This window comes from Roseovarius sp. TE539, assembly GCF_003298505.1.
Taxonomy (GTDB): domain Bacteria; phylum Pseudomonadota; class Alphaproteobacteria; order Rhodobacterales; family Rhodobacteraceae; genus Roseovarius.
Genome location: NZ_QNGB01000007.1, coordinates 111,519 through 166,426 on the forward strand (window position 1 = coordinate 111,519; position 54,908 = coordinate 166,426).

The window sequence follows — 54,908 nt, forward strand, 5'->3', positions numbered from 1 at the left end:
TTGAGCGAGGCCATCGCCATGTCCGGAATGGTGCCCGAGGTCGCGGACGCCCGACGGTTTCCCGCCCCTCTGGACCCTCAGTCCGTGCATCAGGGTGCCGCGCTGGAGGTTGCACCGCTTGACTGGGGCAGCCTCTCCGAATGCTGCATGCCCCGTGACGCGCTGCCGCCGCGGACCGTGCTTCTGGACCGGGTCTCGGACCCTCACAACGTTGGCGCGATCCTGCGTTCGGCCGAGGTTTTCGGCGCTTGCGCGGTGATCGCGCCGCGCCGTCACTCGGCCCCGGAAACCGGGGCACTGGCCAAGACCGCAAGCGGTGCGCTGGAACGTCAGCCTTACCTGCGGGTGCGCAACCTGGCCGCCGCGATCGCGGAGTTGCAGGACATGGGATACCTCGTCCTCGGGCTTGACGGTGATGCGCCGGACGACCTTGCGTCGGGAATGGCGCAGGCTTCCGGCCGGGCCGTCGCGATTGTTCTCGGGGCGGAGGGGCCGGGCCTCAGGGCCAAGACCCGCGAAAGCTGCGACAATCTGGTACGGATCGGCTACGCGGGTGCATTTGGATCCCTCAATGTCTCCAATGCCGCCGCGGTCGCCCTATATGCGTCCAGACAGGTCTGAACCACGGGGGCGGAATGGGCACAAAGATCGCGACATGCTGTTATTGCGGAACGCGGGCCGCGCTGGTCCTCGATCGGGGACGTCACGAATTGGCATGCAGGGCGTGTGGCGCGCCCTTGCATGAAATGAAGGCGATGCCGGTGCCCAAAGAGAAAAAGCGCGGCGGACCCGGGCATAATCCGCATGTCACCGGAAAGGGGCGGCCCAAGCGCCGCCGGGACCACGGTGAAAACCGCAAGGATCCCGGTGCTCGCGATGATTACACACGGCGCAAGCCGCGCCGCGGCCGTCGCCGCAAGCCCTTTCTGAGAAAGATGGCCGAAGAGGTGTGGGACCTGCTTGAGGACATCATTGACTGAGCATGAACCGTGCGCGGCATGCCCGACTGTTCTCAAGGTTTGTTCACAGCAATATTACATGCCCTTTTTATATGGAAAATGGCCCCTATATCAAGCTCAGAGGCGCCGGACCGGAACTCTGGCGTTTCACTTCACTGTCCCTCGTTCCGTGACTGCGCCCAAGGTTTCCTTGGGCGCTTTTTTTCGCTGTCCTCCGGTGCTAGACCCGCGGCATGACTCAACACTACTCCGACGCTTATCTTCGCGGCATCCTTCAACGCACCCGTCGAATCGCGGTCGTCGGTGTGTCGTTGAACCCGGTCAGGCCCAGCTACTATGTCGCGCGCTACCTGTCATTGAAGAATTTCGACGTTGTGCCGGTGAACCCGGGCCATGCCGGGGAAACGGTTTTCGGGCGAAAGGTGGTGGCGAGTCTCTCGGACATTGACGGGAAGGTGGACATGGTGGACATCTTCCGACGGTCGGATCACGTGCCGCCGATCGTGGACGAGGCGTTGAAGGTGTTCCCGGACCTGCGCACGGTATGGATGCAGATCGGTGTCGAAAACGAGGCTGCCGCCGACGCGGCGCGTGCCCGCGGCGTGGATGTGATCATGAATCGCTGCCCGAAAATCGAGTATCAACGCCTCTTCGGCGAGTTGCGCATGGGCGGCTTCAATACCGGGATAATCTCGTCAAGGCTCTGAACGGGCCGGCCGGGGCTGGCCGTCAATCGGTGCGTGCGGCCTTTTCTGCCAACCCGGAGCGGTGCTGTCGCGCCTCGAGCACCGCCATCACATCGGCAAGCGGCACCCCGCGGGCCTCCAGCATGACAAGAAGGTGGAAAAGCACGTCCGCCGCCTCGGAGGTCAGCCTTTCGGGATCGTTGCGGACCGCCTCGATGATCGCCTCGATCGCCTCCTCGCCGAACTTTTCGGCCGCCTTTTCGGGCCCCTGCTGAAGAAGCCGTGCTGTCCAGCTTTCGGAGGGATCCGCCGTCGCCCGCGAGGTCACGATCTCTGCAAGTTCCTCGAGCGTCATGCGCCTGTCCTCACGGGTATGCCGGCGGCGGCCATGTGCGCCTTGGCCTGCTGTATGGAGAACTCGCCGAAATGGAAAATCGATGCTGCCAGCACGGCGCTGGCATGGCCCTCTCTGACGCCCTCGACAAGATGGTCCAGGGTGCCGACCCCGCCTGATGCTATGACAGGGATGCGTACCGCGTCGCTGATCGCCCGGGTCAGCGCGATGTTGAACCCCGCACGTGTACCATCACGGTCCATCGAGGTCAGCAGGATCTCTCCTGCGCCCTTCGATTCGGCCAGCCGGGCGAACTCGACCGCGTCGATGCCTGTTTTTTGACGTCCGCCATGGGTGAATATCTCCCATCTGCCGGGCGAGACGGTCTTGGCGTCGATCGCCACGACGATACACTGGCTTCCAAAGCGGTCCGCAGCGCGATGTATGACATCGGGATCCCTGACCGCGGCGGAATTGAAGCTGACCTTGTCGGCGCCGGCGAGCAGGAGATCACGCACGTCATCAGCCGAGCGCACACCACCACCCACTGTCAACGGAATATAGCAGGCTTCGGCGGTGCGGCGCACCACGTCGAACATGGTGCCTCGGTTCTCATGCGTGGCGTGGATATCGAGAAAACAGATCTCGTCCGCGCCCTCCGCGTCATAGGCCCGTGCGGCATCGACCGGGTCACCTGCATCACGCAGATCTACGAAATTCACGCCCTTGACCACGCGGCCATCGGCAACGTCGAGGCAGGGGATGATCCGGGTCTTGAGCATATTGTCGCTGTTACAGGAATTTCACGGCGTTGTTTATGGGCATTCCGGCAAAGATGCCAGAGGATGCCGGTGATTTTGTAATGCAACGGAGGGAATTGAACATGAAGCGTTTTCTTGCAGTGGCGGCAATGGTCATGGCGGGGCTGCCCGCGCTGGCCGGCAATGACGATATCGTCAAGGTCAAGTCCTTCTCGGACGTGGCAAGCACGATGGACCGGCTGGAATCGGCGGTGACTGGAGCGGGGGCAAACGTGTTCGCGCGGGTGGACCATGCCGCCGGGGCGGCCTCGGTGGACATGGATCTGGCCCCGACGCAGGTGCTGATCTTCGGCAACCCCAAGATCGGCACGCAGGCGATGCAGGACGATCCGGTGGCGGGGCTGTTCCTGCCGATGAAGGTGCTGGTTTACCGCGACGGGGCGGGGCAGGTCTGGCTGGCCTACGAGGACCCCAAGGAAATGTTCGATGACCTCGCGATTGCGGATGATGCGGGATACATCAAGACGATGACCGGTGCTTTGGGCAAGCTGACGGCCAAGGCGGCTGGGCAGTAGGGCCTTGCACCGCGCTCAGGGCGTGAGTGCGGCGAGTGCGGCGCGCAGGTCGAGCGCGCCGTCGTAGAGTGCGCGACCCGAGATCGCGCCGTTCAACTCCGCGCCGCAGTCGCGCAGGGCGATCAGATCCTCGAGCGAGGACACGCCACCCGAGGCGATGACTGGGATGGAGACGGCGCGGGCGAGGGCCGCGGTGGCCCCGACATTGGGTCCCTGCATCGCCCCGTCGCGATTGATGTCGGTGTAGATGATCGCGGCCACGCCCGCATCCTCGTAGGAGCGCGCGAGATCGGTGGCGTCCAGCTCGGTCTCCTCGGCCCAGCCCTTGGTGGCGACGCGGCCCGCGCGCGCGTCGATCCCCACGGCCACCTGCCCGGGAAAGGCGCGCGCGGCCTCACGCACCAGCGCGGGGTTCTCTACCGCCACGGTGCCCAGGATCACCCGCGCCAGGCCCTTCGCGAGCCATGCCTCGATCGTTTCCATGTCGCGGATGCCGCCGCCAAGCTGTGCCGGCACGCCGCAATGCGCGAGTATCGCCTCGACAGGGGCGGCGTTGACGGGTGTTCCCGCGAAGGCGCCATTGAGATCCACCAGATGAAGCCATTCACAGCCGGCCTCGACGAACTCGAGAGCCTGGCTGGCGGGGTCGTCGTTGAAAACGGTCGCCTTGTCCATGTCTCCCTTCAGCAGCCGCACGGCCTGACCGTCCTTGAGATCAATTGCGGGATAGAGGATCATCAGCGTATCCTTTCCTTCAAACTGCCGAGAAGCGTCTGGCATGGGCGGCGTCCGATTGCAACGGACCCGACGTCAGGCTTGATCAAGTGCGTCGGCGCACGGCATTCTAAGCCGTACGGGAGGAGGAATGATGAAAAGACTAGCATTTGCGGCACTGGCTTCGATTTTCTGGTGCGGGAGCGCCGTGGCCGATCCGGCCGAAGGGATGTGGCGCACCGAGCCCGGGGATACAGGGGGGTATCTGCACGTGTCCGTTTACGAATGTGGCGCGGCGATCTGCGGTGTGATCCGTGCCGCCTTCGATGAAACCGGAGAGCGCAACACCGGTTACGAACATCTCAACAAGCGTATGCTGTGGGACATGCAGCCGAAAGGCGGCGGAAGTTACGGCGACGGGCGCATTTGGGCACCGGATCGTGACAAGACCTACAATTCGCGCATGAGTCTTGAGGGGCACGCGCTTGAGGTGTCCGGCTGCGTTTTCGGAATTTGCCGCGGGCAGATGTGGAAGCGGGTAAATTGACCCGAAATTGACAGCCGCGCAGAGCTGGGACAGCCGGGATCTGGCAGTCGTGAAATCCTTGACTATATAGGCCGTGCGATGTTCGCACCCCGGCCGCCGGTATCGTCGGGGCAAGTCAATGGAAAGGCTTTGCCATGCGCGCGATATTGCCTTGCGCGATTTTTGCCGTGCTTTTCGGTTCTGCGGCCAGCGCGTCGGATCCCGCCCTCGGGAAATGGCGGACGGAGCCGGACCGAAAGGGCCAGGTCGGTATCGTCAAGGTGCACGAATGCGCCGAGCAGAAGCTTTGCGGCCGGATCGTTGCGGCGCGTGATCCCGGGGGCGATCCCGTTGTGACCCCTAATGTCGGAAAGATGGTGTTCTGGGACATGCGACCGACAGAGCCGGGACATTACGAGGGCATGGCCTGGGTGCCGGCGCGCGACGCGGTTTATCGCGCCGGCATGAGGTTGATGGGCAACCGGTTGAAGGTCCGCGGATGTCTTGGACCGATCTGCCAAAGCCAGATCTGGACACGTGTCAAGTGACCGCGCCTGCCGCGGGCACGTACGGTTTCAGGGTCGCCAGCGCAGGAAGTTCGCGATCAGGCGGAGACCGGTTGCCTGGCTCTTTTCCGGATGAAACTGGGTGCCGACGATATTGTCGCGCCCGACAACAGCGGTAATCCCGGTTCCGTAGTCCACATGCGCCAGAAGGTGCGCCGGGGTCTCCACCCGGAAATGGTAGGAGTGCACGAAGTAGGCATGGTCCCCCGTGGCGATGCCCTCAAGAAGGGGGTGCGGGTGGTCGATGACCAGATCGTTCCACCCCATATGCGGCACCTTGAACGACTGGTCGGGCGGGCGGATCGGCTCGACCAGGCCCTTGATCCAGTCGAAACCGGGTGTCGGTTCGTATTCCATGCCCCTTGTGGCCAGCATCTGCATGCCGATGCATATCCCCAGAAAGGGGCGCCCGGCGTCGATCACTGTGGCCTCGATCGCTTCGAAAAGCCCGCGATGATCGAAAAGCTCGGCCCGGCACGCAGGGAAGGCCCCGTCGCCGGGCAGGACCACACGGTCGGCCTCGCGGACGGTGGCCGGATCGTCGCTCACGACCACTTCGCCCGCCCCCGATTCCGCCGCCATGCGCTGGAACGCCTTGGCGGCCGAGTGCAGATTGCCGCTTTCGTAATCGACGATGACCGTGGTCATGCAGGTCACAACGTGCCTTTGGTGGATGGGATGGCGTCGCGCTTGCGCTGATCTGTCTCCACCGCCATGCGCAGGGCCTGCGCGACGGCTTTGAAGGCGGCCTCGGCAATGTGATGGCTGTTGATCCCGTTCAGGGCCTCCACATGCAGGGTGATGCCACCATGTGTGCAGACAGCCTGGAAGAATTCGCGCACCAATTCGGTATCGAAGGCGCCGATCCTTTCGGTGGGCATCTCGACCTTCCAGACCAGATAGGGCCGGCCCGAAAGATCCAACGCCGCCCGCACCAGCGCGTCGTCCATCGGCAGAAGGCAAGCGCCATAACGCCGTATGCCGCGCTTGTCGCCAAGAGCCTCAGCCAGGGCCTGACCAAGGGCGATCCCCACATCTTCCACGCTGTGGTGGTCATCAATATGAGTGTCGCCGATGCAGCGCACCGTGACGTCGATCAGCGCGTGTCGCGCCAGTTGATCGAGCATGTGATCGAAGAACCCGATCCCGGTGGCATTGTCATAAGCGCCGGTTCCGTCGAGGGCGATGCCGACGCTGATATCGGTTTCTGCGGTCTTGCGGGTGACAGTGGCGTTGCGCATCTGCTTACCTCGTTGATTGCGCCGCCCTTATAGGTGCTGCCGCGGCGAAGGCCAAGCGCTTCGCGCCACCCGTGTCATGTGCGGCGTCCCGATGTGTGGGCCCGCGTCACCGTGGGGCAGCATTTCGCGGTCGGGCGCCGTGCCCCGAGCCGCAGGTGGGCGGTTGGAAATCCCGCGTTCCGTTCGCGATGAACCTGCCTTCCCGATCGGCATCAAGGCGCGGGTCAGCAGGCAGGCGGGTGCGGATGACACGGCCCTTGGCGTCATCTTCCGTGACTTGTGAATACGGGGTCGGACGGCCGCTTAGCGGCCGCTCCGGTGCATGGGGTTGTCGGACCCGTGCATTTGCAGGGCAAGCGCCGCCTTTCCGGCATACGCGCACAATTCGCGACCGATCTGCGCGCGCTGGCGTGGCGTGAAACGCCGGACCGGACCCGTCGCCCCGATACTGAATGTGGCGCCGATGTTGCCGATGCGGATCGGGGCGGCCACCGAGGACACACCGACTTCGATCTCCTCGACGCATTCCGCGTATCCGGCCTTGCGGATACTTTCGAATTCCGTGCGCAGTGTATCGGGATCGCGCTTGGTCTGCGGGGTGTAGCCGCGCAATGGCCCTTTCAGGATCTCCTCGCGGAAGTCTTTCTCCGCGAAGGCGGCGATGGCCTTCGAGCAGGAACAGGCATGCATGGGGCGATAGCCCAGGCCGGGATGCACGAAGGAACGTGTGGCGTCATGGGGTGTTTCAACATGGATGATCTCGACGCCCTTGTTGCGGTAACGCGAAAGGAACACCGCCTCACCGAACCGGTCAGCGGCTTCTCTCAGAGTCGGGGCGACCGCCTGGCTTGCGTCCACGTCAGTCTGTCCAAGCAGTGCCAGCCGCACCAGCCGCTCTCCAATCAGGTATCGGCCGGGCTCGGGCTCGTCCAGAAGGCGGTGCTCGGCCAGCGAATGCAGTAACCTGTAACAGGTGGGGCGCGGCAATTCCGTTGTTTGCTGAATCTCGGCCACGGTCACGGCCCGTCCGGCGATTGCGACGGCTTCCAACACGGTTGTCAGTCGGTCAAGATGCATGGATATCTCAAAAAATGAACAATTGTCTCAGTTAATGAATCGCGCTATCAGAAGTCAATGATGTTGAGCCGGACAGGGAGGAGACATTTATGGAATGTTGCGGACCGGGCTATGCCAGCCCTGCGGAGGCGATCAGGGCGCCGCGGGAAAAGTTGCTTTACACGATCGCGATCTATACCGGCACCGGCATACAGAAGCCGGATTACCTTGCCACCGTGGATGTCGATCCCGAGAGCCCGACCTACAGCCAGGTGATCCACCGCCTCGAAATGCCGGGCATCGGGGATGAACTGCATCACATGGGCTGGAACGCCTGCTCTTCCTGCTTTGACGATTCCAGCATGGCACGCAAATACCTGCTCCTGCCGGGTGTGCGGTCAAACAACATCCACGTGGTCGACACCGCCACCGACCCGCGCGCGCCGCGCCTTCACAAGGTGATCGACGGCGCCGAGATCAAGGCCAAGGCCGATCTGTCGGGGCCGCATACCGTGCATTGCCTCGGATCGGAAATCATCATTTCCTTTCTCGGTGACGCCAAGGGCGAGGCGCCGGGCGGCTACCTGCATCTCAACAAGGATTTCGAGATCGTGGGCCGCTGGGAGAACTCGATGGGCGACATCAAGTTCGGCTATGATTTCTGGTACCAGCCCCGCCACAACATCATGGTGTCGTCGGAATGGGCCGCGCCCAACACTTTCATGCCGGGCTTTGACCTCGAAGAGGTGGGGCACCTGAAATACGGGCGCGAACTGCATTTCTGGGATTTCGAGAAGCGCGAACCCATCCAGTCCATGTATCTGGGCGAGGACGGGCTTATCCCGTTGGAAGTGAAGTTTCACCACGATCCCGACAGCACCCACGGCTTTTGCTGTGCCGCGCTCAGCACCAACGTCATCCATTGGTGGAAGGACGAGTCGGGCGAATGGCAATGGGAAAAGATCATCGACGTGGCCAACGAGCCGCATCCCGAATGGCCCATCCCGGTGCCGGGGGTGATGTCGGCGCTGCTGGTGTCGATGGATGACCGCTTCCTTTATATCAACAACTGGCTGCACGGCGACATGCGCCAGTATGACATTACCGACCCGCACAATCCCAAGCTTACCGGGCAGGTCTGGATGGGCGGGCTGCTGGGCCGCGCGCCGGTCGTGAACGGCGTCGAGATGGCTGGCGGGCCGCAGATGTTCCAGCTCAGCCTCGACGGGCGGCGCCTTTATGTCACCACGTCGCTTTTTTCGACATGGGACAACCAGTTCTACCCGGCAATCCGCGAGAAGGGCGGTGTGATGGTGATGATCGACTGCGACCCGGAGAACGGCGGTATGACCCTCAACCCCGATTTCATCGTCGATTTCGGGCAGGAGCCCAACGGCCCTTCCCGCTGCCACGAGGCGCGTTATCCGGGCGGCGACTGCACGAGCGATATCTGGCTATGACCACGCGGACCGTCACCATCGCCAATCGCGGCGGCGCCACCTACGAGGTCGAGGCGCGCCGCCCGCTGCTCGATGCCCTGCGCGAGCAAGGCGTCGACCTGCCCTATGGCTGCAAGTACGGCGGTTGCATCACCTGCGCGGCAAAGCTAGTCGAGGGCGAAGTCGATCAACGGCGGCAGGTCGCGCTCAACAACCGGCAGATCGCGGCGGGCTATGTCATCCTCTGCGTGGCACGCCCGGTCACTGACATCACCCTGAACATCGGCGTCGAGAGCCATGACCGGCTCTATCGCAACCCTTTCCTCGACCCGCTGGACCCGCACGAGCTGAAACCCGATATCGCCATCCCCAAGGAGCCCTGAGATGGACCACACCCAGCCCTATTCCGATGCCTATCTGCAAGGTATCCTGTCTTCCGTGAAGACCATTGCCATGGTGGGCGCGAGCCCTGACAAGACCAAGTTCAGCTACGGCGTTCTGCGGGTGCTGGATGAGACGGGCTATGACATGATCCCCGTGAACCCGCGTCCGGGGCTTGAAGAGATCCGGGGTATCAAAGTCTATCCCAGCCTCGACAGCATCGACCGGCCCGTTGACATGGTGCAGGTGTTTCGCCGGGCCGAGGACCTCATGGGCGTGGCCGAGGAGGCCATCGCCATCGGGGCGAAGGTGCTCTGGGGACAGATCGGCGTCGTCGACCACGAGGCGGCACGTCGCGCCGAGGCGGCGGGGATGAAGGTCGTGATGGACCGCTGCCCTAAGATCGAGCTTTTTCGGCCTTTCTGGAAACCCAAGCTGCACCTGGAAATCTGAACGCCCGGAACGTGGTTCTTCACGGTTGCGCTGTCGATCGCGCCGCCCTCCGAATGCCGGAGGTTGGGGATCGGCCGGGCCCTGAGCCGGCGAAAAGACCGGTGAAACGTCAGATGCCCAGTCGGTCGCGCATGGCGAACCACGTCATTGCGAGCACAAGTAAAGGGCTCCTCAAGGCCGTGCCACCGGGAAACGGCGGTGCGGGTACCCGCGCCATGGTGTCAAAACCTTCGGTTTCGCCGCGGATCGCATCCGCGATGAGCTTGCCGGCGTGGGTTGCCGTCCCGACGCCGTGACCGGAATATCCCGATGCCGAAAGAACATTCGGCGCCAGCCGTGCCAGAAATGGCATCCGTTTCATGGTGATTCCGAGCGTCCCGCCCCAAGCGTATTCGATCCGCGTGTCCCTGAGGTGGGGAAAGATCTGCAACATGGGTTTGCGGACCACTGCGGCGATGTCCGCCGGGAAGCGGTAGCCATAACTTTCCCCCCCTCCAAACAGCAACCGCCGGTCATGGCTCAGGCGGAAATAGTTGATCACGAATTTCGTATCCGCGACGGCAACATCCCTTGTCAGGACCTTTGCCGCTTCATCCCCCAATGGCTCGGTGGCCGCGATGAAATTGTTGATCGGCATGACCCGGGCGGCGACGCGCCGGTCAAGACCGCCCAGATATCCGTTGCACGCCAGGATCACGTGATCCGCACTGACACGGCCGCGATCCGTGGCAACGACAGCCGGGCGGCCCTTGTCGATGCGGTGAACCTGCGTGGTTTCGAAGATCCGGACGCCGGCGTCGCGGGCCGCCCGGGCAAGCCCGAGCGCATAGGCCAGCGGATGCAGGTGCGCCGCCCCCGTGTCGAGCGTGCCACCGTGATAGGCGCGAGAGGGGCAGACCCCGGCGAATTCATCACGGTCCAGCGTCGTGATCTGATCATAGCCGTATCGGTCGGCCAGATGTTTGGCCGTGTCGTGTTCCGCGCGCATCTCTGCGGCGGTGAAGCAGGCATGTGCGATACCGGGCTTCAGGTGACAGTCGATTTCATGACGCGCGATCAGGGATTTGACCAGCGCCTTGGCGTCTTCGGCAAGGGCCCAGAGCTTCGTCGCGTCGTCGTGACCCATCAGGCGCTCAAGGGACGGCTGTTCCATCCGTTGCCCGCTGCCAAGCTGTCCGCCATTGCGCCCCGATGCGCCGAACCCGACCCTGTGTGCTTCGAACAACGCCACGTCCAGGCCGGCTTCGGCAAGGTGCAGCGCGGCGGACAAGCCGGTATATCCCGCCCCGATCACGCACACATCCGCGCGCGTCTCACCTTCGAGCGGCGCAAATCGGTCCATTGGTTCGGTTGTGGCGGCGTACCAGCTTTGTGGATATTGGCCGGGTCGATCGTTGGAATGGAGAAGGTTCATCTTATCAGCCCGTAAACGTTTACCCTTCGGAAGGGAGGCATGGGAGCACCGGCGCGCGCCGCGATCACACGTTGAGAAGCAGATGCTCGCGTTCCCACGGGCTGATGACCTGCAGGAATTCCTCGTACTCCGCCCGTTTGACGATCGAGTAGACACGCGCAAATTCCGGTCCGAGGATCTCGTGCAGGTCTTCAGCGGCATCGAACATGTCCAGTGCCGAACCCAGTACGCGGGGGATGTCCCCCTCGCCGGCATAGGCATCTCCCTTGAACTGTGGTTCGGGCCGTATGCCGCCCCGCAGCCCAAGCAGCCCGCACGCAAGGCTGGCGGCAATACCCAGATAGGGGTTGCAATCCATGCCGGCGAGGCGGTTTTCGACCCGCCGCGCTTCAGGGCTGGAGATCGGTATGCGGATACCGGTTGTGCGGTTGTCCCGCGCCCATGCCAGGTTGATCGGGGCGGCGTGATCCTTGACGTAGCGGCGATAGGAATTGACGTAAGGGGCCAGCACCGCGATTGCCGAGGGCAGGTGCTGTTGCAGTCCTCCGATGAAATGGAAGAACGCCTCCGTTTCACCGCCCTGCGGGCCGACAAAGACGTTCTTGCCCGATCCGGTGTCCAGCAACGAATGGTGAATATGCATGGAGCTGCCCGGCTCGTCCTCGATCGGCTTGGCCATGAAGGTGGCAAAGCAATCATGGCGCAGCGCCGCCTCGCGGATCAGACGTTTGAAATAGAACACCTCGTCGGCCAGCTTGATGGGATCGCCGTGCCGCAGGTTGATCTCGAGCTGGCCGGCGCCGCCCTCCTGGGTGATGCCGTCGATTTCAAAACCCTGAGCTTCGGCAAAATCGTAGATGTCGTCGATCACCGGCCCGAACTCGTCCACCGCGGTCATCGAGTACGCCTGTCGCGCGGCAGCCGGACGTCCCGACCGGCCCATCATGGGCGCGATCTCCTGGGCGGGGTCGGTGTTGCGCGCCACCAGGAAGAATTCCATTTCCGGCGCGATCACCGGTGCAAGTCCGCGCTCGTGGTAAAGGTCGACCACACGGCGCAGTACGTTGCGCGGCGAGAACGGGGTTGGCTTGCCATCGCCGTCATTCGCGTCGTGAATCACCTGCAATGTCCAGTCCCCGGTCCAGGGGGCAGCCGTGGTCGTGCTCATGTCCGGCGTCAGGATCATGTCCTGCTCGATGAAGCCCTCTTCGCCCGCGGCTTCGCCCCAGCCCCCTGTAATGGTCTGGTAGAAAATCGAATCGGGAAGATGAAACCGTTTCTGTTTGGCGAACTTGGAGGCCGGCACGGCCTTGCCGCGCGCGATTCCCGGCAGATCCGAGATGATGCATTCCACTTCGTCGAGGTGGCGGCCTTCGAGATAGGCACGCGCCGCCTCCGGCAGACTGTCTTTCCAGTCGGTCATTTGGTGCTCCTGTCGAAGACGGCCGCCATGTGATCGGCCATCCTGTTGCTGTCGAGGGGGGTGTCCAGGGTGGCCATCGCCTGTTTGATCTGCTGATCGGGAACGATGCCGGGGGCGCGGTGCTTGAGGAGAAAATCCAGTGCCCGGGAATCGTATTCCGGATGCGCCTGGACCGTGAGCGTGCTGTCGCCAAGGCGCAGCGCCGCATAGGCGCAGAAATCGTTGTGCCCTATCACCTCGGCGTCCGCCGGTAGCCTGGTCACCTGGTCCTGATGCCAGGCGTTCAAGGCGATGCTGGCGCCTTCGAACTGATAGACCTGAGGCCCGACGGCCCAACCGCCGGCGAATTTTTCGACCGTGCCGCCAAGCGCCTGGGCGATGATCTGATGACCGAAGCACACACCCACAAGCGGTTGCTCCCGGACCTGGATTTCGCGGATGAGGTCTTCAAGCGGGGGGATCCAGGCGTGATCCTCGTAGGCGCCATGTTTCGACCCGGTGATCAGCCAGCCATCCGCGGCCGCGGCACTGTCGGGAACCTCGTTGTCGACCACGTTCCATGTTTCGAAATCGTATCCGCGGCCCGAGAGCAGGTCCACGAACATGGAGTCGTAATCCCCGAGCTTGTCTTTCATCTCGGGCACCGCGTGGCCCGTCAGCAGGATACCGATCTTCATGGTTTTTCGCCGTGATAAGTGAAAATTTGATCAAATTAAGGCTATCGAACTGCGCGACTTCCGGCAAGGCCATTCTGGCGGCCCTGAGCGGGGCGGTCAAACCGTATCCAGATAGGTCTTCCAGTGGTCATCCGCCGGACTGTTCCGCATCATGAGAAGTTCCTGGCGCTTGGTCATGACAAGGTTGCGCACCAGCATCGGCGGAAAGATCCGTGCAATCCACGGATCGGCTTCGAACCGGTCGATCGCGGTTTCCCAATCGCCTGCAAGTGCGGGCAGATCGGCCTGGTAGGCATTTCCGGTGATGGGAGGTGGCGGTTCCAGATCGCTGTCTATTCCGGAAATTGCCGCCCCCAGTACAGCGGCGAAGATCAGATAGGGATTGATATCGCCGCCGGCGACGCGGTGTTCGATGCGGCGTGCCGCCGGCGTCCCGCCGGGGATGCGAATGGCCACTGTCCGGTTTTCGTATCCCCACCCCGCGCCCGTCGGGGCATGGGCACCGGGCACAAGTCGGTCGTAACTGTTGGCATGCGGTGCAAAGACAAGCGTGGACCCCGGCATTGCCGCGAGACAACCCGCGACAGCCGCCCGGAGGATTCCGGTTCCTTGCGGTCCGCCGTCATCGAATACGTTGGCACCGGTCTTGTCGAGCACCGAGAAATGGATATGCATCCCGTTTCCGGCATCGTCGGCAAAGGGTTTCGCCATGAATGTGGCGGCGAAACCGTGTTTTCGGGCGAGTCCCCGGATGAGTGTCTTGAACACCCATGTGTCATCGGCGGCTCGCAGTGCGTCCTGATGATGCAGCGTCACTTCAAACTGTCCGGCCCCGGATTCGGACGTGGTCGTTTGCGCATTGATCCCCATGGACGCGCACCCTTCATAGAGCGATGTCAGAAAGGGATCGAACGCATCCAGTTGCGCCATTGCAAGGATGTCGCAGGTCTCGACCGGTCGCCCGGATCTCGGATCGCGTACCGGGTTGAGGCTCTGACCCTGATCATCCACAAGAGTGAATTCCAGTTCGGTGGCCGCCATGACACGCCAGCCGCGCGCGGCATATCTGTCAAGAACGGCCTCGAGGGCGTGGCGCGGATCACCATCGAACCGCGTGCCGTCTTCCATCCACATGCTCATCGGAACCAGTGGCTGTGGACAATCCAGCCACGGCAATAGCATGGGCTCACGTCCGGTCGGGTAGAGGATTCCATCGGCATCGCCAGTCTCGAATACCAGAGGACTGCCTTCGATGTCGGCGCCGGTTATGTCGAGGTTGAGGGCCGAAAGCGGCATGCGCACCGCACCGTCCCCCAGCTTGGCAGCATATGACCGCGGAACCCGCTTGCCGCGCATCTGCCCGTTCAGATCGCTCGCGGCGACACGGAATGTGGGGAAATCTGACAGGTCCATGGCGCGCCTCGGTGCGGTTTCCGGCAAAGATAATGAAATCGGGAAGGGGGCGCCACTGTAATTTGATCAAAATATCGCTGGCCGGTTGCCCTGCCCGACACGCGCGGATCGTTCAATATCCTGATTGCCGTCCGCGGTATCACCGGATCACATTCATGCGCAGGCGGAGGCGGCTGCGGGCTTCCTGCGGGAGATGCCGGTTGAGCCTGCGGTTGATCGCGCCGAAAATACCGATCAGCACCAGCGTGAGCAGGATGAAGTACCCGGCGAGGATCGGGTAGGGCACAAAAGGGTTGAAGGTCTTGTCGGCAAAGTAACTCGCGTAATAAAGCGCATCGCCCTTTTGCCGCCAGGCGGGAAAACCGCTGAAGTAGACAAGTGTCGTGGCGTGGAACAGGAAAATCGCCTCATTGGTGTAGGCCGGCCAGGCAAGTCGCAGCATGGTTGGCCAGATGATGCGCCGGAAACGCGGCCAGCCCGAGAAACCGTAGGCGTCCGCAGCTTCCACATCGCCCTTGGGGATGGAGCGAAGGGCACCGTAGAATATCTCACCGGAATAGGCCGCCGTGTTGAGGAAAAGCACGATCAATGCACCCAGCCACGCCGATGTGAAGGGGTCGAAGATCGGATGAACCGATTTCAATGACAGAAACAGGAAGTAGGCGAAGAAGAACTGGATGAAGAGCGGTGATCCCCGGAAAACGAATATGAACCATTCCGAGGTCTTGCGGATCACCCGGTTGCCGGACCCTTTGCCGACGGCCACGGCGGTGGCGAGGAAAAACCCCGTCAGGAGCGCCAGAGCCCCGAAATAGACATTCCAGATCAGCCCGGATCCGATCAGGGTAAACTGCTCGCAAAGCGTGAAATTTTCGCGTGGCAGCAACCTCTCGCCGATCCCGAGCGACCGCAGGCCATAATCCTGTATCGTTTGCCAGCAACTCATCAGGCACCCGCCCGGCGTTGGGCTTCGCCGCCCGTGGTTGACTGACCACGCGAAAGCCGGACCATCAGCCTTTCAAGAAAGACCTCGGAAACCCGCGTGAATCCGAGATAGAAGACCAGAAGCGCCAGAAAATACCACATTCGCCAGTCGCCATGCGGGTAGTCGGTGAAGCGCGGGTTGGCGGTTCCGCCCAGTTCCCGCGCCCAGTAGACGATATCTTCGACCCCGAGCAGGAACAGAAGCGGCGTGGCCTTGATCAGCACCATCCAAAGGTTGCTCAGTCCCGGAAGCGCATAAACCCACATTTGCGGAACCAGGATACGCCGGAAGATCTGGCGCCGGGACATGCCGTATGCCTCGGCGGTTTCAAGTTGCGCACGCGGGACAGCGCGCATGGCGCCAAACAGGACATTTGCAGCGAAGGCGCCAAAGACGATCGCGAAGGTGAGGACGGCAACAAAAAAGCCGTAGGTTTCATGAACCCACTGCGGGGCGTTGCCCAGAGGCAACTTGGCCGCCTGGCAGACGACGAAGTCGTTGCCCTGCCGGATCGGCTGATCCCAATCCGGGCAAAGAATCTGATGCCGCGTCCACTCGAACGCCTGATCGAGCGCGATGACGAAGAAAAGAAAGAAGGCGATATCGGGCACGCCACGCACCAACGAGATATAGATCTTTCCCAGCCAGCTTATGGGCCAGATCCGCGACCGTGCCGCCGCGGCGCCGCAAAATCCGAAAATCAGCGCCGCCGGTGCCGTGATGGCCAGCAAAAGAAGGACCGTGCCGAAGGAAACATAGAAATTCGCGTGCTTGCCGGTCGTCAGGTAGCAGGCAAGCCATCTGAAACTGTCCAGTGTTTCGGGGTCGGCACAGAAGGAGAAGATGGCGGTCTACCTCCGGGCAGGGCAAGCGGTGCCGGGTTTCGGGGTCAGGGGCGGGCCGTCCGGCCCGCCCGTATTTCTTATCAGAAGGTCGAGGCGACTTCCCACTTCCTGATCAGTTCGTTCAGGCTGCCATCGTCCTTCATGGACTGGATCGCCGCGTCGAAGGTTTCGCGCAACTCCGGGTCGGATTCGCGCAGCCCCATGCCAACGCCACCGCCGATTGCTTCCTCGCGGTCGAGCAACATCAGGTCAGCTTCTTCCGCGGCGATCGGGGCAAGGTAGGACTTGTCCGCGAGGACCGCATCGGCCTCGCCATTGCGCACCGCGGCAATGGTTTCCTCGGGCGTCGCGAACTCGACCAGGGTCCACCCCTTCTCGGCAATGAAACCGGCCTGAATGGTGTTGGCCTGTGCCGCGATGACGGCGTCATCAAGAGGGACATCCATCGAAAGCGCCAGATAGGCGGAAGGATCGGGCGGCGTGTAGTTCTGGGTGAAGTCGATGACTTCGTCACGCTCTTCCGTGATCGACATGCCCGCGATGATGACGTCGTAGTTTCCGGACACGAGGTTGGGAATGATGGAGTCCCAGTCGTTCTTGACCCACTCGCAGGTCAGGTCGGCCCGCTCGCACAGTTCGTCGCCAAGCTCGCGCTCGAAGCCGTCGATCTCACCCTCGTCATTGATGAAGTTCCAGGGCGCATAGGCGCCTTCGGTGCCAAGGCGCACGGTGTCGTCCTGTGCCAAGGCCATCCCGGCACCGAGTGCGAGTGCCGCAGTGCTCATGATTATCTTCTTCATGAATAATTTCTCCCTAGTCTGGTTGCGTTTGTTCAGGCGGCCATTGTGGAGCTGAGGAACTGCTTCAGCCGCTCTGATTTGGGCGCCCCGAACAGATCCGCCGGTGCGCCTTCTTCCTCGATCAGACCCTGATGAAGGAACACGACATGATTGCTGACATCCGAAGCCATCTTCATGTCATGTGTCACGATCATCATGGTCCTTCCTTCCGTGGCGAGATCCTTGATGACACGCACGACCTCCTGTTCCAGTTCAGGATCCAGTGCCGAGGTCGGCTCGTCAAAGAGCAGCGCCTCGGGTTCCATCGCCAGGGCCCGCGCAATCGCGGCGCGCTGTTGCTGTCCGCCGGAAAGTTGCGCCGGATAGACATCATGCTTGTCCGATATTCCGACCTTTTCCAGGTAAGCATGGGCGGATTTTTCGGCGTCCGCCTTGTCCCGTCCCAGAACCGTCACGGGCGCTTCCATCACGTTCTGCAGAATCGTCATGTGCGCCCAGAGGTTGAACTGCTGAAAAACCATTGAAAGGTTGGTGCGGATACGCAGTACCTGCTTGGGATCAGCCGGATGGCGGCCTTGGCCGCTGCCGCGCCAAAGCACGGGCTCTCCCTTGAATACGATTTCGCCTTGCTGGCTGTCTTCCAGAAGGTTGGCGCAGCGCAGGATCGTCGACTTGCCCGATCCCGACGACCCGATCAGCGATACGACGTCGCCCTTGCGTGCCGTGATGTCCACGCCCTTTATGACCTCAAGCGCACCATATGCCTTGTGAAGGTTGCGGATTTCGATGACGGCGTTCTGATCGGGCAATGTCTGTCCGTGGTTTTGCGGTTTCTTTTCGTCCCGTAAATAGGACTGAAAAAATGGCACAATGCAACTTCCAAAACGAGGAATTGGCGCGTTTGGCGTCCGATCTGTCGATCATCGGCCACGAAACGGGCGCGGAACGCTCAAGGTGCCGGCGGAGTTGGCACCTCGAGATACCGTGCGGCCGGGATATCCACGATCCCGTGCAGGCAGAGTGATTTCCTGTGGATCGGTGACAACGCCCCGATCGCATCACCAAGCGCGGTCCGGATCGTGTCCGCCCTGTTTCCCGGCGCGGTGATGAAGGGCAGGGCAGGCGTGGGCGCGGTCCGGTCGATCACCCTCAGGTCGGCGCAGAACGCGTCATGCCGTTGTGCCAGGGTCCAGGTGACGACATCCAGCGCGGCAATGTCGGCCCGCCCTTCGGCGACTGCTTGGGCCGATTCCACGTGTCCGCCGGTTTCCAGTGTGTTTGAAAACCCGAATCCGAGCCCCCGTGCATGGTTCTGCGGTGCGGCCCACCCGCTTTGCGACAGCGCGTTATTGTATGCCAGGACGGCATCGGCAAAATCCCTAAGGTTCTGGCGAGGATCGCCGCGCCGGACCACGAACACGCTGAAGTAGTGCCCGGCGGGACACTCGGACAGGTCGTGAACCGGTGTCGCCACCAGCATTACCTTGCCGTGCAAACGGGCGCGATACGGATAGCCACAAGTCTGCGCCAGGACCAGATCGCGGCTTTGCCATGCGTCCCAAAGACCCGTGCCTCGGGATAGCTTTTCGGGGCCGTATCCCAATCGGTTGCGGACCTCCTGCCATAGTGAATCGTTCGCCGCCCGTGTTTCGGGGCGGTCATACATCGGTAGCAGGGCGATCATTCGCGGCCTGTCATGCGCTTGCGCGCGATGGCACTGTCGCGGTCACTGACGCCGAGAAGGTTGGCGGCCATCCGCAACAGCGCGTCCTCGTGATGATCGCGGACACCATCCGCAAGGACGACCTGCCACAGCGCTTCGATGACACCGACGCGGTCCTCGTAAGGCACGGCATCCTTGATCGCGCGTGTGAACCGGACCGTGTCGGGTGCCTCTCCCTCGATCACCTCTGCCTCGCGTCGCAGGGTCTTGGCATCTTCATGGGACAGCCCGAAGCGACTTTGCAGGATGCTGTCGATAAGCGCAATCTCGTCGGGGGCGTAATGACCGTCGGTGCGCGCCACCCGCACCAAGAGGGCACTGAGCGCACGCCGCGAATCCAGCGGGCTTAGTTCGGGGGGATCCGGCTGGATGAGGCGGGACAGGAAGTCTGCAAACATGTCCGAGATATAGGCCTTACAGGTCCCCGCGCCAATGGCTAATTGCCGGTCGCACGGGCGCGTGCCGCCTCGCTGTCGTGATGTGACAGCCCGAGTGCTTCGCGCGCCTCCTCGACAACCTGCATTTCCGCGCCATCCTCGACCCCGTCGGCTTCAACCACCTCCCACAGCGCCTCCAGCGCGTCGCGCCGGGCTTCGAACGTAACGGTTTCACGGATAAGATGAGCGAAACGGTCCGTGCCCGGCGCCTGCGCCTCGAGCCGCTCGCAGGTTGCCCGCATCTTTGCCGCCTCGATCGGCTTGAGGCCGTTGAGCCGCGCCAGAATGCGGTCTATGCGGCTGATTTCCTCGACCTGATAGGTCCTGTCCGATTTCGCCACCCGGACCATCAGCGCGCCGAGAGCGAGATTTGCATCCGGTTCGGGAAGCGGAGCGGGGCGCGGAGCACGGAAGTGGTTCAGAATCCGGGACAGCATGGGATGACAATAGGCATCCCGCGGCGGTGTTGACAAAGGAATTTCTCGAGGCTTGTCCACAGCCGTGTCGGCCCGGCCATCCGCTTGCCACAATTGCTCCGCAAAATCTTCGCGATCCGGGGTCACGCTCACTCCACCAGGGGATGGAAACGGAGAGCCGTCATGAAGAGCATGGGCGGGCTTGGTCGGGTCTGCGCGGATACGCAGGACCGCCTTGAACGGGTGCGGAAAACGAGCCCGGCCGAACAGAGAGAATTCGCCCGCGGCTGTGACTGGAGTCCGGGCACGACGGATGTGCTGGGGTGGATCATGGCGCAGCGGCACGTGGACCTGACCACGGCGGTATGTGTGTTCCTCAACGGTCAACCAGAGAGATTCAACTACTTTTCAAAACGTGATGTGCCCGAAGGGTTCGCAGCGGAGTGCCGGCTTCTGGACAACATATGCCAGCGTATCAATTGCGGCTTCTATCTGCCCGGCACCTCACCCGGACCGGAATTGATGGCGCGGGTCCGATCGTGGATGGCGGCTCAGGCCGAGGATCGCGCAGAAGCAAAGCGCGGCCGGTGGGTGCTCAGCGATGAGATACTCATGCCGGTCCTCGGATGTGACGAAGACGCCTGAGGGGCCAGGTGGCCGCGCCGCGGTTTCAGTTGCGTGGCGGCACGAGCTTGCCCGGATTGAGGATGTCGCCGGGATCAAGGGCCTGCTTGAGCACGCCCATGAGTTGCCAGGCATCGCCGTGTTCCGCCTCCATGAAACGCTGCTTTCCGACACCTATTCCGTGCTCACCCGTGGCGGTTCCACCAAGCGCCAGGGCGCGGGCCACCATTTGGTCGGCAACGTGGCGCGCCCGGGCCATCTCGTCCTCGTCATGCTCGTCCAGAAGAAGGACGGCATGGAAGTTGCCGTCCCCGACATGCCCCAGGATCGGCCCCTGAACACCTGCCTCCTCCAGATCGGCCCGCGTGCCTTCGATCGCCTCCGCAAGGCGCGATACGGGCACGCATATATCGGTGACCACGGCACGCGCCCCCGGCCGCAAGGCCAGAATTGCATAAAAGGCATTGTGCCGCATGGTCCAAAGTGCGGTACGCTCCTCCGGACGGGTGGCGCGGTCAAACCCGGTTCCGCCATGCTCCTGCGCGATGTCACCGAACGTTTCCGAGGTCTCCTTGACGCCGCTTTCGGAGCCGTGGAATTCCAGAAGCAGGTGCGGCATGACCGGCAGGTTGGTGCCGGAGAACGCGTTCACCGCTTCGATGCTGGCGCGGTCCATCAGTTCGATACGTGCAACGGGAAGGCCCATCTGTATGGTTTCGATGACGGTTGTGACGGCATCCTGGACCGACGGAAAGGCGCAGACGGCGCTGGCCACGGCTTCCGGCTGGCCGTGCAGGCGCAGCGTGAGTTCAGTGATCAGGCCCAGCGTCCCCTCGGCGCCGACGAAGAGCGACGTGAGGTCGTAGCCCGAAGAGGATTTGCGCGCCCGCGTCCCGGTTCTGATGATCCGCCCCTCCGCCGTCACGACCTCGAGCCCCAGTACGTTCTCGCGCATGGTTCCGTAACGTACAGCGGTGGTGCCGCTGGCCCGTGTGGAGGCCATGCCGCCAAGTGTGGCGTTCGCTCCGGGGTCGATGGGAAAGAAAAGCCCGGTGGCCCGCAGTTCCTCGTTGAGGGCCTCCCGGGTCACGCCGGGCTGCAGCCGAACGTCCATATCTTCCTGGTTGACCTCGATCACCCGGTTCATGCGGGAAAAATCCACGCTGACACCGCCGTGAAACGCCTGTGCCTGGCCTTCCAGCGACGTGCCCACACCCCAGCCGACAACCGGACACCCCTCGGCGACGCAGATCCGGATGATCTCGGCGACCTCCCGGGTGGTCTCGGGGTAGGCGACGGCATCCGGGGGCGCATCGTGAAAATGGGATTCGCTTCGCCCGTGCAGATCGAGATCGGACTTGGACCGGGTCAGCCGATGGCCTAGTAATGCCGACAGTCCGGCGATTGCGTCCTGAATGCCCATTGCGGCCCTCATGCCTGTTTTCGTTCGGCAACAATAGGCCACGGCGCGGTGAGGATAAAGCCCGCCCGGGCAGGTAACGGAAGGCCGATGTCGGAGCCGGGCAAGTCAATCTGGTCCCAGAAATACGCTGCGGCGATCAGCGGGACGCGCAAGGCGTGGCAAGTAATGCTGGACCGGGGGCCAAGCCAGTTCCAGTTCTGGTTGATTGCCCTGGTGATCGGGATTGCGGCGGGCTTTGCCGCGCTGGCGTTTCGAAAGGGCATCACCGCGTTGCAGGGGCTGGCATACGGCACGCAGGATCCGGGGCGCATTCACAGCATAGCCGAGGCATTGCCCTGGTACTGGCTTCTTCTCGTGCCGATCTGCGGCGGCCTTGTCGTGGGGTTGATCCTGCATCATTTCACCGATGACGGGCGTGTGAGGTCGGTCGCGGACGTGATCCACGGCGCGGCGATGGAGGAAGGCCGGGTCGAGGGCCGGGCGGGCCTCGCCTCGGCCGTGGCGTCGCTCGTGACGCTCGGAACCGGCGGGTCCTCGGGGCGCGAGGGGCCGGTCGTTCACCTGGCCGGCGTGATATCATCATGGGTGAGCGAGCGGATCAACGCCGACGGTATCACGGGTCGGGACCTTTTGGGATGTGCCGTTGCCGCCGCGGTTTCGGCGTCGTTCAACGCGCCCATTGCCGGCGCCCTTTTCGCGCTCGAAGTGGTGCTGCGCCATTTTGCCGTGCATGCCTTCGCGCCCATCGTGATCGCGAGCGTCGCCGGCACGATCATAAACCGGCTGGAATTCGGCGACATAACGGAGTTCAGCCTGCCACTGGCCAGCGCCCTTGAGTTTTACGTGGAGTTGCCGGCCTTCCTGATCCTCGGCCTTGTCTGCGGTGTCGTGGCGACGGCGCTCATGCATGCCATATTCTTTGCCGAGGACTGGGCCAGCCATGTCCAGATCCGGCTTAAACTGCCGCGATGGATGCGTCCCGCGCTGGCCGGGGCGCTTGTGGGTGCCCTGGCGATCTGGTTTCCCCACATAATCGGCGTCGGCTACGAGACAACGTCGGCGGCCCTGACAGGCGAGTTGATCCTGCACGAGGCGGTGATTTTCGCGGTCCTCAAGGTCGTGGCGGTTTCAATAACGATTGGCGGACGGATGGGCGGCGGCGTGTTTTCGCCCTCCCTGATGGTGGGTGCGCTGACGGGGCTGGCCTTTGGCCTGATCGCGACCGGGATATTTCCGGACGTGTCCGGATCGCATACGCTTTACGCGTTGGCCGGCATGGGCGCGGTTGCCGCGGCCGTTCTGGGCGCACCGATTTCGACGACACTGATCGTGTTCGAACTGACAGGTGATTGGCAGACGGGGCTGGCGGTCATGGTTGCCGTTTCCATGTCAACCGCCCTGGGATCGCGTCTGGTGCGGCGGTCGTTCTTCCTGACCCAGCTGGAAAGGCGCGGCGTTCGCCTGGCCGCCGGGCCGCAGGCCTATCTTCTCTCGATGTTCCGCGTGGGGCGGGTGATGCGGGCGCCCGACAGCCCGCGCAGCGCCCCGGCCGAACAGTGCTGGGAGTTGATTGAAGACGGCATTTACGTCGATGCGAACGCGACCCTCGAAGCGGCGATGCCGCTTTTCGACAAGGCGGGGATTGTGTTCATACCGGTCGTGTCGCTCAGAGGAGAGGGCAAACCGCCCGAACTTGCCGGGGCGCTGTTTCATGTGGATGCTCTCAAGACCTACAACCGCGCCCTGGCCGCCGTTTCTGCCGAGGAACACAGCTGATCGGCGTCGGCGCTTGCGGTGTGTCCGGCCTGCATGCTTCCCCGGCATGTCATGCGGGCCGAACGTGCACGAAGGTCGTGGCGCGACGGATCAGACCCTTTCGACCGTCACATCGTCGTTGCCGTGGAAGGCGAGGTATCCCTTTATCCGCTCCATACCGTCGAGAGGATTTTCATAGCTCCATGCGGCGTCGTCGATGGTCCGGCTCTTGGTGACGATGGAGTAATAGCTTGCATCCCCCTTGTGCGGGCAGTGGCTGGTGCGATCGCTTTCGTCGAGAAAGGCCGTGGCGATATCCTCTCGCGGGAAGTAGATCACGTCGGGGTAGCCGTCTTCGCTGAGTTCCAATGCATTTCTGCTTTCGCCCAGGACCGCGCCTCCGGCGCGCACCACCCAGGTGCCCTCGGCACTGCGTATCTTGATATCGGACATGTGGTTTCCTTCCATGTTCGCGAGAATTTCAGTGTTGCCCCGACTTCATGACATCCGGGTGTCAAAGCGGTGCAGTCGCTTCCTCCAACCATAGCCGCGCACGCGCCGATAGCCGAGGCCCGATTTTATCGCGGCATTGTGCATGGTAACCGTCCAGCCATTCACGCTCGGGCCGGCAGAGCATGTCAATCTCGACAAGACGGCGGTCAACGGGGACGAAATTCAGGGTTTCAAAGCACAGCTTTCCGTGCTGATCGCCATCGGGCAGGGGGTCGGCGGGTGTCACCACCAGCAGGTTCTCGATCCGGATTCCGAACGCCCCCTCGCGGTAGTAACCCGGCTCGTTCGAGACGATCATGCCGGGCCTTAGGGGAACCTCGCTTATGCGGGACAGGCGCTGCGGCCCCTCGTGGACACAAAGATGCACCCCGACGCCGTGACCGGTGCCGTGGGCATAATCCTGATCGGCCAACCAGAGGGGATGACGCGCGATGGCGTCCAGGTCGCGCCCGGCCAGCCCTTCGGGCCACCGGGTCCGGGACATGGCAATCATGCCCTGAAGCACACGGGTGAAGGCCGCGCGCTCGTCCTCTCCCGGATCCCCGACGGGCAGGGTCCGGGTGATGTCGGTGGTGCCATCCAGGTATTGCCCGCCACTGTCCAGTACCAGGATATCGCCCGCCTCCAGCCGGCGGTTCGAGGTATCGGTCACGCGGTAATGCGCCAGCGCCCCGTGCGGGCCACTGCCTGCAATCGTGCTGAAACTGATGTCCAGCAACTCGCCGGTCGCCCTCCGGCAGGCCTCGAGTTTCTGAACCACGTCGATCTCGGCAAGGGTGCCCTCGGGCTGGTCATCGAACCACGCCAGGAACTCGCACATCGCCGCCGCGTCACGCAGGTGCGCGTTGCGGGTTGCCGCGATCTCGGAGTCGTTCTTGCAGGCCTTGGGCAGGATCGTGGGGTCTTCGCCCCAGTCATGGGCCACGCCGGCCGCGTCGAGCTGTTGCACCACCCATAGCGGGACGCTGCCGCGATCAAGCCGTACCCGGCCCGTGAGACTGCGCAGGCCGGGACCGAAGGCTTCCGGCGGCCGGATTGTCACCTCGTCGCCCAGATGCCTGCGTGCCGCATCGTCCAGCTTCGCCGTCTCCACAAAGAACGTCAGATGGCCGTTCGCGTGAAGGATCGCGAAGCCATGCGGCACCGGGTTGTGCGGAATGTCACTGCCACGGATATTGAGAAGCCAGGCGATCGAGTCGCCCAGCGTAAGCACCGCGGCCTCCTGTCCGGCGGCGCCAAGTGACCGGCCCAGCCTGTCGCGCTTGGATTCGTGTGTTTCCCCGGCGAGGTTTTCGGCATAGGGCACGATCTTTCCGCACGGCGGGGACGGACGGTCCGGCCAGATCCGGTCGACCAGATTTTCCATCGGCTGCAATGTGATCGCGCTGTCGGACAAACGCTCTTCGAGGTCGCCGACCTGCCCGGCGCTGTAAAGCCACGGATCGAACCCCAGGGTGCCGCCATCGGGCAAACCGGCGCGCAGCCAGTCGGCGAGCCGGGTTTCGGGAAAGTCCACTGGGGTTATGACCGTCGTATCCACCTGCGTGCGTGCCTGTTCGCGATAGCGGCCATCCACGAAAAGACCGGCGGTTTCCGCGAGCACTGCACAAAATCCGGCAGAGCCGGTGAAGCCTGTCAACCAGGCAAGCCTTTCGTCACCGGGTGCCACGTATTCGCCCTGATGGGCGTCTGAGCGTGGTACCAGATACCCCGCGATCCCTTCCCGCGCCATGATCTCGCGCAGCGCGGCGATGCGCGGCGGCCCCTGATCGGGGCGGGCGGTATCTTCGAAACTCTGGAACATGGATTTTCCTGCACGCGTCCTGATCCCCGATTGCTAGCCAAGCGCGGCCGGAAGATCAATCGCGCCTTTGCCCGGACCGCCGGGCGGCCGGTCGGCAGGGGCGCGGACGAAGTTCAGATCTTCTTCAGGTAACCATTCGGCGCATAGGTCGCGTTCTGGCCGAACATGTCGCAGTACTGGCGGGCGATTTCGAACATCCCGGGGGCGTTGGCCATGAACTCGGCTATCGCGCGGTTGGGGCCGCCCTGGTAGCGTTCGCTGACCCCCAATTCGTCAAGCAAGCCGTCCTCCATCACCAGAAGGTCCCCAGAGACCATGTGCTGAGCAAGAAAATTCAGTGCGGCAAGGCAGCATGCGTGGGTATGTGCCGAATCCTCCAGAACGAACCAGGGGCGTGGCGCCTCGTGAAGGCCGTGTCTTTCGAAGGCCGGCCAGAGGTTCGTCACGTCCCCTTCGATGAAAATGATCCGATCATCCTGCAGCGCGGGAGGCGTCACGTCTATGGAATGGACGGGAGTGCCAAAGCCGTAGCACTGTAGCAGATCGGCCAGCCACAAGGCGCTCCCGCCTGCATGAGAGCCGATCTCGATCACGGTTCCCGGTTCCAGATCCCAGATCGCCCTTGCCTGGATGGCCATGTCAATCGGGCTTCGCAGGCATGCGATCCCGCGATAGCTATACTGCATTACGCCATCCTGATAGGCGCGCAGGAAGGTTTGCGTGAACGCGGAATCGAACGGTCGCATCGGGAGCCTCCGGCCTTTTCGAAGGCAAGGTTCGCACATGCGCCGCGTCAGTCCAGTCACGGCTGTTCACATGGTCGCGCACCGAAGGAAACGGGCGATCAGCCCGCTTTCTTGATACCCATCATCCGTGCCCGTGCTCTGGGATCGTGATCAAAGAGCGCCGCAAGTTGTTCGGTCATGGCGCCGGCGAGTTGATCGACATCCGTGATCGTAACGGCGCGGTCATAGTAGCGCGTCACGTCATGGCCGATGCCTATCGCCAGGAGCTCCACCTGGCGCCGCCGCTCCACCATCGCGATCACGTCGCGCAGATGTTTTTCCAGGTAGTTGGCGGGGTTGACCGACAGGGTGCTGTCATCGACCGGGGCGCCGTCGGAAATGACCATGAGGATCTTGCGGGCCTCGCGGCGCATCGCCATGCGCCGATGGGCCCATTCCAGCGCCTCACCGTCGATGTTTTCCTTCAGGAGCCCCTCTTTCATCATCAGGCCGAGATTGTCGCGCGTGCGCCGCATCGGCGCGTCGGCGGATTTGTATATGATATGGCGCAGGTCGTTGAGCCGGCCCGGCATCTGTGGCCGTCCCTCGCCAAGCCATGTCTCGCGGGAGCGTCCGCCCTTCCAGGCGCGGGTGGTGAAGCCCAGGATCTCGACCTTGACGTCGCAGCGTTCCAGGGTCCGGGCGAGCACATCGGCACAGATCGCCGCGATCGAAATGGGGCGTCCGCGCATTGAGCCGGAATTGTCCAGCAGCAGCGTCACCACCGTGTCGCGGAATTCGGTATCCTTCTCGACCTTGAAGGAAAGCGGCGTGGTGGGATTGGCCACGACCCGGGCCAGACGGCCGGCATCGAGAATGCCTTCCTCACGGTCGAATTCCCAGGCACGGTTCTGTTGTGCCTGCAGGCGCCGTTGCAGCTTGTTGGCCAATCGCCCCACGGCCCCCTTGAGCGGCTCCAGTTGCTGATCCAGATAGGCGCGCAGACGTTCAAGCTCGACCGGTTCGGCAAGCTCGTCGGCGCGGATTTCCTCGTCATGCTCGGTGCTGAACACGGCATATTCCGGGTCTGCCTCGGAAACGGGTTGCGGCGCGGGCGGTTCCAGCGGCGCCTCGCCCTCGGGCATCTCGGTTTCGTCGCCCATCTCGTCGTCGGCCATGTCATCCATGCTGACCTGCGCCTGGGCAGCATCCTGCTGCTCGTCCTGGGTCTGTTCGGGATCGGCCTCGGCATCCTCGGTGTCGTCGTCTTCTTCACCGCTGCTGTCGGGGTCTTCCTGTTCCTCGGCGGTTTCCTCGGCCTCGTCCTCCTGCTCGTCATCCGGCGCGTCCGGGTCCTCGCCCAATTGGTCGCCATAGCCGAGGTCACGGATGATCTGCCGGGCAAAGCGGGCGAATTCGGCCTGATCTGCAAGCCGCTCCTCAAGGCCGTCCAGAGTTCCGCCGGCTTCCTGTTCGATGAAGCCCTGCCACAGGCGCATGACGTTGCCGGCACCCTCGGGCATCTCGCGTCCGGTGGCCAGATGGCGGATCATGTAACCGGCCGCAACCGGGAGCGGCGCGTCGGCGGCATCGGTGATCTGGTCATATCCGCGCTTGCGGGCGTCCGAGGCTATCTTGGCGTCGATGTTGCCCGCCGTGCCCGGCATCTCGCGGGCGCCGACGGCCTCGCAGCGCGCCGTCTCCATGGCCTCGTACAGGTCGCGGGCCATTTCGCCATCCGGGCTGTAGCGCGCGTGCAGGGACGCATCGTGATACTTGTGCCTGAGCGCCAGAGCATCCGCGGCCCCCCGGGCCTGAAGCACCTCGTCTCGCGTCAACCTTCGACTGACCTGCGGCAGACGCATGGAATCGCCCGAAAGCCCCGCCGGATCCAGGCTGTAGGTGACCGAAAGATCCGGATCGTCGGCCATCACCTTGGTGGCTTCGGCCAGGGCCTTCTTGAAGGGGTCGGCGGGATTGTCGGAGCTGTTGCTCATGTCATTCTCCTTGCCGTTGATGCACGGCCGACCATGACGATGGATCCGGCGACGCCGGCGTCAAAGCGCCTTATCGGCAAGCCACGGATCAGCCCAGGCTCGCGCTGGCCGCCGATTCCGGCAGTTCCTCGTCAAAGCAGCGCTGATAGAATTCCGCCACCGTCTGGCGCTCCAGCTCGTCGCATTTGTTGAGGAAGGTCAGGCGGAAGGCGTATCCGACATCCCGGAAGATCGTGGCGTTTTGCGCCCACGTGATCACTGTGCGCGGACTCATCACCGTGCTGAGTTCGCCGTTCATGAACGCGGTGCGCGACAGATCGGCCACCGTGACCATCTGGCTGACGATCTTTCGGCCTTCCGCCGTGTTGTAGACCGGGTTCTTCGATAGGACGATATTCGTTTCGGCGTCATGGCTGAGGTAATTCAGCGTCGCGACCAGGCTCCAGCGGTCCATCTGGCCCTGGTTGATCTGCTGGGTGCCGTGATAAAGGCCCGTGGTGTCGCCAAGGCCCACCGTGTTCGAGGTTGCAAAAAGCCGGAAGCTCGGGTTCGGCGTGATCACCTCGTTCTGGTCCAGCAGGGTAAGCTTGCCATCGGCCTCCAGAACCCGCTGGATGACGAACATCACGTCGGCCCGGCCGGCATCGTATTCGTCGAACACGATCGCTGTCGGGTTGCGCAGTGCCCACGGCAGTATGCCCTCGTGGAACTCGGTCACCTGCTTGCCATCCCTCAGCTTGATCGCGTCCTTGCCGATCAGGTCGATCCGGCTGATATGGCTGTCAAGGTTGACGCGCACGCAAGGCCAGTTGAGCCGCGCCGCCACCTGTTCGATATGGGTCGACTTGCCGGTGCCGTGATACCCTTGGATCATGACACGCCGGTTGTGGGAAAATCCCGCCAGGATCGCCAGAGTGGTGTCCGGATCGAACTTGTAGGTCGAGTCCACGTCCGGCACACGGTCCGTGCGGTCGGCGAAGCCTTTCACGATCATGTCGGTGTCAATTCCGAACACCTCACGGACCGCGATGTCTTCGGTCGGTTTTGCGTTCACGTCGATGCTCCCATCAGCCATTCGGGGATCCTTCAATACGGTCATCCTGTTCGGTTTCGTGGTGCAACATATTGCGGAGGAGGGCAAGGGGAAGGGCACCCTTGCAGTGGTCGCTGTGGATTGCCGGCCCGGATTCGCGTAACAGGGAGGTCGGAAGCGTTCGGGATTCGCGAATGGAATCGAAGGATGAAATCGAAGCGCAGATCGCTCGTGTCGCCACCGGCGACCGCGATGCGTTTCAGCGTCTTTATTCATCGGTTTCGGCGAAACTTTTCGGAGTGCTGCTGCGTGTCTTGAATGATCGGGCCGAGGCCGAGGATGCGCTTCAGAACGTCTTCGTGAAAATCTGGCACAAGGCGGGCAGCTATCGCGCCAACGGTCTCAGTCCGATGACGTGGCTGATCACGATCGCCCGGAACGAGGCCATCGACCGCCTGCGCCGGCGCCGTCGGCAGGGCGAAGGGATGGACGAGGCCGCACTGGTGGCGGATGCCTCCCCGGGTCCGGAGGAAACGGTGATGCAAAAATCCGACCGCTCGCGGCTGCTCGCCTGTTTCGAGGAACTCGAGGCGGCGCGCGCCGAGGCGGTCCGCCGCGCCTATCTGCAGGGCGAAACCTATGCAGAACTTGCCGAGCGGTTCGACGTACCGCTCAACACGATGCGAACCTGGCTGCGCCGCAGTCTGCTGAAACTGAGGGAGTGCCTGTCGCGATGAGCGATGCGGACCAACCGGACCGGGAAGAGGATATGATCCTCGCGGGCGAATACGCCCTCGGGCTGTTGTCTGCCGACGAGGCGGCGGCATTCGAGGCGCGTCTGTCCCGGGAACCTGAACTCAGGGCGCATTACGCAGCCTGGGCCGAGGATTTCGCACGGCTCGCCGAGGAAGCGCCCCCCGAAACGCCGCCAACGAATGTCCTTGCCGAGATCCGGACGCGCCTGTTCAGACAGGAGCGACCGCCGTCGCTTCTGGCCCGGATCGGCTGGCCGAGGATCGCGGTCGGGCTGGGGGCCGTCGCGGTTCTTGCAGCGGTCGTTTTCGTCAATTCCAACGTGTTTGATCCCGGGCCGGTGCGGCCTCTGGATCCTGGTTTCGTCGCGCAGGTCGAGGCCGAGGATGGCAGCCTGGTGGTTTCGGCTGCGTACGACACGGTATCAGGCGCGCTCTTCGTCGACCGGCAGACCGGCGCGGCACGGCCGGGACGTGATCTGGAGCTCTGGCTGTTAGCCGGTGAAGACCCGCCTGTTTCACTGGGCGTGCTGCCCGATGCCTCCCGCGTCGAATTGCCGGTCCCCGACGACCTTCGCGAAAGGTTGCAGGACGGCGTGCTCGCGATCTCGGATGAGCCCGAAGGCGGGTCACCCACCGGGCAACCGACGGGTGATGTGCTGGCTGCCGGGCCGATCACGAACACGTGATCGCGGAATTCCGGACCGGGTGAAACTCGATCCCCGGTCCGCGCGTGTCTTCTGGCGAGTTCCGGGCGTCGGGTCCGGAACGGTACAGAAGGAGATACGAGATGATTACCAGAACGATTGTTACCACAGCTGCCATCACGCTTGGCGCGGTGTCGGCGATGGCCGAGAATCCCATGGTCGGTGGCGCGCCCATGTATGCTGACAAGACCATTGTCGAAAACGCGGTGAATTCGGCCGATCACGAAACACTTGTCGCGGCTGTCAAGGCCGCGGGTCTTGTCGAAACGCTTATGGGCGAGGGGCCGTTCACGGTCTTTGCACCCACCGATGACGCGTTCGGGCGCCTGAAGGATGGCACCGTCGAGGCCCTGCTGGAACCAGAAGCGAAGGATCAGCTGACACGGATCCTGACCTGTCACGTTGTCGGAGCCGACGCGATGTCGATGGCTATAAAGGGCATGATCGACGACGATGGCGGCATGCACGAGGTGCCGACACTTGGCGGCTGCACTCTCGAGGCCACGTATGACGGGGACGACATCATGCTGGAGGATGAGCGCGGCCGGACCATCAACGTCACGATCGCGGATGTCGAGCAGTCCAACGGCGTTATCCACGTGGTCGACCGCGTGATCCTGCCGCCGATGTAAGCTCAGGTCACGCAAAGTTGTGGGGCCGGCGGCTTGCGCGGCCGGCCCCGGCACCACATCTCAACCAGCAAAGGAGGATCCGATGACATCCATCAAGAGACGCTTCTTTCTAGGCGCCGGCATGGCGGCTTCCGCTGCATTGCCCGGTGTTGCGGTGGCCATGAACCCCGAGCCCGAAAACGGCGGGGCCTTCGAGGTGACCCGAACGACGGCCGAATGGCGCGAGAGGCTTTCGGACATCGAATTCGAGGTGATGCGCGAGAACGGAACGGAACCGGCCTTCAGCTCTCCGCTGCATGACAAGAAGACCACGGGCACCTATCACTGCCGTGGCTGTGATCTCGCGCTTTATTCCTCGAAACACAAGTTTGACAGCGGCACCGGCTGGCCGAGTTTCTATAAGGCGCTGCCCGGGTCCGTGGCGACCCGTCCGGACCGGTCATGGTTCATCACCCGGACCGAGGTTCATTGCAGACGCTGCGGCAGCCACATGGGCCACATCTTCGATGACGGGCCGGAGCCCACGGGCAAACGGCACTGTATCAACGGGGTCAGTCTGGAGTTCAGGCCGGCCTGACGGTCTTGTGCAGCCCCCCGTGCATTCCATCGCGGAGGCGGCCCGCCCGATTACTTGAAATAACGGCTTTCCTTGATCTGGTCCCAGGCCCAGACCACTTTTTGCAACTGCTCTTCCTGGCTTCTGTCTCCGCCGTTCATGTCCGGGTGCAGGACCTTGATCAGCGCCTTGTAGGCCTTGCGGATCTCCGCCTTGGCCCAGGTATCCCCGGCCTCGAGGATCTCGATCGCCTGGCGCTCGGCCGGGGGCAACTTCCGGGTGCCGGTGACAGTCTTGCCGGGATTGCGGGTCGCATTGACGCCCAGAACCTGGTGGGGATCCTCGATGCCAAGGCGTGCCCACGCGCGTTGTTCGGGATCACCCAGACGTTTTGTTTCCCGCTCCCACACCTTGTCCTTGGACATTTGCGCGTTCATCTCCGCCTCGGTGGTGCCGTCGAAGAAGTTCCATTTCAGATTGTACTCGCGCACATGCTCCTGGCAGAACCAGTAATAATCGTCGAGAACGTCCGGCGCCTTGGGCGCCCGGTACTTTCCGGCGCGGTTGCACCCCTCCTTTTCACAAACGCGGGTGGAGGTTTCAGACGCACCTGACATCCCGCGGCGGCCGCGCGGGTTCCGTTTCTTGGCTGAGGAAACGGACATATCGAAACCGAAGGGATCAGACTTTGACATCGCGCACCTTTTCGAGTCGGAGAACAGAGTTTAAGCTACTCGGCGGTGAATTGAAGGGGGGAACGGGAAAATATGAGCCGGGCAGCAGAAATCCGCGAAGCTCTGGAGGCGATGTTCTCGGTTGAACATATTGAAGTCATTGATGAAAGTGAAGCGCATCGTGGTCATGCCGGATATCAGAGTGGAGGTGAGTCACATTTCCGGCTGCGCTTGCGCGCGCCGGAGCTTTCGGCCATGAGCAGGTTGCAGAGGCACCGCGCCGTACATGCCGCCCTCGGCCCCGAACTTATCGGGCGAATTCATGCCCTTGCATTGGAGATCGACGCCTGATCAGGGGCCGCGGGGCGGTGTTTGATGACTCTCCGGACCGTGTTCGCCGGGGGTGTCCGCGTCATCTCCGAATTCAATTTCATCGTTATGTGCCAGCGGGTTGCCGTCTTCCTGCCGGTCTTCGGGTTCCGTGTTGTCGGTTGGCGCTGTGGTGGCGTCATCGGGCTGGTGCGGGCGGAAAAAGACAAGCACGCTGCGATAGACGGTCTGCGAAGAGGTCAAGCCCACACGCTCGGTGCTGGGCAGGATATCGGCACGCTGGTAGTGCCAGCCTCCGGCCGCCATGTCATTCATAACCTCTTGAATGGAATGCGCGAAACGCGCTTCCGCCCCCTTGACGCCCGGAGCTTTCCGGCCCTTGGACGGTGCGGGGATCACCTTGTATTCGTAACGCGTCATGGCACTCCGGGAATTTGCTGCGGGTGGACACTAGCCGGGCCGGCCCCGGACCGAAAGAGGGCGGGCGCAGGAAATCCGGGGCTGTGGCACGGTGGTTTCCCGAACAGTCCCGCCGGATCGCACGGGGGGCGTTGAAGAAAGATCCGGCGCTGCCCGCGCCGGCGCGCTGGCCGGGCGTTCGCGGGGATCGCAACAGCCGCGGCCCTGCCATCCGGGGTGGTCAGCAGTTGGGGATGTTGACGGCGAGCCCGCCCAGAGAGGTTTCCTTGTATTTCTCGCTCATGTCCTCGCCGGTCTGGCGCATCGTCTCGATGCAGGCGTCGAGTGGCACGAGATGCGTGCCGTCGCCCCTGAGCGCAAGCGAGGCCGCGGAAACCGCCTTGATGGCGCCCAGCCCGTTGCGTTCGATGCAGGGCACCTGGACCAGCCCCGCGGCCGGGTCGCAGGTCATGCCGAGGTGATGTTCCAGCGCGATCTCGGCGGCGTTCTCGATCTGGGCGGGCGTGCCGCCCAGCACCGCAGCCAGCCCGGCGGCCCCCATGGCACTGGCGCTGCCCACCTCGGCCTGGCACCCGGCCTCGGCCCCGGAAATGGAGGCGTTGTACTTTACCAGCCCGCCGATCGCCGCGGCGGTGAGCAGGAATTCCTCGATCCGGTCTTCGGTGGCGCCGGGGACGTGATCGAGCCAGTACCTGATCACCGCGGGCACGACCCCCGCCGCACCGTTGGTGGGCGCGGTCACGACCTGCCCGCCGGCAGCGTTTTCCTCGTTCACCGCCATGGCGTAGACGCTCATCCAGTCGTTGATCTTGTGCGGCGCGTTGAGGTTGGTGCCACGCTCGGCCAGCAGCGCGTCATGGATGCCCTTGGCGCGCCGTTTGACGTTCAGCCCGCCAGGCAGGATACCGTCGGTCTGCATGCCGCGGGTGATGCAATCGTCCATCACCTGCCAGATCCGGGCCACGCCGGTGCGCAGGGTGTCGACGCCGCTGCGCGAAACCTCGTTGTCGCGTTTCATCCGGGCGATCGACTTGCCCGATGTCTCGGCCATCTCCAGCATCTCGGCGGCCGACTTGAACGGGTAGGGGACCGGCGGTCCCTCTTCGCTGTCCTTGCCGCGGGCCAGTTCGTCCTCGGTCAGGACGAAACCGCCGCCGACCGAATAATAGGTTTCCTGCAGGATCACGTCGCCCTGCCCATCCGTTGCCATCAGGATCATGCCATTGGCGTGGCCGGGCAGGTTGGGGCCGAAATCGAAGACCAGATCCTCCTTGGGGTGGAACGAAAGTTCGGGCAGGCCCGGCGGGCGCACGGTGTGGGTCTCGCGGATCTGCTCCAGCACCGTTTCGGCCTTCGCCGCATCGTAATCCTCGGGGCGGAAGCCGGCGAGCCCGAGGATCGTGGCCCTGTCGCTGGCATGGCCGATCCCCGTGAAGGCAAGACTGCCATGCAGCGAGCCGCGCAGCCCCGCGGGTGTGAAGGGCGCGTTGCGCAATGTTTCGAGGAATCGTGCGGCGGCCACCATTGGCCCCATCGTGTGGGACGAGGACGGGCCGATGCCGACCTTGAACATGTCGAAGACGGACAGAAACATGCGCGCGCTCCCTTTGTGGCCTTATCTCCGCAGTGCCGCGCCCCTACTTGTCCGAAAGCGACCCTTCAAGGCCGCTCAGCCGCAACCGGGCCCGCGGAGTCGCTGCGCGGGCGGCTCATCGCCCCTTCCGGGGCGCTTCGCCCCGGGGCGGTTGGCGGGCTCATGTCGCCGACCCTTCGGGCGGTGCCGGCGGCTGCGGGGCGCTGAAGGGGGCGGCGCCCAGCCCCTCGGCGAGGGCGGCGGCGCGCACGGCCGGTGACGCCTCAAGCCGTGTGACCAGTGCCAGTAGTGCGGGGCGCCCCCGGAGCGTGAGGCACCCCGACTGCCCTTTCGGATAAAGGGCCGCCCACCGCAGCAGGCAGGCGATGTAGAAATCCAGCACCGTGGTGTTTTCATCCCCGAGCCAGGGGGGTGCTTTGGCTGCCAGCGCCTCGACGCGGTCCACAAGTACCGCCGCCTCGGCCTGCATGTGCGTGCGCAGCCGGTCCTGGGCGTCCGTGTCGGGGCCGATATACTGATCCGGGTAGAAGGTGATCCGCAGCGCCGGATGGAGCGTGTTGGCGGCGAAGAACAGCCATTTGAGAAAGCCCGCGCGATCCGGGCTGTCCGGGGCGGGGGCCAACGCCGCGTGACGGTCCGCCAGCCACAGAAGGATGGCCGCAGTCTCGAATATGGGGCCGTCGGGCGTTTCGAGAACCGGGATCAGACCACCGGGATTGAGAGCTAGGTACGTGGGCGATTTCTGTGCCCGGGCGGCGCGGTCCACGAGCGCCGTCTCGTAGGGCAGGCCCAGCGATTCGAGGGCCAGGCGCACCACGAGGGAGGCGTTGTCGGGCGCGTAGTGCAGGCGGTAGGGCTGTGTCATTACCCGATGCTGCACATGATGCGGGCGGTGCACGCGCCCGGAAGCGACGCGGTCCCGCCCGGTTCGCGTCATCTGTACCACTCGCCGATGCCTGCGGTGGTGCAGCGCGGACCGACCGGCGCGGTCGCACCATACTCCGGCGCGGCGCTGGAAAGAGCGGGAATTCCCCCTCGCGCCCGGGACGCAACTTGCCTATAACCGCGCACGAGGATCAGGGAGTCGCGGATCATGTCCGGAGAGTTGTCGCCGATCGACAAGGCCAAGTTCGTCGCCGCCAAGCGGGCGGTTGATTACGTGGAGGACGGGATGCGCGTGGGTCTCGGCACCGGGTCCACGGCGGCGTGGATGGTGCGCTGCCTTGGCGAACTGGTGCGCGAGGACGGTCTGCGTGTGACCGGTGTGCCGACCTCGTCGCGCACCGCGGCGCTGGCGCGGGATGTCGGAATCGAGGTCGTCAGTCTCGACGAGGCGCGGTGGCTGGACCTGACGATCGACGGCGCCGACGAGTTCGATGGCAATCTCAACCTGATCAAGGGCGGTGGCGGCGCCCTCCTGCAGGAGAAGATCGTGGCCACGGCGAGCGACCAGATGATCGTGATCACCGATGCCGGCAAGGAGGTGGAGCACCTGGGCGCCTTCCCGCTGCCGGTGGAGGTGGTTCCGTTCGGATGGCAAACCACCAAGGCGCTGGTCGAGGAGATGCTGGTGAGCGTCGATGTCCTGGGTCGCGATACGTCGCTCAGGATGAACGGCGACCGACCCTACATAACCGACGAGGGAAATTACATCCTCGATCTGCACCTGGGCCGGATCGGCAACGCGCGACAGCTTTCGATGGTGCTCAACCAGATGCCGGGGGTCGTTGAAAACGGTCTTTTCGTGGATATCTGCGACGTGGTGGTGATCGGTTATGGCGATGGCCGGGTCGAACTGCGTGACATCAACGAGGGCACTGTCGAGACCGACCGCCTGGAATTCGTAGAGGATGACAACCTGTTCAGGGATCTGACCGATTGAGCATGGAGCTGCACCGGCCGGGCAAGGAAAGCAACCGCATCGCGCTTTTCGCGCTGCTGCTTGCGGGGCTGGCGGCGTGGAACATCCGCGACGGGCTGCGCGACGGGGGGCCTTGGATCGCGGGGCTTGGGGTGTTCTTTGCCGCCTGGGCCGTTTTCCTGACGTTGACCCTCGTGCGGCGTTCGGTGATGGCGCGGATCTCCGAGGCGCAAGTGGACATGCAGTACATCACCCATACCAAGTCCATTCCCTGGGATCAGATCCGGTGGGCAAGGCTGGATCCGGAGGGCCGGGCGGGGCTGATCGCCTACCGCCGCCCGGGCGACCGGCGTGATCGCCTGGCGCCGTTCTCGATCCGCGCGATGGGACGCGACAATACCGTGGCGCTGCGTGATGCCGTGCTTGCGGCACGTCCGGACCTGCCGGACAACGCCGCCGCAGCGCGGACCCGCGGACCGGGTGACACAAAAGGAGACAGTGCATGAGTTTCGATTACGACCTCTTCGTCATCGGTGGCGGGTCCGGTGGTGTGCGCGCGGCGCGGGTGGCCGCGCAGGCCGGGGCGCGGGTGGCGCTGGCCGAGGAGAGCCGCTACGGCGGCACCTGCGTGATCCGCGGTTGCGTGCCCAAAAAGCTGATGGTCTTTGCCAGCGAGTATCCCGGTGCGATGGCCGACGCGCAGGCCTACGGCTGGACCGTGCATGCCGGCGGCTTCGACTGGTCGGCGTTTCACGGCAAGCTGGAGGCGGAACTGGATCGTCTGGAAGGCGTTTATCGCGGGATCCTTTCGGGCAACAACGTGACCACCTTCGATGCGCGGGCCACGCTGGCGGACGCGCATACGATCGAATTGAGCACGGGCGAGAGGCTCAGTGCGCGCCACGTTCTCGTGGCGGCCGGCGGGCACCCGGTGCGCCCTGACATACCGGGCGCCGAACTGGGAATCGTGAGCGACGATATTTTCAAGCTGGACGCGCTTCCCCGGTCGATCCTGATCGTGGGCGGTGGCTATATCGCCTGTGAATTCGCCTGCATTCTCAACGGGCTGGGCGTTCAGGTGACACAGTATTACCGTGGCGCGCAGATCCTGCGCGGTTTCGACGGCGAAGCGCGCGGGCTTGTGGCCGACGAAATGATACGCTCGGGCGTGGATCTGCACCTTGGTACCAATGTCCTCGGGATGGCGAGGGCGGAGGGCGGTGTGCGGGTCACGCCGACACATGGCGAGGAAAAGGTTTTCGGCGCTGTCATGTTCGCGACCGGGCGGGTGCCGAACACTGCCGGCATGGGCCTGGAGGCGGCGGGTGTCGAGCTGGGCCGCAACGGTGAGATCGTAGTGGACGATTACAGCCAGAGCACGGTGCCGTCGATCTACGCGATCGGGGACGTGACCGACCGCGTCAACCTGACGCCGGTGGCGATCCGCGAGGGCATGGCCTTCGTCGAAACGGTAATCAAGGGCAATCCGACACCCGTGGATCATGCGCTGATTCCCACGGCCATCTTCACCCAACCCGAGATGGGCACGGTGGGCCTGAGCGAAGAGGAAGCGCGCGATCAGGAACCGGTCGAGGTATACGCCGCATCCTTCAAGCCCATGCAGCAGAGCTTCGCCGGGCGGGATGACAGGGTGCTGATGAAACTGATCGTCAGTCGGGAAACGCGCAAGGTTCTGGGTTGTCACATCGTCGCGCCGGGTGCCGGGGAGATGATACAACTCGCGGGGATTGCCGTGAAGATGGGCGCAACCAAGGAGGATTTCGACCACACCGTTGCGGTGCACCCGACCATGTCGGAGGAAATCGTGACCATGTCGGCGCCGGTTCGCACGGGTTGAAATCCGGCGGCGTGCCTACAGGTAACACTTCAGGATGGCGTCCCGCGGGGGCGGCTGACAAAAAGGGAATATGACAGATGGCTGGACATTCTGGCGGCCCATGGGGCGGCGGCGGAAATTCGGGCGGCGGACGCGGCGGCGAAGGCGGCCGTGACGGCAACCGCGGCGGCGGGGACGGGCGACGCCCCCCCGAAGGCGGACAGATCCCCGAGATCGACGAACTGGTGAAAAAAGGCCAGGATCAGCTCAGGGTGCTGATGGGCGGCCGCGGCGGTGGCGGCGGTAATGGCGGGTCCGGTCCGGGAGGCGGCGGGCCGCGCATGACACGGGGCACGATCGGCCTTGGGGCGCTGGTGGCTGTCGGCCTCTGGGCATTTGCCAGCTTCTACACCGTGAAACCCGAGGAACAATCCGTCGAACTGTTCCTTGGCAAGTATTATTCCACCGGCACGCCGGGCCTGAATTTCGCGCCCTGGCCGCTGGTGACCGCCGAGGTGGTCAACGTCACGTCCGAAAGAACGGAAAACATCGGCGGCGGCCGCGGCAGTGTCGGGGGTGACGGGCTGATGCTGACCACCGATGCAAACATCGTGGACATAGACTTCCAGGTGGTGTGGAACATCAACGATCCCTCCAAGCTGCTGTTCAACATCCGCGATCCGCAGCTCACGGTTCAGGCGGTGTCGGAGGCGGTGATGCGCGAGATCATCGCGGCCACGAACCTGGCCCCGATCCTCAACCGTGACCGCGGGATCATCGCCGACACCGCCCGCGAAAACATCCAGCGGACCCTGGATGAATACGAAAGCGGGATCTCGATCGTCCGGGTCAACCTCGATACTGCCGATCCGCCGGGCGAGGTGATCGACTCGTTCCGCGAGGTGCAGGCGGCCGAACAGGAACGCGACAGGTTGCAACGGCAGGCCGATGCCTATGCCAACCGTGTTCTGGCCGAGGCACGCGGCGAAGCTGCGCAGGTTCTCGAACAGGCCGAAGGGTATCGTGCCCGCGTGGTCAACGAAGCCATCGGTGAAGCCAGCCGCTTCCTGGCCGTGGCGCAGGAATTCAACCAGGCGCCCGAAGTGACCCAGCGCCGGCTCTATCTCGAGACGGTGGAGCGGACACTCGGGGATCTGGACAAGATCCTGCTGGACGAATCCACCGGAGCCGCGGGTGAGGGCGTGTTGCCGTACCTTCCGCTGAATGAATTGCGCCGCTCGGGTCAATCGGGCAACGGGGAGTCGAACTGATGCGTATATCCGCCCTATTACTGCCAATCGTCGCGGTCGCCGTTATCGGCATCCTGTCCGCCATCTATATCGTGGACGAACGCCAGAAGGCGCTTGTCCTGCAATTCGGCCAGATCAAGCAGGTGGTCGAGGAGCCGGGCCTTGGCTTCAAGATCCCGCTGATCCAGGAAGTTGTCCGTTACGACGGGCGCATTCTGTCGCTGGACACCGACGCGATCGAGGTCACGCCGTCGGATGACCGCCGGCTTGTGGTCGATGCCTTCACCCGCTACCGGATCGCAGACGTCGTGCAGTTCCGGCAGGCGGTCGGCATCGGTGGTGTCGGTGCGGCCGAGGATCGGCTTTCCTCGGTCCTCAACGCCCAGATCCGCGAGGTGCTCGGTTCCGACAGGGTGACGTCGGATACCATTCTGTCGACCGAACGGCGCGAACTGGCGGAACGGATTCTGCAGCAGGCGCGTACCAGTGCTTCGGGGCTGGGCCTTGAGATCGTCGACGTGCGGCTCAAGCAGACCAACCTGCCGCGGCAGAACCTGGACGCGACGTATGCAAGGATGCGTGCCGAACGCGAGCGTGAGGCCGCGGACGAGATTGCCCGTGGTAACGAGGCCGCGCAACGGGTTCGTGCGGCGGCCGACAGGACCGTTGTGGAGACTGTCTCGAATGCCGAGCGGGAAGCCGAGATCACCCGGGGTGAAGCCGATGCGGAACGCAACCGGATCTATGCCGAAGCCTTTGGCAGCAACCCGGAGTTCTTTGCCTTTTACAGGTCTCTGAGTGCTCTGGAGAGGTCCATGAACAAGGAGAATTCTACGATCGTGTTCTCGCCAAAGAGCGGCTTTCTGGGACAGATGTTTGATTCCGTGCGCGCCGACGGGCTTGGAGAAATCGAGCTTGAGGAGGTCGATATCGACAAGCTGCGGGAGATGGCCCCGGAAAGCGAGATCTCGCCAGATCTGCCGGAATCCGAGCGCCGGCGGCTTGAGGAAGAAGGTGGCGTGGTACCCGATACCGACACGCAAGAGGACGCGACCAATTGATCGAGACCGGATTGCTTGCCCTCGGGCTTGTTCTGGTAGTGGAGGGGCTGGTCTATGCGCTGGCCCCTTCGCTCGTGGAACGGATGCTGGTGGCGTTGAGCACGCTGCCGGAAGAAACCCGGCGCATGATCGGGCTGGTGTCACTGGCACTTGGCGTGGTTCTTGTCTGGCTGGGCAAGACACTGGGCGCGTGATGTCAGGGTATGGCGCCTTCCCAGGGGTGGGCGGTGCTCCGCTCACAGGGGTGTGATGGCGCCTTGTGTTCTTTGCGATCGCGCGCGGCCTACCTACATTGAGGACGAGACGGGGCGCGGCACGCCCGGATTGCCTTTGATCCCGAGGCCGCGATACCCGAATGCAGGATTGGAAAAGCAAGGAGACCGGGAGTGAGCACCCAAACCGCAACACATGGATTTCAACCCGTGGCCGCCCTGCGCGCCTTGTGGCTGACAGCAGTGACGCTGTCCTTGATGCTGGCGATGACGCTGGCTGCGCAGGCCCGGCCCGAAAGTTTTGCCGATCTGGCCGACAAGGTCAGCCCGGCAGTGGTCAACATCACCACTTCGACCGTGGTGGCGCGGGATGACCGCATGGCGCCGATCGTGCCCGAAGGATCGCCGCTGGAGGATCTGTTCCGTCAGTTCCGCGACCGCCAGGACGGGGAGCCGCGACCGAGGCGCACGTCGGCGCTTGGGTCGGGCTTCGTGATCTCCGAGGACGGCTATGTCGTGACCAACAATCATGTCATCGAGAAGGCGGACGAGATCATCGTCGAATTCTTCAGTGGCGAGGAGCTCGTGGCCGAGGTGATCGGCACCGATCCCAAGACCGATGTGGCGCTGCTCAAGGTCGAGGCCGAAAAGGCCCTTCCGTTCGTCAGCTTCGCCGACAGTGACACCGCGCGTGTCGGTGACTGGGTGATCGCCATGGGCAATCCGCTGGGGCAGGGGTTTTCCGTCAGCGCCGGGATCGTTTCTGCCCGCAACCGCGCCCTGAGCGGCACCTATGACGATTACATCCAGACCGATGCGGCGATCAACCGCGGCAACTCGGGCGGGCCGCTGTTCAACATGGATGGTGAGGTCGTGGGTGTGAATACCGCGATCCTCAGCCCCAGCGGCGGGTCCATCGGGATCGGCTTCTCGATGGCGTCGAACGTGGTGACCCGGGTGGTCGACCAGCTGCAGGAATTCGGTGAGACGCGCCGGGGATGGCTCGGCGTGCGCATCCAGGACGTGACCGAGGACGTGGCCGAAGCGATCGGCCTGGAGGAGGTGCGCGGCGCGCTTGTGACTGATGTGCCCACGGGCCCCGCGGCCGAGGCCGGAATGAAGGCGGGTGACGTCATCCTGTCCTTCGATGGCCGTGAGGTCGAGGATACCCGCGGCCTTGTCCGGCAGGTGGGCAACGCCGCCGTCGGAAAGACGGTGCGCGTCGTGGTGTTCCGCGACGGCGGCACCAAGACCCTGAAGGTGACGCTTGGCCGCCGCGAGGAGGCGGAAGGCGCGGTTCCGGCAGCGCAGGCCGGCCCGGATGGCGATCCGACCCCGGAAGAGGGCAGCTTCATGGGCCTGACCCTGAGCGCGCTGGATGATACGCTGCGCGAGCAACTGGAACTGCGGCCCGACGCGACCGGGCTTGTCGTGCAGGATGTCGATCCGGTGTCGGAAGCCTATGAGAAGGGCATGCGGGCCGGTGACGTGATCACCGAAGCCGGCCAGCAGAAGATCACGGCGATCTCGGATCTGGAGGCGCGTGCCGCTGATGCACGAGAGGCCGGGCGCAAATCCATCCTGCTGTTGGTGAGGCGGGGCGGCGAGCCGCGATTCGTGGCTCTTCCGCTTGAGAAGAACTGATCGGGATCGACGAGGTCCGCCCGTTTCCGACCGCCCCGCCGGCTTGTCCGGCGGGGCGGAATCATTTTGTCGCCCGGGTCGCCGCCGCGGCCGGCCGCCGCGGCACGCAGAGTGAAAATGTTGCCCCTCGCCCTTTCTTGTCGCTTTAGCGCCCAAAAATGACGCATTGGCTTGCAACCATGCGCGCAGCGTTGTTACGGTCCTGATCCGAGAGAGCGGACAGGGTGATACCTTCTCTTGCGATAATGAACCTGACCGGGCGCTCACCCGCGGCGTGCGGTCATTTGTCAGGGAGCGACGGCCGCCGCACCAACGAGATGTCCCGAATGCGCCAGGTGGAACGCCCCACCGGAAGAGGACACGAAAAGCGGCCCGGACAGCTAAGAAAGGGAGGCCATCATGGCCGATGAATCGACAAATCAGGGTATCCCGGCGCCGGAAGGGTCGTCGGATATCATCCAGACCGACTACGAGGTCGGTCAGGACAACATTCAAACGAAAATCGGGCCTTTCGGCCTCGACATCCACAATCCGGTCTTCGTCATTTCGGGGATCGTCATCATCGCCTTCGTCGCCTACGCGCTGGCGGCGCCGCAACAGGCGGGTGATTTCTTTGGCTGGCTGCGTCCGGCGCTGACCAGCACCTTCGACTGGTTCTTCCTGCTTTCGGCGAACCTGTTCGTGATCTTCTGCCTGTTCCTGATCGTGAGCCCCTATGGCTCGGTCCGGCTGGGCGGTACGGACGCGACGCCGGATTACGGATATGCGGGCTGGTTCGCGATGCTCTTTGCCGCGGGCATGGGCATCGGCCTGATGTTCTTCGGCGTTCTGGAGCCGGTCTACTACTTCGGTACACCGTGGGGCGACGAGCCTCTGGGCGTCGTGCGGCCCTTCGGTGAGGACGGCAACCTGATCGAGGCGAATATCGAGCCGGCACGCCGGATGGCGCTGGCCGCGACATCGTATCACTGGGCGCTTCACCCCTGGGCGATCTACGCCGTGGTGGCTCTGGCGCTGGCGCTGTTCACCTACAACAAGGGCCTGCCGCTGACCATCCGGTCCGCCTTCTACCCGCTCTTCGGTGACAAGGTCTGGGGCTGGACCGGGCACATCATCGACACGCTGGCGGTTTTCGCGACGCTGTTCGGTCTGGCGACCTCGCTGGGTTTCGGGGCGCAGCAGGCCAATGCGGGTCTCGAATACGTCTATGGCATTCCGAACAACGTGACCGTGCAGGTGATCCTGATTCTGGCGATCACGGCGGTGGCACTGATCTCGGTCCTGCGGGGCCTCGACGGCGGCGTCAAGGTGCTGTCGGAGATCAACATGGTCATCGCGCTCCTGCTGCTGGTGTTCGTTCTGTTCACCGCGGGCGCGGCGGCGATCTTCACCAACTTCTTCGTGGGCCTGGGGGATTATGCCAAGAACGTGCTGCCCCTCAGCAATCCGTTCGGACGCGAGGACACCGGCTACATGCAGGGCTGGACGGCCTTCTACTGGGCTTGGTGGATCAGCTGGTCACCCTTCGTGGGCATGTTCATCGCCCGTGTGAGCCGTGGCCGGTCGGTGCGTGAATTCGTCACCTGCGTGCTGATCATCCCCTCGATCGTCTGCATCTTCTGGATGGCGGTCTTTGGTGGTGCGGCGATCGAGCAGGTCATCAACGATCCGGCCACAAGCGCGGTCAAGGCACAGGTGATCGACACCTACAACCCGCCGCTGTCGCTTTTCGCGATGCTGGAAAGCCTGCCGCTGGCGGCGATCACCTCGACCATCGGGATCATCCTCGTGATCGTGTTCTTTGTCACCTCCTCGGACTCCGGGTCTCTGGTGATCGACACGATCACCGCGGGCGGCAAGGTTGACGCGCCGGTTTCGCAGCGTGTCTTCTGGTGCACCTTCGAGGGCCTGGTGGCCATCGCGCTGCTGGTCGGCGGCGGACTCGGGGCGTTGCAGGCGATGGTGATCTCCACCGGCCTGCCGTTCACGATCATCCTGTTGCTGATCTGCTTTGCGATCCTGAAAGGACTTGCGTCCGAGAAGCGCAACGCCTGACGGCAGAAGTCAAATCGGTTGGAAGGGCCCCGGCACGCACGCCGGGGCCTTTTTTCGTGCCGGGTTCCGTGCCCGGTGCCGAGCAGCGCCGGGCCTTGGCCATGGCTGCTTGACGGCAGGCGCAATCGGCGCTTTGGTAACCGCCATGACCCTTGATCTGACCTATGTGCGCGGACAATTTCCCGCCTTTTCCGAGCCGTCCCTTCAGGGGCAGGCGTTCTTCGAGAATGCCGGTGGATCCTATGCCTGCGCGCCGGTTATCGCGCGGCTGGAGCGGTTCTACCGCAGCCGCAAGGTGCAGCCCTACGGCCCTTTCGAGGCCAGCCGACTGGCCGGCGAGGAGATGGACGAAGCCCGCCGGAGGCTGTCCGGGTTGCTGGGCGTGGCTACCGACGAGGTCAGTTTCGGGCCGTCGACCACGCAGAACACCTATGTCCTGGCGCAGGCATTCCGGCAGTGGATGAAACCGGGCGAAGCCATCATCGTGACCGATCAGGATCACGAGGCCAATTCCGGCCCCTGGCGGCGGCTTGCGAACGACGGGATCGAGATTCGCGAGTGGCGTCTTGACCCCGATACCGGGCATCTTTCGCTGGCGGATCTTGAGCGTCTGCTGGATGACAAGGTGCGGCTGGTGTGTTTTCCGCATTGCTCGAACGTGGTGGGCGAGGTCAATCCGGTGGTCGAGATCACGGCCGCCGCCCATGCCGCCGGTGCCTTTGTCTGCGTTGACGGGGTCAGCTACGCGCCGCACGGCCTGCCGGGGGTGGGGCTGCTGGGGCCGGATATCTACCTTTTCTCGACCTACAAGACCTATGGACCCCACCAGGGCGTGATGGTGATCCGCCGGGAACTGGCCGGCACGCTGCCCAACCAGGGCCATGCATTCAACGCGGATGTGCCCTACAAGCGGTTCACGCCGGCAGGGCCGGATCACGCGCAGGTGGCGGCCTGTGCGGGCATCGCCGATTATATCGACTCGCTGGCGGCGCATCACGGGATCGCGGCAGAAGGGGCCTGCGCGCGCAACCGTGCTGTACGCGAACTCATGCAGGCCCATGAGCGCAGCCTTTTGCAACCGCTTCTGGATATGCTGGCGGCGCGCCATGATCTGCGTCTTCTGGGGCCAAGGATGGCCGAGAAGCGGGTGCCCACCGTGGCGGTGGCCCTGAACCGCCCCGGAGAGGAGGTGGCCGCGGCGCTGGCGCCACACGGGATCATGGCGGGTGGCGGGGACTTCTATGCCGTCCGTCCGCTGCAATCCATGGGCGTGGCCCCCGAACGCGGCGTTCTGAGGATGAGTTTCGTGCATTACACGACACGCGAAGAGGTGGACCGGTTGATGGCCGCACTAGAGACGGTTCTTTGATCCGTCCCGGCCCGCCCTGCGTAAACCGTTGCAAAGACGGATGTGCAGATGACTGATGCTCCCTCTCTCCTGTGGTTACGCCGCGACCTGCGCCTGAGCGACAATCCGGCGCTCCTGGCGGCCTGTGCCGATGGCGGGCCGGTAATCGCCGTCGCGATCCGTGATGGCCTGGCGGATCGGCTGGGCGCGGCGCCGAAATGGCGTCTGGGCCTTGCGCTTGAGGAACTGGCGCGGGCGCTGGAAGCGCGGGGCAGCAGGCTGATCCTGCGCAGTGGCGAGGCGCTGGAGGTGCTGCGCGGGCTGGTCAACGAAACCGGGGCGCAGTCGGTCCACTGGTCGCGTTTTTACGATCCGGATACCATCGCGCGCGACAGCCGCGTCAAGGCGGCGCTGCGGGAGGACGGGGTCGCGGCTCACAGCCATGCCGGGCATCTGCTTTTCGAACCCTGGGAGGTGCAGACGGGAACCGGCGGCTATTACAAGGTCTATTCGCCGATGTGGAAGGCGGTGAAGGACCGTGACGTGACGCCGCCCCGGCCGGCGCCTGACCGGTTGCGGGTACCCGCCACCTGGCCCGAGAGCGAGACCCTGGAAAGCTGGTCCACGGGGGCGGGGATGGACCGCGGCGCGGCCGTGTGCGCGCCCTGGCAGCGGGTCGGCGAGCAGGCGGCGCAGGCACGGCTGGGCTGGTTCCTCTCGGGGCCGGTCGAACACTACGGCACCAACAGGGACATCCCGGCAGAGGACGGCACCTCGGGCATGTCCGAGCACCTGAGCCTTGGCGAGATATCACCGCGCCAGTGCTGGCACGCAGGGCTGCGTGCCCGCGCCGAGGGCGCCGGAGGGGCTGAAAAGTGGCTCAAGGAACTGGTGTGGCGCGAGTTCGCCTATCACCTTCTCTACCACACCCCGCGGATCGTGTCGGACAACTGGCGCGAAGCGTGGGATGCCTTCCCATGGCGGACCGACTCCGACCGCGCCGAGGTCATCGCCTGGAAACAGGGGCGCACCGGCATCCCCCTGGTGGACGCGGCAATGCGCGAGATGTACGTGACCGGCAGGATGCACAACCGCGGCCGCATGATCGTGGCAAGTTACCTGACCAAGCACCTGATGACACATTGGAAGATCGGGATGCGCTGGTTCGAGGAGTGCTTGACGGACTGGGATCCGGCCTCCAACGCGATGGGCTGGCAGTGGTCCGCCGGGTCGGGGCCGGATGCCACGCCGTATTTCCGGGTCTTCAATCCGGAAACGCAGGCCGACAGGTTCGACCCTGACGGCACCTATGTGCGACGCTGGATCGCCGAGGGGCAGCGCGATCCTCCGAGGACTGCCCTGAGCTATTTCGAGGCGGTGCCCCGCAGTTGGAGCCTGTCACCGGACGCGTCCTACCCGTCTCCGGTGGTGGGGGTGAAAGAGGGGCGCGCACGGGCGTTGAACGCCTACGAGGCGCGGAATTTCTGAGGATGTGCAGAATGATCGGAAGGCCCATGAACGGCCACGAGAATGAGGAAATGACGCAATGATCCTGACCGAGACGACCGGGCAGAGCGGGCTGCCGCGATACTTCGCCCCGTGCTTTGCCGCCGCCAGGACCCTCAGGCATGGCCGGCTGGACATCCGCCTGCCCGATGGCCGGGTGTTCCGCAGCGACGGCCCCCACCCCGGCCCGGTAGCCGAGATCGTGGTGCATAACGGCGATGTTTTCGCACGGATGGTCCGGGAAGGTTATCTAGGGTTCTGCGACGCCTATATCGAGGGCTGGTGGTCGAGCCCCGATCTTCAGGCCTTCATGGATCTCGTCAACACCGGCAATGACGAGATGTACAACAGCTATCCGGGCCAGACGCTCGTGCAACTCTACGAGAAGATCCGTTTCTGGTTCCAGCGCAACACCAAGGCGCAGGCCAGAAAGAACATCAGCTACCATTACGATCTGGGCAACGAGTTCTACAAGCTGTGGCTGGATGACACGATGACCTATTCCAGCGCCCTGTTCGAAACCGGGCAGGAGAGCCTGGAGAAGGCGCAACTGGCCAAATACGCCTCGATGGTGGACCAGATGGGCGTGAAGCCGGGCGATCACGTTCTGGAAATCGGTTGCGGATGGGGCGGTTTCGCGGAATATGCCGCCGGGGAAAGGGGCCTCTTGGTGACGGGCCTGACAATCAGCCGGGAACAATTCGATTACGCGCAGGCCCGGATCCGGAAGGCGGGCCTGGCCGACCGGGTGAGCTTCAAGCTGCAGGATTACCGCGATGAGCGCGGTGTATATGACGGAATCGCCAGCATCGAGATGTTCGAGGCTGTGGGAGAACGCTACTGGCCGGTCTATTTCGACACCCTACGCGAGCGGTTGCGCCCCGGCGGTCAGGCGACCCTTCAGGTCATCACCGTGGAAGACAGCCGCTGGGATACCTACCGGAAGGGCGTGGACTTCATTCAGAAATACATCTTTCCCGGCGGTATGCTGCCCAGCCCGTCGGCACTGGTGACCGAGGTCGAGCGTGCGGGGCTCAGGGTGGCGCGCTCGGTCGAGTTCGGCAAAAGCTACAGCCAGACCCTCAGGCGCTGGCACGACAGCTTCAATGCCCGCTGGGACCAGGTGGCGAACCTCGGTTTTGATGACCGGTTCCGGAGGATGTGGAATTTCTATCTCACCTCTTGCGCGGGGGCGTTCGAGGGGGGAAACTGCGACGTGACGCAGATAACCATCGCGAGGCCCCGCTGATCCGATGCGCGCCATTGACCGAATGCCCACTGCCGGCCGTCTTCTTGCGGCGGTCTGCTTCGGCGGGCTTGCGTGGGTCGCTTCGGAAATGTTCCGGCCCCTGATGCAGGAAGGCACCGATTTCGGGTGGTTCAACTACGTGAACCTGACCATCGGTGTGGTTTGCGGGTGGTTCATCGTGGGCCGGCGGCTGCGTGGCGGCGGGCTGACGGACGCGATCAGTATCGGTTTGACCGGCCTCGGGGCGATGCTGTTCTGGGCGCTGCTCCTTCATTCCCTGTATGAAATGCTGAGCCGGTCGTTGGAGCGGCGCTACAAGGACCCGTTCGAGGCCCTTCAGGGAATGTTCGAAATCGCCCTGGGGTACATGCAGGTGATGCTGAACGCGCCGCTGATCGCACTGCTGGTCGGGGGGGCCATTGCCTCGGGTCTGATTTCCAATGGTGCCATGCGGCGGTGGGGTTAGGGCGGTTGCGGGACATTTTCCTTTTCGGAACGCTGCTTGACACCGGGCTGCGCGACATCGTGCTGGGACGCGGCGAGGTGCCGACCAAGGCGTGTGAATTGCCCGGCCACGCCGTGCGTTGCGTGGCAGACGCGTCCTATCCGACAATCGTCGAGGCGCCGGGGCAGGGCGCGCCGGGCATTTGCCTGTGCGGCTTGGACGTCGACGCCGTGGCACGGCTTGATTTCTACGAGGGGGCCTTCGGGCACACACGGCGGGAGGTGCGGGTCCGTGGGCATGATGGCGATTTCCGCGCAGAATGCTATTTTCCGCCCGCGGACCAGGAGGTGCCGGGGGACAAGGCATGGGATCTGGACGGCTGGCGGGCGGAATGGGCCCCGCTGAGCCGCAGTGCCGCGCGGGAGGCGATGAAGTATCTGGGTCTGCTGGATGCGGAGGCCCTTGGCCGGGCGATGCCGATGATACGGTCACGCGCGGCGGCGCGGCTGAATGCCCGCAACGATCCCGCCCCGGCCGGAATCCGCAGCACGATCCCGGCTTCGGCGGTGTCGCTGAAGCACGAGGAGGTCGCCCATATCGGTTTCTTCACCACCCGGGCCTACGAGCTTCATCACCCCCTGTTGGGCGGCGGGCAGAGCCCTCTTGTAAGGCGCGAGGTCTTCATGGCCACGGACGCGGCGATCGTGCTTCCGTATGATCCGCAGCGCGACCGGGTGCTCATGGTCGAGCAGTTTCGCATGGGGCCTTTCGGGCGCGACGATCCGCTGCCCTGGATGCTGGAGCCTGTCGCGGGCCGGGTCGACCCCGGTGAAACCCCGGCCGAGGCCGCGCGGCGCGAGTGCCGGGAGGAGGCGGGCCTGACGCTGAATCGCCTGGAACGGATCGGCGGTCATTACGCCTCGCCGGGGTGTTCGACCGAATATTTTCACTGTTTCATAGGCATTTGCGACCTGGAAGACGGTGCTGCCGGATTGTCGGGCGGTCTGGACGGCGAAAACGAGGACATCCGGTGTCATCTGCTGTCCTTTGACGCGGCGATCGCCCTGCTGGAAACGGGGGAGGCGGATAACGGACCGTTGATCGTGTCTCTTCTTTGGCTTGCGCGGGAACGTGCACGGCTGCGTGCATCCGCTTGAGTTCGGGCGCGCGCGGGCATAGATACGAACGGGAAAATCATCACGGAGACAGCCCGATGCGTATCGCGAAGGATCTGGCCGACGCTGTCGGCAACACTCCCCTGATCCGGCTTCGCCGGGCGAGCGAGGAGACCGGCTGCACCATTCTGGGAAAGGCGGAGTTTCTCAACCCCGGACAATCGGTCAAGGATCGTGCGGCCCTGTACATCATCCGCGATGCGATCGAACGCGGTGATCTTGCGCATGGCGGCACCATCGTCGAGGGGACGGCAGGCAACACGGGTATCGGTCTGGCGTTGGTGGGCGCGTCGATGGGGTTCCGGACGGTGATCGTGATCCCCGAAACCCAGAGCGAGGAAAAGAAGGACATGCTGCGCCTTTGCGGTGCGGACCTCGTGCAGGTTCCCGCGGCCCCCTACAAGAACCCGAACAACTACGTGCGGTATTCCGGGCGTCTGGCCGAAGAGCTGGCCCGCACCAGCCCGGGCGGTGCGATCTGGGCCAACCAGTTCGATAACGTCGCCAATCGACGTGCCCATGTCGAAACCACCGGTCCAGAAATCTGGGAGCAGACCGCCGGCCAGGTCGACGGTTTCATCTGCGCCATAGGATCGGGCGGAACCATCGCCGGGGTCGCCGAGGCATTGCAGCCCCGTGGTGTCAAGGTGGCGCTGGCGGATCCGATGGGATCGGGGATGTTCACGCTGTATCGTGACGGCGCCGCCGCGGCCGAGGGCGGTTCGATCACCGAAGGGATCGGGCAGGGCCGTATCACCGCGAATCTCGAAGGGTTCAGCCCGGACATGCTCTACCAGGTTCCCGACGAGGAGGCGCTGCCGGTGGTCTACGACCTTCTGGAGCAAGAGGGGCTGTGCATGGGCGGCTCAAGCGGTATCAACGTGGCCGGCGCGATGAAAATGGCCCGCGAGATGGGGCCGGGCCATACCATCGTGACGGTGCTGTGCGACTACGGCAACCGCTACCAGTCGAAGCTCTTCAACCCCGAGTTCCTGCGCGAGAAGGGTCTGCCGGCGCCTCCATGGCTTGATCGGGCGCCGCGATCCATTCCCGGGGTCTTCGCGGAATGAAGGGCACCGTCCGGACCCTGCTGCTGTGTGTGCTGCTGGCCCTGACCGCGGCAACGGCCCTTCCGGACGTGATCACCCCGGATGCGGCCCATGCCCAGCAGCCGCCGGAGGGGCCGAACTACGAAACATGGGACCTGACGGCCGACAGGGCAACGGAAGCGATCGAGGCCGCCCGCGCCTCCACTCCCGCACTTGAGGAACTGCGCAATCAGCTGGTGGACTGGCGCGAGAGATTCCTTGGAGCGCAAGACGCCAACACCAACGCGATCGAGACCGTGGAGGCGCAGCTCGAGGCGCTTGGCGCCCCCCCCGAGGAAGGCACCGAAGCCCCGGACATCTCCAAGCAGCGCGCGCAGCTCAACGAGCGGCTCGGCGAACTGCGCGCCCCCGTGAAAAGGGCCGAGGCGGCCTACAGTCAGGCCGACGGTCTGATAAAGGGAATTGACCGTATCATCCGCGAACGCCAGACCGAGGAGCTGACAGAGCTGGGGCCGTCGCCCCTCAATCCGGCGCACTGGTCGACAGCGCTGAACGCACCGGCACAGACGTTCCGGTCAATCCGCAGCGAGGTCATCAAGGCGCTGGAAACGCCATCGCAGCAGGATAAACTGCGCCAGAACATGCCGCTCGCGGTGGTATTGCTGGTGCTTGGCCTGGTCCTGATGCTGCGCGGACGGTACTGGGTCGAGCGTCTGGTGGGCGCGCTTCTGGGTGACAATGAAAGTTCGGCCCGCTGGATCATCACGCTTGTGATCTCGCTGGGCGAGATCGCGGTGCCCTATCTGGGGCTGCGCGCGGCGATCGAGGCGTTCTACACCACCGGTCTTGTCGGTCTGCGGGGCGATCAGTTCCTGTCGGCGCTGCATCCCGCGGTGCTGATCTTTCTCGTCGCACGGTGGCTGACGCTGCGATGTTTTCCACGGCTGGAGCAGCAGAATCCACCGCTTGACCTCGATCAGGGTCATCGCCGGTCGGGACGGCTGTGCGGTGGCGCACTGGCACTGGTGATCGCCCTCTTCTACCTGCTGCGGGACGTTTCGGAATTCGCCGGGTGGCCGCCGGAGGCCCAGAACGTCATCATCTTTCCCGTCATGGTGGTGGCCGGGTTGTTGTTGTTGCGACTGGCAAACCTGGTTGCGCTGCACAGCCGCACCGTGGCCGGCTCCGACGAGCTTCACGAGACCTACCGGAACCGCCTGACCCGCTTGATGTCGCGGGTTCTGGTGCTTCTGGCGGTGGTGGCGCCGCTTCTGGCCGCGGTTGGGTATGTCAAGGCCGCGCAGGCGTTGATGCTGCCATCGCTCCTGTCGCTTCTGATGCTGGCCGCGCTTCTTGTAATGCAGCGGATCGTCGGAAAGATCTATTCGCTGGCGACGGGCGATAGTGACGGGGCCGCCGACGATCTTGTGCCGGTTCTTGCCGGGTTCGTTCTGGTGCTTGTCTCGCTGCCGGTCTTCGCGCTGATCTGGGGGGCGCGGGTGGCGGACCTGACCGAACTCTGGTCGACCTTCATCAAGGGGGTCACGATCGGCGGGCTGCGCCTGTCTCCAACGATATTCCTGACCCTGGCGGTGGTCTTCACGCTGGGCTACGTGCTCACCCGCCTGCTGCAGGGCACCCTTGCCAACACGGTCCTGCCCAAGACGCGGCTGGATACGGGCGGGCGCAATGCCATCGTCTCGGGGGTTGGGTATGTGGGGATATTCCTCGCCGCGCTGATCGCGATCACGAGCGCGGGGATCGACCTGAGTTCGCTGGCCATCGTTGCCGGTGCGCTTTCCGTCGGAATCGGCTTCGGCCTTCAGAACATCGTCAGCAACTTCGTCTCTGGCATCATCCTGCTTATCGAGCGCCCCATTTCCGAAGGTGACTGGATCGAGGTGGGCGGGCAGCATGGCTACGTTCGCTCGATCTCGGTGCGCTCGACCCGGATCGAGACATTCGACCGCACCGACGTGATCGTTCCCAATGCCGATCTGATCAGCGGGACGGTGACCAACTATACCCGCGGCAACACGGTGGGACGCGTCATCGTGCCCGTTGGCGTGGCCTACGGGACCGACACCACAAGGGTCGAGAAGATCCTGCAGGAGATCGGAGAAGCGCATCCGATGGTCCTGGCCAATCCCGAACCCTACGTGGTGTTCCAGGGGTTCGGGGCCGATGCGCTGCAGTTCGAGATCAGGGCGATCCTGCGCGACGTGAACTGGGTGCTCAACGTGAAATCCGACATGAACCACCAGATCGCCCGGCGTTTCGCCGAAGAGGGCATCGAGATTCCCTTCGCGCAGCGCGATGTGTGGCTGCGCAATCCCGAAGTCCTGAACGGTGCGTCATCCGCGGCCGGTCCGGCGCCGGACGAAGGTGCCCTGACGCGCCGGCGCCCCGTGGAGAGTGATCTGTCGGAGTTGGATGGCGATGGAGGCGACACATGACGGAAATGCTGTTTCGAGACGACCCGTACATGGCCGAGGCCGAGGGCACGATCACCGCCCATACCGCCGAGGGCGGCGTTGTCCTGGATCGAAGTCTCTTCTACCCGACGGGCGGCGGACAGCCCGGCGACAGCGGCCGGCTGAGCTGGCCCGGTGGCGCGATGACCGTGGCCACGACGGTAAAGGGGCCGGACGGGGGGATCGTGCTGGTTCCGGCCGAACCGCAGCCGCTGCCCCCGGTGGGCGCGCGCGTCGCGCAGGCGATCGACTGGGACCGGCGGTTCGGCCACATGCGTGTGCATAGCGCGCTGCACCTGCTTTCGGTGGTGATCCCCCTGCCGGTGACGGGCGGATCGATCTCGGCCGCCAAGGGCCGGCTGGATTTCGACATGCCGGA

The 54,908-nt window shown here is 63.9% G+C and carries 59 protein-coding genes (2 of these 59 cut by a window edge); 32 read left to right on the top strand and 27 right to left on the bottom strand.

Going from position 1 to position 54,908, the window contains the following annotated elements; all coding sequences use genetic code 11:
- The 3 genes from DQW77_RS06975 to DQW77_RS06985 form a co-directional block, all read left to right on the top strand.
- Positions 1 to 621, top strand: partial view of an RNA methyltransferase gene (locus DQW77_RS06975; protein WP_113257470.1) — the 3' portion only. It extends 159 nt beyond the left edge of the window; only the last 621 of its 780 coding nucleotides appear in the window; its start codon lies beyond the left edge, outside the window; its stop codon occupies positions 619 to 621.
- A gap of 140 nt (positions 622 to 761) precedes the next feature.
- Entirely contained in the window at positions 762 to 980 is a 219-nt protein-coding gene (locus DQW77_RS18730) for a hypothetical protein (protein ID WP_309301309.1), read from the top strand.
- 212 nt (positions 981 to 1,192) lie between these two features.
- Positions 1,193 to 1,666 carry a CoA-binding protein gene (locus DQW77_RS06985; RefSeq protein ID WP_113257472.1) on the top strand — a complete coding sequence of 158 codons (474 nt, stop codon included), beginning with the start codon at positions 1,193 to 1,195 and terminating at the stop codon, positions 1,664 to 1,666.
- Positions 1,667 to 1,688: 22 nt separating this feature from the next.
- Here the strand turns inward: DQW77_RS06985 and DQW77_RS06990 are convergent, their stop codons facing one another.
- Both DQW77_RS06990 and hisF read right to left on the bottom strand, forming a co-directional pair.
- Entirely contained in the window at positions 1,689 to 2,000 is a 312-nt protein-coding gene (locus DQW77_RS06990) for a phosphoribosyl-ATP diphosphatase (RefSeq protein WP_113257473.1), read from the bottom strand.
- Complete coding sequence (hisF, locus tag DQW77_RS06995; RefSeq protein ID WP_113257474.1) at positions 1,997 to 2,761, bottom strand: imidazole glycerol phosphate synthase subunit HisF; 765 nt, start codon at positions 2,759 to 2,761, stop codon at positions 1,997 to 1,999. The genes DQW77_RS06990 and hisF overlap by 4 nt, the downstream gene beginning before the upstream one ends.
- 101 nt (positions 2,762 to 2,862) lie before the next feature.
- Between hisF and DQW77_RS07000 the strand changes: the two genes are divergently transcribed.
- Positions 2,863 to 3,315 carry a DUF302 domain-containing protein gene (locus tag DQW77_RS07000; RefSeq protein WP_113257545.1) on the top strand — a complete coding sequence of 151 codons (453 nt, stop codon included), beginning with the start codon at positions 2,863 to 2,865 and terminating at the stop codon, positions 3,313 to 3,315.
- A gap of 15 nt (positions 3,316 to 3,330) precedes the next feature.
- Here the strand turns inward: DQW77_RS07000 and hisA are convergent, their stop codons facing one another.
- Positions 3,331 to 4,053, bottom strand: coding sequence for a 1-(5-phosphoribosyl)-5-[(5-phosphoribosylamino)methylideneamino]imidazole-4-carboxamide isomerase (hisA, locus tag DQW77_RS07005; protein ID WP_113257546.1), 723 nt, complete (start codon positions 4,051 to 4,053; stop codon positions 3,331 to 3,333).
- Between the two features lie 130 nt (positions 4,054 to 4,183).
- On the opposite strand from hisA, the gene DQW77_RS07010 reads away from it, so the two are divergent.
- Both DQW77_RS07010 and DQW77_RS07015 read left to right on the top strand, forming a co-directional pair.
- On the top strand, positions 4,184 to 4,576 hold the full coding sequence (locus DQW77_RS07010; protein ID WP_113257547.1) for a DUF2147 domain-containing protein: 393 nt from the start codon (positions 4,184 to 4,186) through the stop codon (positions 4,574 to 4,576).
- Between the two features lie 134 nt (positions 4,577 to 4,710).
- The gene (locus tag DQW77_RS07015; protein ID WP_113257475.1) at positions 4,711 to 5,103 is read left to right on the top strand and encodes a DUF2147 domain-containing protein; all 393 of its coding nucleotides are present in this window, start codon (positions 4,711 to 4,713) and stop codon (positions 5,101 to 5,103) included.
- 27 nt (positions 5,104 to 5,130) lie between these two features.
- Here the strand turns inward: DQW77_RS07015 and hisH are convergent, their stop codons facing one another.
- The 3 genes from hisH to DQW77_RS07030 all read right to left on the bottom strand — a co-directional run bounded on the left by hisH (position 5,131) and on the right by DQW77_RS07030 (position 7,439).
- Positions 5,131 to 5,769 (bottom strand): imidazole glycerol phosphate synthase subunit HisH, encoded by a 639-nt coding sequence (gene hisH / locus DQW77_RS07020; protein WP_113257476.1) that lies wholly within the window; start codon positions 5,767 to 5,769, stop codon positions 5,131 to 5,133.
- Between the two features lie 5 nt (positions 5,770 to 5,774).
- A complete protein-coding gene (gene hisB / locus DQW77_RS07025; protein ID WP_113257477.1) occupies positions 5,775 to 6,362 on the bottom strand; it encodes an imidazoleglycerol-phosphate dehydratase HisB in 588 nt (195 codons plus the stop codon).
- Positions 6,363 to 6,665: 303 nt separating this feature from the next.
- A complete protein-coding gene (locus DQW77_RS07030; protein ID WP_113257478.1) occupies positions 6,666 to 7,439 on the bottom strand; it encodes an IclR family transcriptional regulator in 774 nt (257 codons plus the stop codon).
- Between the two features lie 89 nt (positions 7,440 to 7,528).
- Between DQW77_RS07030 and DQW77_RS07035 the strand changes: the two genes are divergently transcribed.
- From DQW77_RS07035 to DQW77_RS07045, 3 genes are read left to right on the top strand one after another with little or no spacing between them, the layout of a single operon-like run.
- Positions 7,529 to 8,878, top strand: a complete 1,350-nt coding sequence (locus DQW77_RS07035) for a selenium-binding family protein (protein WP_113257479.1) — start codon at positions 7,529 to 7,531, stop codon at positions 8,876 to 8,878.
- Positions 8,875 to 9,240: a 2Fe-2S iron-sulfur cluster-binding protein gene (locus DQW77_RS07040; protein ID WP_113257480.1), complete on the top strand. Its 366-nt coding sequence runs from the start codon at positions 8,875 to 8,877 to the stop codon at positions 9,238 to 9,240. Before DQW77_RS07035 ends, DQW77_RS07040 begins: the two co-directional genes overlap by 4 nt.
- A 1-nt stretch (position 9,241) precedes the next feature.
- Positions 9,242 to 9,691 (top strand): CoA-binding protein, encoded by a 450-nt coding sequence (locus DQW77_RS07045; RefSeq protein WP_113257481.1) that lies wholly within the window; start codon positions 9,242 to 9,244, stop codon positions 9,689 to 9,691.
- Positions 9,692 to 9,800: 109 nt separating this feature from the next.
- Here the strand turns inward: DQW77_RS07045 and DQW77_RS07050 are convergent, their stop codons facing one another.
- The 11 genes from DQW77_RS07050 to DQW77_RS07100 all read right to left on the bottom strand — a co-directional run bounded on the left by DQW77_RS07050 (position 9,801) and on the right by DQW77_RS07100 (position 19,845).
- Positions 9,801 to 11,105 carry an FAD-binding oxidoreductase gene (locus tag DQW77_RS07050; RefSeq protein WP_113257482.1) on the bottom strand — a complete coding sequence of 435 codons (1,305 nt, stop codon included), beginning with the start codon at positions 11,103 to 11,105 and terminating at the stop codon, positions 9,801 to 9,803.
- A gap of 64 nt (positions 11,106 to 11,169) precedes the next feature.
- A complete protein-coding gene (locus tag DQW77_RS07055; RefSeq protein ID WP_113257483.1) occupies positions 11,170 to 12,528 on the bottom strand; it encodes a glutamine synthetase family protein in 1,359 nt (452 codons plus the stop codon).
- Positions 12,525 to 13,205: a type 1 glutamine amidotransferase gene (locus DQW77_RS07060; RefSeq protein WP_113257484.1), complete on the bottom strand. Its 681-nt coding sequence runs from the start codon at positions 13,203 to 13,205 to the stop codon at positions 12,525 to 12,527. The genes DQW77_RS07055 and DQW77_RS07060 overlap by 4 nt, the downstream gene beginning before the upstream one ends.
- A gap of 96 nt (positions 13,206 to 13,301) precedes the next feature.
- A complete protein-coding gene (locus DQW77_RS07065; protein WP_113257485.1) occupies positions 13,302 to 14,618 on the bottom strand; it encodes a glutamine synthetase family protein in 1,317 nt (438 codons plus the stop codon).
- A gap of 139 nt (positions 14,619 to 14,757) precedes the next feature.
- Positions 14,758 to 15,564 (bottom strand): ABC transporter permease, encoded by an 807-nt coding sequence (locus DQW77_RS07070; protein ID WP_113257486.1) that lies wholly within the window; start codon positions 15,562 to 15,564, stop codon positions 14,758 to 14,760.
- Entirely contained in the window at positions 15,564 to 16,448 is an 885-nt protein-coding gene (locus DQW77_RS07075; RefSeq protein WP_113257487.1) for an ABC transporter permease, read from the bottom strand. The genes DQW77_RS07070 and DQW77_RS07075 overlap by 1 nt, the downstream gene beginning before the upstream one ends.
- An 80-nt stretch (positions 16,449 to 16,528) precedes the next feature.
- Complete coding sequence (locus tag DQW77_RS07080; protein ID WP_113257488.1) at positions 16,529 to 17,248, bottom strand: transporter substrate-binding domain-containing protein; 720 nt, start codon at positions 17,246 to 17,248, stop codon at positions 16,529 to 16,531.
- Between the two features lie 32 nt (positions 17,249 to 17,280).
- Complete coding sequence (locus DQW77_RS07085; protein WP_113257489.1) at positions 17,281 to 18,057, bottom strand: ABC transporter ATP-binding protein; 777 nt, start codon at positions 18,055 to 18,057, stop codon at positions 17,281 to 17,283.
- Positions 18,058 to 18,197: 140 nt separating this feature from the next.
- Positions 18,198 to 18,932, bottom strand: a complete 735-nt coding sequence (locus DQW77_RS07090) for a phosphate/phosphite/phosphonate ABC transporter substrate-binding protein (RefSeq protein WP_113257490.1) — start codon at positions 18,930 to 18,932, stop codon at positions 18,198 to 18,200.
- Positions 18,929 to 19,369, bottom strand: a complete 441-nt coding sequence (locus tag DQW77_RS07095; RefSeq protein WP_113257491.1) for a TerB family tellurite resistance protein — start codon at positions 19,367 to 19,369, stop codon at positions 18,929 to 18,931. The genes DQW77_RS07090 and DQW77_RS07095 overlap by 4 nt, the downstream gene beginning before the upstream one ends.
- A 38-nt stretch (positions 19,370 to 19,407) precedes the next feature.
- Positions 19,408 to 19,845, bottom strand: a complete 438-nt coding sequence (locus DQW77_RS07100; RefSeq protein ID WP_113257492.1) for a TerB family tellurite resistance protein — start codon at positions 19,843 to 19,845, stop codon at positions 19,408 to 19,410.
- A gap of 162 nt (positions 19,846 to 20,007) precedes the next feature.
- Here DQW77_RS07100 and DQW77_RS07105 point away from each other — a divergent pair, with 162 nt between their 5' ends.
- The gene (locus DQW77_RS07105; protein ID WP_113257493.1) at positions 20,008 to 20,469 is read left to right on the top strand and encodes a hypothetical protein; all 462 of its coding nucleotides are present in this window, start codon (positions 20,008 to 20,010) and stop codon (positions 20,467 to 20,469) included.
- Between the two features lie 25 nt (positions 20,470 to 20,494).
- On the opposite strand, the gene DQW77_RS07110 is transcribed toward DQW77_RS07105, so the two are convergent.
- Entirely contained in the window at positions 20,495 to 21,871 is a 1,377-nt protein-coding gene (locus DQW77_RS07110) for an FAD-binding oxidoreductase (RefSeq protein ID WP_113257494.1), read from the bottom strand.
- Positions 21,872 to 21,958: 87 nt separating this feature from the next.
- Here DQW77_RS07110 and DQW77_RS07115 point away from each other — a divergent pair, with 87 nt between their 5' ends.
- On the top strand, positions 21,959 to 23,647 hold the full coding sequence (locus DQW77_RS07115) for a chloride channel protein (RefSeq protein ID WP_113257495.1): 1,689 nt from the start codon (positions 21,959 to 21,961) through the stop codon (positions 23,645 to 23,647).
- A gap of 90 nt (positions 23,648 to 23,737) precedes the next feature.
- Here the strand turns inward: DQW77_RS07115 and DQW77_RS07120 are convergent, their stop codons facing one another.
- The 5 genes from DQW77_RS07120 to cobS all read right to left on the bottom strand — a co-directional run bounded on the left by DQW77_RS07120 (position 23,738) and on the right by cobS (position 29,740).
- Positions 23,738 to 24,079, bottom strand: a complete 342-nt coding sequence (locus DQW77_RS07120; RefSeq protein ID WP_113257548.1) for a DUF427 domain-containing protein — start codon at positions 24,077 to 24,079, stop codon at positions 23,738 to 23,740.
- A 61-nt stretch (positions 24,080 to 24,140) separates the two neighbouring features.
- Entirely contained in the window at positions 24,141 to 25,943 is a 1,803-nt protein-coding gene (locus tag DQW77_RS07125) for an aminopeptidase P family protein (RefSeq protein ID WP_113257496.1), read from the bottom strand.
- Positions 25,944 to 26,056: 113 nt separating this feature from the next.
- A complete protein-coding gene (locus DQW77_RS07130; protein ID WP_181711210.1) occupies positions 26,057 to 26,689 on the bottom strand; it encodes a CmcI family methyltransferase in 633 nt (210 codons plus the stop codon).
- A gap of 98 nt (positions 26,690 to 26,787) precedes the next feature.
- A complete protein-coding gene (cobT, locus tag DQW77_RS07135) occupies positions 26,788 to 28,665 on the bottom strand; it encodes a cobaltochelatase subunit CobT (RefSeq protein ID WP_113257498.1) in 1,878 nt (625 codons plus the stop codon).
- An 88-nt stretch (positions 28,666 to 28,753) separates the two neighbouring features.
- Entirely contained in the window at positions 28,754 to 29,740 is a 987-nt protein-coding gene (gene cobS, locus DQW77_RS07140) for a cobaltochelatase subunit CobS (RefSeq protein WP_113257499.1), read from the bottom strand.
- A gap of 152 nt (positions 29,741 to 29,892) precedes the next feature.
- On the opposite strand from cobS, the gene DQW77_RS07145 reads away from it, so the two are divergent.
- The 4 genes from DQW77_RS07145 (at position 29,893) to msrB (ending at position 32,366) form a co-directional block, all read left to right on the top strand.
- Positions 29,893 to 30,435, top strand: coding sequence for a sigma-70 family RNA polymerase sigma factor (locus tag DQW77_RS07145; RefSeq protein WP_113257500.1), 543 nt, complete (start codon positions 29,893 to 29,895; stop codon positions 30,433 to 30,435).
- Positions 30,432 to 31,139 carry an anti-sigma factor domain-containing protein gene (locus DQW77_RS07150; RefSeq protein ID WP_113257501.1) on the top strand — a complete coding sequence of 236 codons (708 nt, stop codon included), beginning with the start codon at positions 30,432 to 30,434 and terminating at the stop codon, positions 31,137 to 31,139. Before DQW77_RS07145 ends, DQW77_RS07150 begins: the two co-directional genes overlap by 4 nt.
- 101 nt (positions 31,140 to 31,240) lie before the next feature.
- Positions 31,241 to 31,789 (top strand): fasciclin domain-containing protein, encoded by a 549-nt coding sequence (locus tag DQW77_RS07155; protein ID WP_113257502.1) that lies wholly within the window; start codon positions 31,241 to 31,243, stop codon positions 31,787 to 31,789.
- A gap of 91 nt (positions 31,790 to 31,880) precedes the next feature.
- Positions 31,881 to 32,366 carry a peptide-methionine (R)-S-oxide reductase MsrB gene (msrB, locus tag DQW77_RS07160; RefSeq protein WP_258523779.1) on the top strand — a complete coding sequence of 162 codons (486 nt, stop codon included), beginning with the start codon at positions 31,881 to 31,883 and terminating at the stop codon, positions 32,364 to 32,366.
- Between the two features lie 50 nt (positions 32,367 to 32,416).
- Here msrB and DQW77_RS07165 read toward each other — a convergent pair whose 3' ends face one another.
- Positions 32,417 to 33,040 (bottom strand): J domain-containing protein, encoded by a 624-nt coding sequence (locus tag DQW77_RS07165; RefSeq protein WP_113257504.1) that lies wholly within the window; start codon positions 33,038 to 33,040, stop codon positions 32,417 to 32,419.
- Positions 33,041 to 33,112: 72 nt separating this feature from the next.
- Between DQW77_RS07165 and DQW77_RS07170 the strand changes: the two genes are divergently transcribed.
- Positions 33,113 to 33,370 (top strand): BolA family transcriptional regulator, encoded by a 258-nt coding sequence (locus DQW77_RS07170; protein WP_113257505.1) that lies wholly within the window; start codon positions 33,113 to 33,115, stop codon positions 33,368 to 33,370.
- On the opposite strand, the gene DQW77_RS07175 is transcribed toward DQW77_RS07170, so the two are convergent.
- From DQW77_RS07175 to DQW77_RS07185, 3 genes are all read right to left on the bottom strand, one after another.
- A complete protein-coding gene (locus DQW77_RS07175) occupies positions 33,371 to 33,769 on the bottom strand; it encodes a DUF4177 domain-containing protein (RefSeq protein WP_113257506.1) in 399 nt (132 codons plus the stop codon).
- Between the two features lie 220 nt (positions 33,770 to 33,989).
- A complete protein-coding gene (locus DQW77_RS07180) occupies positions 33,990 to 35,363 on the bottom strand; it encodes an L-serine ammonia-lyase (protein ID WP_113257507.1) in 1,374 nt (457 codons plus the stop codon).
- Between the two features lie 160 nt (positions 35,364 to 35,523).
- Positions 35,524 to 36,228, bottom strand: a complete 705-nt coding sequence (locus DQW77_RS07185) for a glutathione S-transferase family protein (RefSeq protein ID WP_113257508.1) — start codon at positions 36,226 to 36,228, stop codon at positions 35,524 to 35,526.
- A gap of 228 nt (positions 36,229 to 36,456) precedes the next feature.
- On the opposite strand from DQW77_RS07185, the gene rpiA reads away from it, so the two are divergent.
- From rpiA to DQW77_RS07265, 16 genes are all read left to right on the top strand, one after another.
- Positions 36,457 to 37,245, top strand: a complete 789-nt coding sequence (gene rpiA, locus DQW77_RS07190) for a ribose-5-phosphate isomerase RpiA (RefSeq protein ID WP_113257509.1) — start codon at positions 36,457 to 36,459, stop codon at positions 37,243 to 37,245.
- Positions 37,242 to 37,730 carry a hypothetical protein gene (locus DQW77_RS07195; RefSeq protein ID WP_147094940.1) on the top strand — a complete coding sequence of 163 codons (489 nt, stop codon included), beginning with the start codon at positions 37,242 to 37,244 and terminating at the stop codon, positions 37,728 to 37,730. Before rpiA ends, DQW77_RS07195 begins: the two co-directional genes overlap by 4 nt.
- Positions 37,727 to 39,082 carry a glutathione-disulfide reductase gene (gene gor, locus DQW77_RS07200; RefSeq protein ID WP_113257511.1) on the top strand — a complete coding sequence of 452 codons (1,356 nt, stop codon included), beginning with the start codon at positions 37,727 to 37,729 and terminating at the stop codon, positions 39,080 to 39,082. The genes DQW77_RS07195 and gor overlap by 4 nt, the downstream gene beginning before the upstream one ends.
- 77 nt (positions 39,083 to 39,159) lie before the next feature.
- Positions 39,160 to 40,332, top strand: a complete 1,173-nt coding sequence (gene hflK, locus DQW77_RS07205; protein WP_113257512.1) for an FtsH protease activity modulator HflK — start codon at positions 39,160 to 39,162, stop codon at positions 40,330 to 40,332.
- Entirely contained in the window at positions 40,332 to 41,372 is a 1,041-nt protein-coding gene (gene hflC / locus DQW77_RS07210; protein WP_113257513.1) for a protease modulator HflC, read from the top strand. The genes hflK and hflC overlap by 1 nt, the downstream gene beginning before the upstream one ends.
- Positions 41,369 to 41,566 (top strand): DUF2065 domain-containing protein, encoded by a 198-nt coding sequence (locus tag DQW77_RS07215; RefSeq protein ID WP_181711211.1) that lies wholly within the window; start codon positions 41,369 to 41,371, stop codon positions 41,564 to 41,566. Before hflC ends, DQW77_RS07215 begins: the two co-directional genes overlap by 4 nt.
- A 276-nt stretch (positions 41,567 to 41,842) precedes the next feature.
- Positions 41,843 to 43,228: a Do family serine endopeptidase gene (locus tag DQW77_RS07220; protein WP_113257550.1), complete on the top strand. Its 1,386-nt coding sequence runs from the start codon at positions 41,843 to 41,845 to the stop codon at positions 43,226 to 43,228.
- 399 nt (positions 43,229 to 43,627) lie between these two features.
- The gene (locus DQW77_RS07225; protein ID WP_113257514.1) at positions 43,628 to 45,283 is read left to right on the top strand and encodes a BCCT family transporter; all 1,656 of its coding nucleotides are present in this window, start codon (positions 43,628 to 43,630) and stop codon (positions 45,281 to 45,283) included.
- 145 nt (positions 45,284 to 45,428) lie between these two features.
- Positions 45,429 to 46,652, top strand: coding sequence for an aminotransferase class V-fold PLP-dependent enzyme (locus DQW77_RS07230; protein ID WP_113257515.1), 1,224 nt, complete (start codon positions 45,429 to 45,431; stop codon positions 46,650 to 46,652).
- A gap of 48 nt (positions 46,653 to 46,700) precedes the next feature.
- Entirely contained in the window at positions 46,701 to 48,119 is a 1,419-nt protein-coding gene (locus DQW77_RS07235; RefSeq protein ID WP_113257516.1) for a deoxyribodipyrimidine photo-lyase, read from the top strand.
- Positions 48,120 to 48,177: 58 nt separating this feature from the next.
- A complete protein-coding gene (locus tag DQW77_RS07240) occupies positions 48,178 to 49,386 on the top strand; it encodes a cyclopropane-fatty-acyl-phospholipid synthase family protein (RefSeq protein WP_113257517.1) in 1,209 nt (402 codons plus the stop codon).
- A 4-nt stretch (positions 49,387 to 49,390) separates the two neighbouring features.
- Positions 49,391 to 49,852: a TrgA family protein gene (locus DQW77_RS07245; RefSeq protein WP_113257518.1), complete on the top strand. Its 462-nt coding sequence runs from the start codon at positions 49,391 to 49,393 to the stop codon at positions 49,850 to 49,852.
- Positions 49,853 to 49,857: 5 nt separating this feature from the next.
- On the top strand, positions 49,858 to 50,988 hold the full coding sequence (locus tag DQW77_RS18345; protein WP_220124952.1) for an NUDIX domain-containing protein: 1,131 nt from the start codon (positions 49,858 to 49,860) through the stop codon (positions 50,986 to 50,988).
- A gap of 56 nt (positions 50,989 to 51,044) precedes the next feature.
- Positions 51,045 to 52,076 (top strand): cysteine synthase A, encoded by a 1,032-nt coding sequence (locus DQW77_RS07255; protein WP_113257519.1) that lies wholly within the window; start codon positions 51,045 to 51,047, stop codon positions 52,074 to 52,076.
- A complete protein-coding gene (locus tag DQW77_RS07260) occupies positions 52,073 to 54,511 on the top strand; it encodes a DUF3772 domain-containing protein (protein WP_113257520.1) in 2,439 nt (812 codons plus the stop codon). The genes DQW77_RS07255 and DQW77_RS07260 overlap by 4 nt, the downstream gene beginning before the upstream one ends.
- Positions 54,508 to 54,908 carry the 5' portion of an alanyl-tRNA editing protein gene (locus DQW77_RS07265; RefSeq protein ID WP_113257521.1) on the top strand. Its footprint extends 319 nt past the window's final position, so 401 of the gene's 720 nt are visible here — the first part of the coding sequence; the start codon lies at positions 54,508 to 54,510; its stop codon lies beyond the right edge, outside the window. Before DQW77_RS07260 ends, DQW77_RS07265 begins: the two co-directional genes overlap by 4 nt.

Excerpts from the sequence above, each read along its gene's own strand:
- DQW77_RS07035 (WP_113257479.1), top strand. The coding sequence starts at position 7,529 with ATGGAATGTTGCGGACCGGGCTATGCCAGCCCTGCGGAGGCGATCAGG.
- DQW77_RS07175 (WP_113257506.1), bottom strand. The coding sequence starts at position 33,769 with ATGACGCGTTACGAATACAAGGTGATCCCCGCACCGTCCAAGGGCCGG.
- DQW77_RS07015 (WP_113257475.1), top strand. The coding sequence starts at position 4,711 with ATGCGCGCGATATTGCCTTGCGCGATTTTTGCCGTGCTTTTCGGTTCT.
- hflC (WP_113257513.1), top strand. The coding sequence starts at position 40,332 with ATGCGTATATCCGCCCTATTACTGCCAATCGTCGCGGTCGCCGTTATC.
- DQW77_RS07155 (WP_113257502.1), top strand. The coding sequence starts at position 31,241 with ATGATTACCAGAACGATTGTTACCACAGCTGCCATCACGCTTGGCGCG.
- DQW77_RS07055 (WP_113257483.1), bottom strand. The coding sequence starts at position 12,528 with ATGACCGACTGGAAAGACAGTCTGCCGGAGGCGGCGCGTGCCTATCTC.
- DQW77_RS07185 (WP_113257508.1), bottom strand. The coding sequence starts at position 36,228 with ATGACACAGCCCTACCGCCTGCACTACGCGCCCGACAACGCCTCCCTC.
- DQW77_RS07090 (WP_113257490.1), bottom strand. The coding sequence starts at position 18,932 with ATGATCGCCCTGCTACCGATGTATGACCGCCCCGAAACACGGGCGGCG.
- DQW77_RS07245 (WP_113257518.1), top strand. The coding sequence starts at position 49,391 with ATGCGCGCCATTGACCGAATGCCCACTGCCGGCCGTCTTCTTGCGGCG.
- DQW77_RS07070 (WP_113257486.1), bottom strand. The coding sequence starts at position 15,564 with ATGAGTTGCTGGCAAACGATACAGGATTATGGCCTGCGGTCGCTCGGG.
- DQW77_RS07040 (WP_113257480.1), top strand. The coding sequence starts at position 8,875 with ATGACCACGCGGACCGTCACCATCGCCAATCGCGGCGGCGCCACCTAC.
- DQW77_RS07060 (WP_113257484.1), bottom strand. The coding sequence starts at position 13,205 with ATGAAGATCGGTATCCTGCTGACGGGCCACGCGGTGCCCGAGATGAAA.
- hflK (WP_113257512.1), top strand. The coding sequence starts at position 39,160 with ATGGCTGGACATTCTGGCGGCCCATGGGGCGGCGGCGGAAATTCGGGC.
- DQW77_RS07115 (WP_113257495.1), top strand. The coding sequence starts at position 21,959 with ATGTCGGAGCCGGGCAAGTCAATCTGGTCCCAGAAATACGCTGCGGCG.
- DQW77_RS07030 (WP_113257478.1), bottom strand. The coding sequence starts at position 7,439 with ATGCATCTTGACCGACTGACAACCGTGTTGGAAGCCGTCGCAATCGCC.
- DQW77_RS07050 (WP_113257482.1), bottom strand. The coding sequence starts at position 11,105 with ATGAACCTTCTCCATTCCAACGATCGACCCGGCCAATATCCACAAAGC.
- DQW77_RS06985 (WP_113257472.1), top strand. The coding sequence starts at position 1,193 with ATGACTCAACACTACTCCGACGCTTATCTTCGCGGCATCCTTCAACGC.
- DQW77_RS07045 (WP_113257481.1), top strand. The coding sequence starts at position 9,242 with ATGGACCACACCCAGCCCTATTCCGATGCCTATCTGCAAGGTATCCTG.
- rpiA (WP_113257509.1), top strand. The coding sequence starts at position 36,457 with ATGTCCGGAGAGTTGTCGCCGATCGACAAGGCCAAGTTCGTCGCCGCC.
- DQW77_RS06990 (WP_113257473.1), bottom strand. The coding sequence starts at position 2,000 with ATGACGCTCGAGGAACTTGCAGAGATCGTGACCTCGCGGGCGACGGCG.
- DQW77_RS07255 (WP_113257519.1), top strand. The coding sequence starts at position 51,045 with ATGCGTATCGCGAAGGATCTGGCCGACGCTGTCGGCAACACTCCCCTG.
- DQW77_RS07080 (WP_113257488.1), bottom strand. The coding sequence starts at position 17,248 with ATGAAGAAGATAATCATGAGCACTGCGGCACTCGCACTCGGTGCCGGG.
- DQW77_RS07180 (WP_113257507.1), bottom strand. The coding sequence starts at position 35,363 with ATGTTTCTGTCCGTCTTCGACATGTTCAAGGTCGGCATCGGCCCGTCC.
- DQW77_RS07260 (WP_113257520.1), top strand. The coding sequence starts at position 52,073 with ATGAAGGGCACCGTCCGGACCCTGCTGCTGTGTGTGCTGCTGGCCCTG.
- DQW77_RS07170 (WP_113257505.1), top strand. The coding sequence starts at position 33,113 with ATGAGCCGGGCAGCAGAAATCCGCGAAGCTCTGGAGGCGATGTTCTCG.
- hisF (WP_113257474.1), bottom strand. The coding sequence starts at position 2,761 with ATGCTCAAGACCCGGATCATCCCCTGCCTCGACGTTGCCGATGGCCGC.
- DQW77_RS07095 (WP_113257491.1), bottom strand. The coding sequence starts at position 19,369 with ATGTTTGCAGACTTCCTGTCCCGCCTCATCCAGCCGGATCCCCCCGAA.
- hisA (WP_113257546.1), bottom strand. The coding sequence starts at position 4,053 with ATGATCCTCTATCCCGCAATTGATCTCAAGGACGGTCAGGCCGTGCGG.
- DQW77_RS07235 (WP_113257516.1), top strand. The coding sequence starts at position 46,701 with ATGACTGATGCTCCCTCTCTCCTGTGGTTACGCCGCGACCTGCGCCTG.
- DQW77_RS07165 (WP_113257504.1), bottom strand. The coding sequence starts at position 33,040 with ATGTCAAAGTCTGATCCCTTCGGTTTCGATATGTCCGTTTCCTCAGCC.
- gor (WP_113257511.1), top strand. The coding sequence starts at position 37,727 with ATGAGTTTCGATTACGACCTCTTCGTCATCGGTGGCGGGTCCGGTGGT.
- hisB (WP_113257477.1), bottom strand. The coding sequence starts at position 6,362 with ATGCGCAACGCCACTGTCACCCGCAAGACCGCAGAAACCGATATCAGC.
- cobT (WP_113257498.1), bottom strand. The coding sequence starts at position 28,665 with ATGAGCAACAGCTCCGACAATCCCGCCGACCCCTTCAAGAAGGCCCTG.
- DQW77_RS07145 (WP_113257500.1), top strand. The coding sequence starts at position 29,893 with ATGGAATCGAAGGATGAAATCGAAGCGCAGATCGCTCGTGTCGCCACC.
- DQW77_RS07220 (WP_113257550.1), top strand. The coding sequence starts at position 41,843 with ATGCTGGCGATGACGCTGGCTGCGCAGGCCCGGCCCGAAAGTTTTGCC.
- cobS (WP_113257499.1), bottom strand. The coding sequence starts at position 29,740 with ATGGCTGATGGGAGCATCGACGTGAACGCAAAACCGACCGAAGACATC.
- DQW77_RS07130 (WP_181711210.1), bottom strand. The coding sequence starts at position 26,689 with ATGCGACCGTTCGATTCCGCGTTCACGCAAACCTTCCTGCGCGCCTAT.
- DQW77_RS07125 (WP_113257496.1), bottom strand. The coding sequence starts at position 25,943 with ATGTTCCAGAGTTTCGAAGATACCGCCCGCCCCGATCAGGGGCCGCCG.
- DQW77_RS07230 (WP_113257515.1), top strand. The coding sequence starts at position 45,429 with ATGACCCTTGATCTGACCTATGTGCGCGGACAATTTCCCGCCTTTTCC.
- DQW77_RS07105 (WP_113257493.1), top strand. The coding sequence starts at position 20,008 with ATGAAGAGCATGGGCGGGCTTGGTCGGGTCTGCGCGGATACGCAGGAC.
- DQW77_RS07000 (WP_113257545.1), top strand. The coding sequence starts at position 2,863 with ATGAAGCGTTTTCTTGCAGTGGCGGCAATGGTCATGGCGGGGCTGCCC.
- hisH (WP_113257476.1), bottom strand. The coding sequence starts at position 5,769 with ATGACCACGGTCATCGTCGATTACGAAAGCGGCAATCTGCACTCGGCC.
- DQW77_RS07150 (WP_113257501.1), top strand. The coding sequence starts at position 30,432 with ATGAGCGATGCGGACCAACCGGACCGGGAAGAGGATATGATCCTCGCG.
- DQW77_RS07010 (WP_113257547.1), top strand. The coding sequence starts at position 4,184 with ATGAAAAGACTAGCATTTGCGGCACTGGCTTCGATTTTCTGGTGCGGG.
- DQW77_RS07225 (WP_113257514.1), top strand. The coding sequence starts at position 43,628 with ATGGCCGATGAATCGACAAATCAGGGTATCCCGGCGCCGGAAGGGTCG.
- DQW77_RS07110 (WP_113257494.1), bottom strand. The coding sequence starts at position 21,871 with ATGGGCATTCAGGACGCAATCGCCGGACTGTCGGCATTACTAGGCCAT.
- DQW77_RS07120 (WP_113257548.1), bottom strand. The coding sequence starts at position 24,079 with ATGTCCGATATCAAGATACGCAGTGCCGAGGGCACCTGGGTGGTGCGC.
- DQW77_RS07100 (WP_113257492.1), bottom strand. The coding sequence starts at position 19,845 with ATGCTGTCCCGGATTCTGAACCACTTCCGTGCTCCGCGCCCCGCTCCG.
- DQW77_RS07240 (WP_113257517.1), top strand. The coding sequence starts at position 48,178 with ATGATCCTGACCGAGACGACCGGGCAGAGCGGGCTGCCGCGATACTTC.
- DQW77_RS07065 (WP_113257485.1), bottom strand. The coding sequence starts at position 14,618 with ATGGACCTGTCAGATTTCCCCACATTCCGTGTCGCCGCGAGCGATCTG.